Raw genomic sequence first — 54,883 nt, forward strand, 5'->3', positions numbered from 1 at the left:
TTCCAGAAGGCGGGACGCCATGATTTCGGCAAGAAGGGCGACAGGGGCCCCGGCAAGGGCGAACGCGGCATGCGTGAGCCGCGCGGCTGATCATCGCGCTGCCTGAATGGAAAAAGGCCATCCCGCGGGATGGCCTTTCGTCTTGGGGACAGCCGTGCTGCTTAGTGGAACTGCTCTTCCTCGGTCGAGCCGGTCAGCGCCTTGACGCTGGACGAGCCGCCCTGGATCACGGTGGTGACGTCGTCGAAGTAGCCGGCACCGACTTCCTGCTGGTGCGAGACGAAGGTGTAGCCTTGATCGCGGGCGGCGAACTCGGGCTCCTGCACCATTTCGACGTAGTGCTTCATGCCTTGGCCGCGGGCGTAGGCGTGGGCGAACTTGAAGGTGTTGAACCAGTTGACGTGGATGCCGGCCAGGGTGATGAACTGGTACTTGTAGCCCAGCGCCGACAGTTCGTCCTGGAACTTGGCGATGGTGGCGTCGTCGAGGTTCTTCTTCCAGTTGAAGGACGGCGAGCAGTTGTAGGACAGCAGCTTGCCCGGGCAGGCGGCATGCACGGCCTGCGCGAACTCGCGGGCGAAGCCCAGGTCCGGAGTGCCGGTTTCGCACCAGACCAGGTCGGCATAGGGCGCGTAGGCGACGCCGCGGCTGATGGCCTGCTCGAGGCCGTTCTTGACGCGGTAGAAGCCTTCCTGCGTGCGTTCGCCGGTGAGGAAGGGCTTGTCGTTGGCGTCGTGATCCGAAGTGATCAGGTTGGCGGCTTCGGCGTCGGTACGGGCCAGGATGATGGTCGGCACGCCCATGACGTCGGCGGCGAAGCGGGCGGAGATCAGCTTCTCGATCGCTTCCTGGGTCGGCACCAGCACCTTGCCGCCCATGTGGCCGCACTTCTTCACCGCAGCCAGCTGGTCTTCGAAGTGCACGCCGGCGGCACCGGCGGCAATCATGTTCTTCATCAGCTCGAAGGCGTTCAGCACGCCGCCGAAACCGGCTTCGGCGTCAGCCACGATCGGCAGGAAGTAGTCGATGAACTCCTTGTCGCCGGGGTTGATGCCGCGCGACCACTGGATCTCGTCGGCGCGCTTGAAGGTGTTGTTGATGCGGCGAACCATGGTCGGCACCGAGTCGTAGGCGTACAGCGACTGGTCGGGGTACATGGTTTCGGAGGTGTTGCCGTCGGCGGCGACCTGCCAGCCGGACAGATACACGGCTTCGAGGCCGGCCTTGGCCTGCTGCATGGCCTGGCCCGCGGTGATGGCGCCGAAGGCATTCACGTAGCCCTTCTTGGCGCCGCCGTTGACACGTTCCCACAGCAGCTTGGCACCACGCTGGGCCAGCGTGTATTCGGGCTGCAGGCTGCCGCGCAGGCGGACGACGTCGGTGGCGGAGTAGCCGCGCTTGATGCCTTTCCAACGGGGGTTCTCGGCCCAGTCCTTTTCCAGAGCGGCGATTTGCTGTTCGCGGGTCAGAGTCATGATGCTTCCTTTTCAGTGCAGAAGGGTGTCAACCATCGCGCTCGGTTCAGGCGCCGGTCGCGGTGTATCCGTCGCAAGGGCGTTCGAGGGAAAAACGCCTTGTCGATGGGAAAGAAGTATAGGAGGGTTTCTGCTTAGCAGCAATATGTCTTATATAAGACATAAGAAATAATATTCCGCAATGAAAACATGGACTTGCTTTTTTCTTTCCGGGATGTGAAATAAAAGTGAATCCTGTGAAATGAATTTTTAGATCCCGGTGCTGCACTGCGGCGCCTGTGGTCTTACGGAACCCGCGTCTCGCTGGGGTTCCGTGCAAGCTCTGCGTCAGAGCAGGGCGGTTTCGGACACGACGACGCCGTCCTCGTCGGCATAGACGTGGTGGCCCGGCACGAAGCTCACGCCGCCGAAGCTCACGGGCACATCGACTTCGCCGACATTGCGCTTGACCGTCTTGCGCGGATGGGTGCCGAGGGCGAAGACGCCGAGATCCATGCCGCCGATGGCCTTCGAGTCGCGGATGCAGCCGTAGACGATGATTCCGGCCCAGCCGTTCCTGACGGCCAGTTCGGCGAGCTGGTCGCCCACCAGCGCGCAGCGCATCGAGGCGCCGCCGTCGATGACCAGTACCCGGCCGTTGCCGGCGGATTCGACCGCCTTGCGGACGAAGGAGTTGTCCTCGAAGAGCTTCAGTGTGCTGATCGGGCCGCCGAAGGCGCTGCGGCCGCCGTAGCTGTGGAACATGGGGCTGGCGACGGCGAGCTTGTCGTCGTGGGCGTCGCACAGATCGGCTGTCTGGAGGTTCATGTCTGCTCCTTGTCGATGGGGTGCTTGTCGCTGGCAGCGCGCATGATAGTCCAGTGTCCTGTGTCGTGGCATGCGGGAGGCGGGGGATATGTGCCCGTGTCGCGCCGATGTTGCGATAGGGGCCGCACAAAAAATGCCCCCACGCTCATCCGCTTCGCGGGCTCGCTGCCCCCCAGGGGGGCGCTTTTTGCGTTGGGGCGGCCCGGCGGACAAAAAAACGGCGCCTCCCGCAAAGGGAGGCGCCGTCCGGCGGTGAGCGGGTGTCAGGCGGTCGCGGCGGTTTCCGCTTCCTCGAAGACCAGCTTGACCTTCTCGTCCTCGTCGAGCTCGATGCTGACCTTGCCGCCATTGACCAGGCGGCCGAACAGCAGTTCGTCGGCCAGCGCGGAGCGGATCGTGTCCTGGATCAGGCGCGCCATCGGACGGGCGCCCATCAGCGGATCGAAACCCCTTTCGGCCAGCCAGGCCTTCAGTTCGTCGCTGAAGTGCGCTTCGACCTTCTTCTCGTGCAACTGGGCTTCGAGCTGCATCAGGAACTTGTCGACCACGCGCAGGATGACTTCGTTGTCCAGCGCCTTGAACGAGATCATCGCATCCAGCCGGTTGCGGAACTCCGGCGTGAACAGGCGCTTGATGTCGGCCATCTCGTCGCCCGCCTCGCGCTTGGCCGAGAAGCCGATCACCGCCTTCTGCATCGACTCGGCGCCCGCATTGGTCGTCATGATGATGATGACGTTGCGGAAATCCGCCTGCCGGCCGTTGTTGTCGGTCAGCGTGCCGTGGTCCATGACCTGCAGCAGGATGTTGTAGATGTCCGGATGGGCTTTCTCGATCTCGTCGAGCAGCAGCACGCAATGCGGCTTCTTGGTGATCTGCTCGGTCAGCAGGCCGCCCTGGTCGAAGCCGACATAGCCCGGCGGCGCGCCGATCAGGCGGCTGACCGCATGGCGTTCCATGTACTCGGACATGTCGAAGCGCACCAGTTCGATGCCCAGCGTGTAGGCGAGCTGGCGTGCGACTTCGGTCTTGCCGACGCCGGTGGGGCCGGAGAACAGGAAGGAGCCGATCGGCTTCTGAGGGTTGCCGAGGCCCGAGCGCGACATCTTGATCGCCTTCGCCAGCGCCTCGATCGCGGCGTTCTGGCCGAACACCACGTTCTTCAGGTCGCGGTCGAGCGTCTTCAGTGCGGCCTTGTCGTCGTTGGACACGGTGCGTGGCGGGATGCGGGCGATCTTGGCGACGATCTCCTCGATCTCGTTCTTGCCGATGGTCTTCTTCTGCTTCGACTTCGGCAGGATGCGCTGCGCAGCGCCGGCCTCGTCGATGACGTCGATCGCCTTGTCCGGCAGATGGCGGTCATTGATGTACTTGGCCGACAGCTCGGCGGCGCTCGACAGTGCCGAATTGCTGTACTTGATGCCGTGATGTTCCTCGAAGCGGCTCTTGAGCCCCTTCAGGATCTCGACCGTTTCGGCCACCGAGGGCTCGACGACGTCGATCTTCTGGAAGCGCCGCGACAGGGCGTGATCCTTCTCGAAGATCTGGCGGAATTCGTTGTAGGTGGTCGCGCCGATACACTTCAACTGGCCCGAGGACAGCGCCGGCTTCAGCAGGTTGGAAGCGTCCAGCGTGCCGCCCGAGGCCGCGCCCGCACCGATCAGGGTATGGATCTCGTCGATGAACAGGATGGCGTTCGGGTTTTCGGTGAGCTGTTTCAGCACGGCCTTCAGGCGCTGCTCGAAATCGCCGCGGTACTTGGTGCCGGCGAGCAGGGCGCCCATGTCGAGGGCGAACACCTGGGCATTCTCGAGGATTTCCGGCACGCGGCCTTCGATGATGCGGCGTGCCAGGCCTTCGGCGATCGCCGTCTTGCCGACGCCGGCCTCGCCGACCAGCAGCGGGTTGTTCTTGCGCCGCCGGCACAGGGTCTGGATGACGCGCTCGACTTCCTTCTCGCGTCCGATCAGCGGGTCGATCTTGCCCACCAGTGCCTGCTGGTTCAGGTTCTGGGTGTAGCTTTCGAGCGCGCCGCCGGCGGACTTCTCGTCCTGTTCCTGGTCGGCATTCTGGTCCGATTCGCTGCGGTTCTGCGCGCCGCTGCCCTGCGGCGGGCTCTTGGCGATGCCGTGCGAGATGAAGTTAACGACGTCCAGGCGCGAGATGTTCTGGCGCTGCAGGTAATAGACGGCGTGCGAGTCCTTTTCGCCGAAGATCGCCACCAGCACGTTCGCGCCGGTGACTTCCTTCTTGCCCGACGACTGCACGTGCAGGATGGCGCGCTGGATGACACGCTGGAAGCCGAGTGTCGGCTGGGTGTCGATCTCGTCGCTGCCTTCGATGCGCGGCGTGTGCTCATTGACGAAATTGCCCAACTCTTGGCGCAGCTCGTCGATGTTTGCCGAACACGCGCGCAGCACTTCGGCCGCCGACGGGTTGTCCAGCAGGGCGAGCAGCAGATGCTCGACGGTGATGAATTCGTGACGCTTCTGACGTGCCTCCACGAAGGCCATGTGCAGGCTCACTTCAAGCTCTTGCGCGATCATTCAATTTTCCTCCATCACGCATGCCAGCGGATGTTGATGCTGACGAGCAAACGAGGCGACCTGCTCGACCTTGGTCGATGCGATGTCCCGGGGAAAGACGCCGCACACCCCCATGCCCTCTCTGTGAACTTGGAGCATGACTCGCGTGGCACGTTCGCGATCCATGCCGAAATATTTCTGCAGAACGACGATCACAAAATCCATTGGCGTGTAGTCGTCGTTGAGCAGAAGCACCTTGTACATCGGTGGGGGACGGGTGCGCGTCCGCTTCGCCTCGAGGACGAATTCATCTTGTTTCCGGGTACCCATGAAAACCATTCTAATGAAGTCATTGCGGAGTGCAACACAGGAGAAACACGATGAGCGAACTTTCTGACACCTATCGTGGCTGGCGCGAATCCGGCCGTGCCTTTGCCGGTGCGGCCACGCAGGGATGAAGTGTCGATCGTGCGCTGCGAAAAAGCCCTGGAGCCCTTGCCGCTCAAGATAGCTGGGTCGTTTTCCGTGAATTTCAAGGGGTTTGGCTGTTGCGCTGCCGCAAAAAAATGCCGTGACCAGACCGTTGACGCTCTTCGGGCAACTGCGTAAAAACGAGGCCGTGCGCAGTCTTGGCTTGATACGACGCCTTCCCCGGAGTCGCTTTGGGGTGCTTTCCGTCGAGGCTTCTTCAAGTTGCTGGCGGCGCCGCAATACCCGGCCGGGGACGGCCGCATCAAGCAACCTTGAAGGAACGAAGCAATATGGCAACTGGTACCGTGAAGTGGTTCAACGATTCCAAGGGTTTCGGTTTCATCACGCCCGATGATGGCAGCGAGGATCTGTTCGCGCACTTCTCCGCCATCAACATGAGCGGTTTCAAGAGCCTGAAGGAAGGCGAAAAGGTTTCCTTCGAGGTTACGCAGGGACCCAAGGGCAAGCAGGCGTCCAACATCCAGCGCGCCTGAAGCCGGAGACGCTGGAGTCGTATCCGGCAGACATCATTTCTGCTTCATCGTTCGTTCGATCTGAAGCAGCGCCGGATGCAAAAAGCAGAAGGGCCATCGAGTGATCGATGGCCCTTCTGCCTTGATTCGCTTGCTCCGCCAGCCTGTGCCCTTGGTGCTTCCGGGGCGCCTGCCGTGCCGGCTTCGGCGAGCTTACTTCAGCTTGATTTCCTTGTACGGCACGTGCTTGCGAGCAACGGGATCGTACTTGTTGAATTCGAGCTTTTCCGGGGTGGTGCGCTTGTTCTTCGACGTGGTGTAGAAGTGCCCCGTACCGGCGGTGGATTCGAGCTTGATCTTTTCGCGGATGCCCTTGGCCATGGCGTTCTCCGTTTAGTGTTGTTGCTTACAGCTTCTCGCCGCGGGCGCGAAGCTCGGCAACGACGACGTCGATGCCCTTCTTGTCGATGGTGCGCAGGCCGGCATTGGAAACGCGCAGGCGGATCCAGCGGTTTTCGCTCTCGCTCCAGAACCGGCGGTTTTGCAGGTTGGGCAGGAAGCGGCGCTTGGTTTTGTTGTTGGCGTGGGAAACGTTATTTCCCACCATCGGTGCTTTACCGGTCACTTGGCAGACGCGAGCCATACGATGCTCCAGGGAATTCTGATTGCGGAAAACGCACGAGGATACTGCATCCTGGATCAGGAAGGCAAGTGCCGGGTGCGGGGAATTGCTTTCGTGGGGCCGGCATTGGAACCGATTTTCCATCTCAAAGCAAGCCGCGTTCGGCAAACGAGACCGGCTTGCCGTGCGCGGGGACGACGAAGTGGTCGAGAACGCGGACGTCGATCAGGGCAAGCGCATCCTTGAGCGTGCGGGTCAGCACTTCGTCGGCCGTACTGGGCTCGGAGGCGCCGGACGGATGGTTGTGGGCGAGGATCACCGAGGCGGCGTTGCGCGACAGCACGAGCTTGACGACTTCGCGCGGGTAGACGCTGGTCTGCGTCAAAGTGCCGCGGAACAGGTCCACCGCCTCGATCAGGCGGTGGCGGGCGTCGAGCAGCATGATGCAGAAGGTTTCGTGCGGCAGATGGCCGAGCCGAAGGCCCAGCCAGTCGCGCACGGCCTGGGGCGAATCGAACAGCGCGCGCTCGGATAGCGTTTCGCCCAGCGCGCGCCGCGCCAGTTCCATGACGGCCTGCAGTTGGGCATACTTCGCCAGCCCCATGCCGGGCAGCGCGGCGAAGTCGCTCGCGCTGGCCGAACACAGCCGGGTCAGGGAGCCGAAATGGCCGATCAACTGCCGTGCGAGATCGACCGCGGTATGGCCCCGGATGCCGACGCGCAGGAACAGGGCGAGCAGTTCGGCGTCGGACAGGGCGCCCGCGCCGCGTGCGAGGAGCTTTTCGCGGGGGCGTTCGTCGGCTGGCCAGTCGGTGATTGCCATGGACGCGGGTTCCTTCAGGCTGGCGGGGAAGGCTGATTGCCGAAGATGCGGGCTCTCCGGCAGGCTGCTTCCGCCCGGGGTTGTCGTCGAGTGCAGCGCGGTGCTGCGGAATTATAAGCTGATGTCATGAATACACTACAGGGCAGGAAGATCGTCGTCGGTGTGACGGGCGGCGTGGCGGCCTACAAGGCGGCCGAACTGGTGCGGCTGCTGGGCAAGGCGGGAGCGGACGTACACGTCGTGCTGACCGAGGCGGGTGCGCGCTTCGTGACCGCGGTCACTTTCCAGGCGCTGTCGGGCAACCCGGTCTGGAGCGACCTGTGGGATGCGCGCATGCCGAACAACATGGCGCACATCGATCTGGGCCGCGACGTCGATGCGATCCTGGTGGCGCCGGCGACGGCCGACTTCATCGCCCGGCTCGCCCAGGGACGGGCGGACGATCTGCTGACCACGCTGTGCCTGGCGCGGGACGTGCCGCTGATCGTCGCGCCGGCGATGAACCGGCAGATGTGGGAAGCGCCGGCCACCCAGCGCAACGTGGCGCTGGTGCGCGGTGATGGCGTCACGCTGTTCGGCCCGGTGGCGGGCGAGCAGGCCTGCGGCGAGGTCGGCATGGGGCGGATGCTCGAAGCCGAGGAACTGCTCGAACATCTGGAAGCGTATTTCGTGAGCAAGCGTCTGGCCGGCCGCAAGGTCGTGCTGACCGCCGGGCCCACTTTCGAGGCGATCGATCCGGTGCGCGGCATCACCAACATCAGCTCGGGCAAGATGGGCTACGCGCTGGCGCGCGCCTGCGCCCAGGCGGGCGCCGAGGTCGTGCTGGTGAGCGGGCCGGTCGCGTTGCCGGTGCCGGCCGGCGTCCGGCGGCTTGCCGTGGCCGGTGCGCGTGACATGCGCGAGGCTGTGCTTGCCGCACTGCCGGGGGCGGACGTGTTCATCGGCGTCGCCGCGGTGGCCGACTACCGGCCGCTGGAAGTCGCCGAGCACAAGATGAAAAAAAAGGATGGCATCCTGACGCTGGAACTGACCCAGAACCCGGACATCCTGGCCGAAATCGCGGCCTTGCCGGATGCGCCTTTCTGCGTCGGTTTCGCCGCCGAAAGCCGGGATCTCGATGCCTACGCCGAAGGCAAGCGGCAGAAGAAGCGCCTGCCGATGCTGGTGGGCAACCTGGTGCAGGACGGCATGGGCTCGGACGACAACGTGGTCGTGCTGTACGACGATGGCGGCCGCCATCCGCTGCCGCGGGCGCCGAAAGCCGAGCTCGCCCGCGGCATCGTCGAGCACCTGGCCGGCCTGCTGGAAGCAGCGGGGCGCTGAGGCCTGCCCTGAACACCGGACGTGCGCTGCGGCGCCGGCCAAGGAGAAAAAAATGCATCGCATCGACGTGAAACTGCTCGACGAACGGCTCAAGGCGCATCCGCCGGCCTACGCCACCAGCGGAGCCGCCGGCCTCGACCTGCGGGCTTGCCTGCCGGCGCCGATTACCCTGCATCCGGGGGAAACCACGCTGGTGCCCAGCGGGCTGGCGATCCATCTGGCCGATCCGGGCCTGGCGGCGATGGTGCTGCCGCGTTCCGGGCTGGGCCACAAGCACGGCATCGTGCTGGGTAACCTGGTCGGCCTGATCGATTCGGACTATCAGGGCCAGATCTTCGTTTCGGTGTGGAATCGCGGGCGTGCCAGCTTCACCATCCAGCCGATGGAGCGCATCGCGCAACTGGTGGTGGTGCCGGTGCTGCAGGTCGGCTTCAATGTCGTCGACGACTTCGACGCCAGCCAGCGCGGCGCCGGCGGTTTCGGCAGTACCGGCAAGCACTGATGCAGCATCCGGGCATTCCGACGGGCGTGCACGTCGTCTGCGAGCGCGAAGGCCGGGTGCTGTTGCTGCGCCGCGCCGGCACGGGTTTTTTCGACGGGCGCTACAGCCTGCCCGGCGGACACGTCGAGCCGGGCGAATCGGTCCTTGCTGCCGCAATGCGCGAACTGCGCGAGGAAACCGGTCTGTCGGTGTTCGAGCGCGATCTGGAATGGCTGGGAGTGGTGCATCGCCTGTCGGACACCAATCGCATCGACTTCTTCGTGCGTGCGGCCCGCTGGAACGGCGAACCGGAGAACCTCGAGCCCGCCAAGTGCGACGACATGGTGTGGTGCGCACGCAAGCAGTTGCCCCAGCCGATGGTTGCCTACGTCGAGGCGGCGCTGCGGCAGACACAGGCGCCGTGGATGCTGGAGCTCGGCTGGTCCTGCACGACAGGCCGCATTCAGCGCTGCGATGGATTCTGATATTTTCCCTCGTGCCGGGTTTGATTCTCTTGCCGCAGAGCGCCATGGGGGAACGATGAAAATGTGGAAGAAGACCGTGTCGACGGCAGGCTTTGCCTGCTGTTTATCTTTTGCTGCAGCTGCCGCAGATTTGCCCGAAGTCGATCTGGAGCGGGCCGCGCAGATCAGCGCCGGGCGCTGTTCGCTGTGCCATGGGGCGGACGGGGAGAGCACGTCGGCCCTGTATCCGCGGCTGGCGGGCCAGCATCACCACTACATCGCCAGGCAACTGGCGGACTTCCAGTCCGGCCGGCGCAAGAGCGACACCATGGCCAGCATGGCGGAGGGCCTCACGCCCGAAGAAATGCTGGCGCTGGGCGTGTTCTTCGAAAGCAAGCCGACCAAGCCACGCCAGGCACGCGACGCCGAACTCGCCGGCGTGGGGCGCTTCGTGTTTCATCGTGGCAACGAGGAATCGGGCGTGCCCGCCTGCGCTTCCTGTCATGGCGAGCGGGGGCTCGGCACCGACCAGTTGCCCAGGCTCGCCGGACAGGTGCCCAAGTACATCGAGAGCCAGTTGAAATCCTTCGGCCAGCGCGAGCGCACCAACGACAACGCAGTCATGCATTCGATCGCGTCGAAGCTGACCGAACTGGAGATCAAGGCCGTATCGCTCTACGTCAGCACGCTGGACTGATTCCCGAGTTGCTCGGCCTTGCCGTGCCGCAGCACGGGCTACGGCCTTGTTCTCGCTTCGAGTGCAGGCCGGTATGAGCGGGCAGGGATGAAAAAAACGGGAGCGGGCCGATGGCCGCGCTCCCGTTCTCGAAGCGGAAATGATGTCTCAGGCCAGCATGTCGGCCCAGATGTTCTTCGCCCAGGCCAGTGCCGCCTTGCCTTCGATCTCGTTGGCGGCTGCCGATACGCCGCCTGCGCCCTGTACCGGCATCGGCTGCTTCTTCTCGGCGTCGTACTGGTGCACCGAGGCGACGTGGATGACGTTGCGGTCGTCGACGAAGCTGTAGCAGGTGTTCATCACCACCGGCGTCGGGTTGGGGGCGATGCCTTCGAACAGGTTCAGGATCGCCGCCGCCGCGACCTTGGCGTGCTGGTTGGCCATGTGGCCGGACTTCGGCATCGTCGGCGCCGGGAACAGCGCGTCACCCAACACATGCACGCCCGGCACGCCCTTGGCTTCCATCGTCAGCCAGTCGATGTCGACCCAGCGCTCGTTGATCAGCGGCAGGCCGGCCTTCAGCGCGATGTCGCCGGCCCGCATCGGCGGGATCACGTTCAGCACGTCGGCCTTGACGCTGTCGAATTCGAGTTCGGCGGTGAGGCTGGCCGCATCGACGCTCTGCAGCGAGCTGTTGGGCACGTATTCGATCAAGCCCTTGTAGCTTTCGAAAGCCTTGGTGAACAGCCCTTTCTTCGACTGGATTTCTTCGTTGGAATCGAGCACCAGCACCTTGGATTTCGGCTTGGCGGCGCGCAGGTAATTGGCGACGACGCAGGCGCGCTCGTAGGGGCCGGGCGGGCAGCGGTAGGGCACCTTGGGAATGTGCAGCGCGAACACGCCGCCATCGGCCATGTCCTGCAACTGCTTGCGCAGCAGCACGGTCTGGGGGCCGGCCTTCCAGGCGTGCGGGATGCGCTCCTGATTGCCGTCCAGTCCGCCGACGGCACCGGGGATGAAATCGATGCCGGGCGACAGCACCAGGCGGTCGTAGCCCAGCGAACCGTTCCGCGCCGTGGCGACCGTGCGCTTGTCGGTGTCGATGGCGGTGACTTCGTCGGTGACGATACGAACGCCCCATTTCGACTTCAGGTTGTCGTAGCCGACGGTGATGTCTTCCATCTGCTTGACGCCGCCGATCACGAGGTTCGAGATCGGGCACGAGATGAAAGTGGGGTTGCGCTCGATCAGCGTCACGTCGACCGTACCATTGCTCCACATGCGCAGGTACTTAGCCGCGGTCGCGCCGCCGTAGCCGCCGCCGACGATGACGACGTGGCCCCGGCTCTTGCCGCCCGCCGTGGCACAGGCGGACAGTCCGGCGAGCGTGGTGCTGCCTGCTGCGGCGATGCCGGCGGTCTTGAGAAAATCGCGTCTGGTGAACATCGTCCTGTCTCTCCCTTATTTCTGCGCCGCGAACCAGGCAGTGATGAGCGTGAGCTGTTCGTCGGTGTAGCCCTTGACGATCTGGTGCATGATCGTCGCCGGCTTGTCGCCCGACTTGAAGTCCATCAGCTTCTGCATCAGTTTGTCCTGGGCTTCGCCGGCGAGAGAGTCCATGCCGCCGACGCTGTGTCCGTTGGTGCCGTGACAGTTCGCACAGGTGGCGGCGAGGTTGCGGGCCAGATTGGGGTCCTGGGCCTGCGCCGCAGCGCTGAGCCCGACGAGGCCGAGCATGGCCAGGGCGTGCTTGAGATTCACAAGGATGTCCCTCCGATTCTTGTGCCGATACTGGATGCGCCAGGCCCTGAAAGGGCCGTCCGGCGCGCATTCTGTGTGCAGGCGAGGGCCGGCGACGCAGAGTATAGCCACATCGATGCTGCGGCATGCGCAAGCTTTCCGCATTGCTTTGCAGGAATCACGATCAATGCTGCGCCGCATAAATATTAGTTCTTGACTATATTTTTATGTGCTTTTAGATTGAGTCTAAATAGGAAAATGCATTCATAAGCATCACTGATAGTGTATCCGGAGGGGGGATTGCACGCATGGCAGACATCGATGCCCGGCCTGGCCGGGTGAGGCCGGCACCGGAGAATTTCCTCACCGCCGAGCAGATCGCGGCGGTGAAGGACGGGCGGCGGGATTTCCTGCGCAAGGCCTTTCTGGCCGCTGCGGCGGCGATGGCGGCGCCCACAGCGGTGCGCGCTGCGAGCGAGGGTGATCCGGCCATCCTGAACCTGCCGCCGTGGAGCACTTCGCTCGGCCTGCCGGTGGCGGCGAATCCCTACGGCATGCCATCGAGGTACGAGCGCGGCCTGCGGCGGCGCGAGAGCCCGGGCCTGACGCGGGTCGGCGGCTCGTCGGTGGCGTTCACGCCCTTGCAGGGGCTGTTCGGCATCATCACGCCTTCCGGCCTGCATTTCGAGCGCCATCACCAGGGCTGGCACGACGTCGATCCGTCGAAGCACCGCCTGATGATCAACGGCCTGGTCAGGACCAATGCAGTGTTCACGATGGACGATCTGATGCGCCTGCCGTCGGTGTCGCGCATCCACTTCATCGAGTGCGGCGCCAATACCGGCATGGAGTGGGGCAACGTCGCGGTGCCGACCGTCCAGTACTCGCACGGCATGCTCTCCTGTTCGGAGTTCACCGGCGTGCCGCTGAAGGAAATCCTCGACATGTGCGGCGCCGACTACGAGAAAGGCCGCTATGTGCTGGCCGAAGGCGCCGATGGCTCGTCGATGACCCGTACCATCCCGATGGAACTGATCGAGTCCGGCGAAGTCTTCGTCGCCTATGGCATGAACGGCGAGATGCTGCGTCCCGAGAACGGCTATCCGCTGCGCCTCGTCGTGCCGGGCGTGCAGGGCGTGAGCTGGGTGAAGTGGCTGCGCCGCATCGAGGTCGGCGACAAGCCCTGGGCGACCAAGGACGAAGCGGTGCATTACATCGACCTGATGCCGGACGGCCTGCACCGCCAGTACACCTCGGTGCAGGAATGCAAGTCGGTCATCACCACGCCGTCGGGCGGCCAGCTGCTGCTCGACAAGGGCTTCTACAACATCTCCGGCATGGCCTGGTCGGGGCGCGGCAGGATCACCCGTGTCGATGTCTCCACCGACGGCGGCATCAACTGGCGCGAGGCGCGGCTGGAAACGCCGGTGCTGTCGAAGGCGGTCACGCGCTTCAACATCGGCTGGGTATGGGACGGCAAGCCCGCCATCCTGCAGTCGCGCGCGGAGGATGAAACCGGCCATGTCCAGCCGAGCTACGGCCAGTTGCGCAAGGTGCGCGGCACCCGCTCCATCTACCACAACAATGCCATCCAGTCCTGGAAGGTGGTCGAGTCCGGCGAGGTCAGCAATGTCCAGGTTCTGTAAGACGCTGATCGTTCTCGGGATCCTTGCCGCCGCGGCGCCGGCGGCGGCTTTCGATCGCTATCCGGGCATCGGCCGCGCGGCGACCGAGGCCGAAGTGAGCGCCTGGGACATCGACGTGCGGCCGGATTTCACCGGCCTGCCGAAAGGTTCCGGCGACGTCGATCGCGGCATGGAGTTGTGGGAAGCCCATTGCGCGAGCTGCCACGGCAGCTTCGGCGAGTCCAACGAGGTGTTCACGCCGATCGCCGGCGGCACGACGCTGCAGGACATCGAGACCGGCCGCGTCGCGGCGCTGATCGATGGCTCCTTCCCGCAGCGCACCACCTTGATGAAGGTGCCGACGGTGTCGACGCTGTTCGACTACATTCAGCGCGCGATGCCCTGGACTGCGCCGAAGTCGCTCGCGCCCGACGACGTCTATGCGATCCTCGCCTACCTGCTGAACCTGGGCGAAATCGTGCCGGCCGACTACGTGCTGAGCGACGAGAACATCCACGAAGTGCAGGCGCGCATGCCCAACCGCAACGGCATGACGACCGAGCACGGCATGTGGCCGGGCGCACCGGCATCCAGCGGCGGCATCGGCAACGGCGGCAAGCCCGACGTCGTCAACGTGGTCTGCATGAAGGATTGCAAGGAGAAGGTGGAGATCGCCTCGGCGCTGCCCGACTATGCGCAGGATGCCCACGGCAACCTGGCGGAGCAGAACCGCCCGGTGGGCCAGACGCGCGGCAAGCCCACCGGTGCGCCGGAGCCTGCGGAAGGCAGCGATGCCCGCGCCGCGGCCTCCGCCCTGGCGCTTGCCAAGGAAAAGGGCTGCATGGCCTGCCATGGCGTCGAGAAAGGGATCGTTGGTCCCGGTTACAATGAAATTGCCCAAAAATACCGGGGGCAGGCCGATGCCGCGGCCAAGCTGGCCGCCAAGGTGAAGGCCGGTGGCCAGGGCGTCTGGGGGGCGGTGCCGATGCCGCCGCAGGGGCATGTCGCCGACGGCGACATCGAACGGTTGGTCGAATGGATTTTGCAGGGCGCGAAAGCGCAGTAACAGCTCTACAAGGAGAGACGGGATGAATCATCAACGCAGGGACGCCCTGAAAGCGGGCAGCGGTCTGGGTGTGCTAGGACTGCTGGCCACGGTGGGCTTGATCAGGCCGGAAATGGCCCATGCGGCCTGGAACGAGCAGGCTTTCGGCGCCAAGAGCCTGGATGCGGCGTTCGAAGTGCTCGGTGCCGGCAAACCGGCCGTGAGTGGTGATGTGGTCCTCAACACACCGGACATCGCCGAGAACGGTGCCGTGGTGCCGGTCGGCGTGGTCAGCAACATTCCGGGAACCGAATACGTCGCGATCATGATCGAGAAGAATCCGTACATGCTCGCCGCCAGCTTCACGATTCCCGAAGGCACCCAGGCCGAGGTGCAGACGCGCGTCAAGATGGGGCAGACCTCGGACGTGTATGCCCTGGTCAAGGCCGACGGCAAGTTCTACATGGCCAAGAAAGAAGTCAAGGTCACGCTCGGCGGCTGCGGCGGCTGATCGACGAAGAGATTCAGGAGAAATATCGAAATGGCAAGCCCGATGCGTATTCGCGCCGCCGCCAAGGATGGCGTCACCGAAGTCCGTGTGCTGATGTCGCACGTCATGGAAACCGGCCAGCGCAAGGATTCCGCCGGCGAAGTGATTCCGGCCCACTTCATCACCGAACTGACCGCCAAGCACAACGACAAGCTCGTGCTGAGTGCCGAATTCGGTCCGTCCGTTTCCACCAATCCCTATCTCGCCTTCAAGTTCAAGGGTGGCGAGAAAGGCGACAAGATCACCGTCAGCTGGGTGGACAACAAGGGCGACTCCCGCACCGACGAAGCCCAGATCGCCTGATGCTCACTGTGGCCGCAGCCAGGCGGGTGCGGCGGGGACGAGCGCAGGCGGGTAATAGGAGAGCATGGCGGCACGGAAGCCATGGAGGAGAAAAAATGAGAAAACGAATCAAGGCCGTCGCCGTGTGCGTCGGCATTGCCCTGACGGCGCCCGCGTCGGCGCAGGAAGAACTCAATTTCGACGCTTACCGCGAGATGCTGGCGGATGGAAATCCGGCCGAACTCTACGAGATGGAAGGCGAGGAACTGTGGCGCACCGCGCGCGGGCCGAACAACGCCACGCTCGAACAGTGCGACCTGGGCCTGGGAGCGGGCGTGGTCGCGGGCGCGGCAGCGCAGTTGCCGCGCTACTTCGAGGACGCGGGCAGGGTGCAGGACATCGAAACGCGCCTGATGTACTGTATGGAAACGCTGCAGGGCATTCCGTCCAAGGAGATCATCGACGGGAAATTCCTGCAGGGCGAGCGCGCCAAGCTGGCGGCGCTGGTGGCCTATGTCGTCACCCACTCCAAGGGCGAGAAGATCGCCATCGATCTGTCGCACCCGAAAGTGAAGGAGATGTACGAGCTCGGCGAGCGGACTTTCTACTACCGGCTCGGGGTCATGGACTTCTCCTGTGCGTCCTGCCACAGCCAGGACGGCAAGCGCATCCGCGCCACCCAATTGCCCAACATCACCACCCGTGAAGGCGCGGCCGAAGGCTGGGGTTCGTGGCCGGCCTACCGGGTGTCCAGCTCGCAGTTCTGGACCATGCAGCACCGCCTGTGGGACTGCTTCCGCCAGCAGCGTGCGGCCGAGCCGATCTTCGGTTCGGACGTGATCATCGCGCTGTCCACCTTCATGGCGGGCAAGGGCAACGGCATCGAGGCCAAGTGGCCCGGCGTCAAGCGCTGAGGGAGCGAACGACATGAAAAAACTGTTCATTGCCGTGCCGCTGGCGCTGTGCGCCTCCGTCGCCGTGGCCGACGAACTGCAGGCCAAGGTCGAAGAGATGATGCTGAGCTCCTTCAAGGCGAACGGCATCGCCAGCCTCGACCGCCAGAAGCAGGACGAGATCCAGCAAGCGTGCTCCAGCCCGACGCCCCCGGACGCGGCAACCATGCAGCGCCTGCAGGCCGCAGAGATGGCCAAGATCCAGTGGCCGGCCGACGGCAACTACACCGGTGGCGACTGGAAGGAAGGGCAGAAGATCGCCGCCAGCGGCCGCGGCCTGACCTGGACCGACAAGACGCCGAACAACAACGGCGGCGGCTGCTACAACTGCCACGCGATGGATCCGAACGAGGTCTCCGAAGGCACCATCGGCCCCAGCCTCGAAGGCTATGCCAAGCTGCGCGGCAACGGCGAGGAGATCGTCAAATACACCTGGGGCAAGCTGTGGAACTCCAAGGCCTACCACGCCTGCAGCGACATGCCGCGCAACGGCTACGGCGGCATCCTGACCGAAGCCCAGATCCGCCACGTGATGGCCTTCCTGTTCGACCCCGCTTCGCCGGTCAACCAGTAAGCCCCGTCCGCTGATGCCATCGCGCAGGGCCCGAGGCTCCGGCCCCGGGCCGTTTTTTTTGCCGCCGGGCCGCCCCAAGGCAAAACAGCCCCCTCGGGGGGTGGAGCAGGGGTTTCGCGGAGCACTGCTCCGTGCCTGCGGAACGGGTCGGCTGTGCAGAGCTGGCCCTCTTGCGACCCGCGCAGCGGCGGAGCGTGGGGGTATTTTTTCGTCAAAGGAATGATCCATGTCGATGAATCGTCGTGAATTCATGCAGATGCTGGCGGTGGCAGCGGCCGGCGGTATGAGCCTGCATTCGGGTTTCGCACGCGCGCAGCAAGCGGCCGCCGCCCTGTACGACATGCCTGCGTTCGGCAATGTCAGCCTGCTGCACATGACCGACTGCCACGCGCAACTGCTGCCGATCCATTTCCGCGAGCCCAGCGTCAACCTCGGCATCGGCAACATGTCGGGCAAGGTGCCGCACCTCGTCGGCGAGCACCTGCTGAAGCACTTCGGCATCCGGCCCGGCAGCATCGAGGCGCATGCCTTCACCTACCTGGATTTCGTCGAGGCGGCGAAGACCTACGGCAAGGTCGGCGGCTTCGCCCATCTGGCGACGCTGGTCAAGCAGTTGAAGGCCAGCCGCCCCGGTGCGCTGCTGCTCGACGGCGGCGACACCTGGCAGGGTTCGGCCACCGCGCTGTGGACGAAGGCGCAGGACATGGTCGATGCCTGCAAGCTGCTGGGCGTGGACGTGATGACGCTGCACTGGGAATCGACCTACGGCGCCGAGCGCGTCAAGGAGATCGAGGAGAAGGATTTCGCCGGCCGCATCGACATCGTCGCTCAGAATGTGAAGACCACCGATTTCGAGGATCCGGTCTTCAAGCCCTACGTCATCCGCAACATCAACGGTGTGCCGGTGGCGATCGTCGGCCAGGCCTTCCCCTACACGCCGATCGCCAATCCGCGCTGGATGACGCCCGACTGGAGCTTCGGCATCCAGGAGCAGGGCATGCAGGAGGCGGTCGATGCCGCACGGGCGGAAGGCGCCCAGGTGGTCGTCGTGCTGTCGCACAACGGCATGGACGTCGACCTCAAGCTGGCCAGCCGCGTCACCGGCATCGACGCGATCTTCGGCGGCCACACCCACGACGGCATGCCGGCGCCGACCGTGGTGGACAACGCGGGCGGCAAGACCCTGGTCACCAATGCCGGCTCCAACGGCAAGTTCCTCGGCGTGATGGACTTCGACGTCAGGGACGGCAAGGTGGCAGATTTCCGCTACCGGCTGCTGCCGGTATTCGCCAACCTGCTGCCGGCCGACCCGGAGATGGCCGCCTTCATCGACAAGGTCCGCGCGCCCTTCCTCGAAAAACTCGGCGAGCCGCTCGCCGTCACCGAAGGCCTGCTGTACCGCCGCGGCAACTTCAACGGCTCGTGGGACCAGCTCATCGTCGATGCGCTGATCGCCGAAAAGGATGCCGAACTGGCGTTCTCGCCCGGTTTCCGTTGGGGCACTTCGCTGCTGCCGGGCGACACCATCACGATGGAGCATCTGCTCGACCAGACCGCGATCACCTATCCGTGGACCACGCTTACCGAGATGAGCGGCGAGATGATCAAGACCATCCTGGAGGACGTCGCCGACAATCTGTTCAACCCCGACCCCTACTACCAGCAGGGCGGCGACATGGTGCGGGTGGGCGGCCTGCAATACACCTGCGACCCTGGCGCGGCAATGGGCCGGCGCATCGACAACATGACGCTGAAGGGCAGGCGCATCGAGCCGGGCAAGACCTACAAGGTCGCCGGCTGGGCGCCGGTGTCGGAAGAGGCGAGGGATTCGGGCCCCGCGGTGTGGGACGTGGTGGCCAGCCATCTGCGCGCGCAGAAGGTGCTCACCCAGCAGGCGCTGAACCTGCCGGAGCTGAAAGGTGTTGGCGGCAATCCGGGCCTGGTGCGCTGAGCCCGGCCGGCGCTACGGGCGTTCGCCGACGCCGTAGCGCCGGTCGAGGCGGCCCATCACGATCACATACACCATGATGATCAGCAGATAGACCACCAGCGAGCCCTGGGCGAGGATGTAGAAGCCCAGTGGAAAGCCGAGGAAGTGGATGGTGTTGAGCTCGTCGGCGAAATAGCCGGCGACGAAAGTCACGCCGAACCACACTGCCAGCAGCCCGCAGGTCAGCAGCAGGTTGCGGCGCCAGTAGGCGCGTTGCGCTGGGCTCAGTTCCGTCCTCATGTCCGCTCACGGCCTCGCCGCCGGTCCGGCCGGCGGCGAGGGGTCGTGCCTCGTCCCGTTTCAGTGCGCGCCGTTGCCGCCATTGCCGTTCCCGTTGCCGGCGTGGGCCTGCGCCAGCTGGCTCTGGATCTCGGCCGGCGCCGCCTCGTAGCCGCCGGCGCTGAGCATGAACTCGCTTTCGCCGGCGCAGATGGATTTCAGCCGGCTTTCGAAACCGTCCAGGCTCGCCATCGGCACGCGGGCCGAGATCAGCGTCCATCCCGCCGTCGGGCTGTCGGTGCTGGTCAGGCGGCCGCGGCGCCCGGCCAGCTCGGCGCTGACGTCGCCGAAGCGGGCATCGGCCACCTTCACCTGCACGTCGAGCAGCGGCTCCAGCACCTGCGGCCTGGCTGCCAGCACCGCTTCGATCAGCGCATGGCGGGCCGCGGTGACGAAGGAGACTTCGTTCGAATCCACCGCGTGATGCTTGCCGTCGGTGACCACCACGCGCAGATCCTGGAGCGGGAAGCCGGCATAAGCGCCTTCGGCCAGCGCCTGGCGCACGCCTTTCTCCACTGCCGGCATGAAGTGGGTCGGAATCGTGCCGCCCTTGACCTCGTCCGCCAGTTCGATGCCGGCGCCGCGCTCCAGCGGCTCGACGCGCAGCGCGACTTCGCCGAACTGGCCGGCGCCGCCGCTCTGCTTCTTGTGGCGGTAGCGCGCCTCGGCGACCACGCTGATGGTCTCGCGATAGGGAATGCTGGGCGGCGCGGTATCGAGCTGCAGGTTCCAGCGCGCCGCCAGTTCGTCGAGCACGATCTTCAGGTGCTGTTCGCCCAGGCCGCGCACCACGGTGCGGCGGTTGCGGTGGTCGAAGCTCACTTCGAGGCAGGGGTCTTCCTCGGTGAGCCGGGCCAGGGCCTCGGACAGCTTCTGCTCGTCGGCCGGCTTGCGCGTCATCAGCGCGAGGCCGAACACCGGCTGCGGATAGGCGGTGGGGGCGAGATGGAAGAAGTCCTCGTCGTGCGAATCGTGCAGCACCGCGTCGTGCACCAACTCGTCGACGCGCGCCACTGCGCACAGGTCGCCGGGCACCGCGAGTGCGGTCTCGACCGCGGTCCTGCCCTGCATGCGCAGCAGGTGGGCGACCTTGAAGGGCTTGCGGCCGTCGCCGACGAAAAGCTGCGAACTGGGCGTGACGCTGCCCTGATGGACGCGGAACAGCCCGAGCTTGCCGCGATAGGGGTCGTTGGCGATCTGGAACACGTGCGCGACCACATGGCGGTCGGCCTCGGGCCGCACCGCGACCGGCTCGGCATTGGCGCCTTCGCCTTTCAGGAAGGCCGGCGGATTGCCCTCGGTGGGATCGGGCGCGAGCTTGCCGAGGATGTCGAGCAGTTCGCGTACGCCGGCGCGGCTGCGGGCGGAGACGAAGCACACCGGCACCAGATGGCCTTCGCGCAAGGCCTGTTCGAAAGGCGCGTGCAATTGTTCGGGGTCGAGCGATTCGCCCTGCTCCAGGTACTTCGCCATCAGCTCTTCGTCGAGCTCGACGATCTGGTCGACGATCGCGTCATGGGCCGCGCCGACGCTGGAGAAGGCGGTGGCGGCGTCGTTCTGCGGAGCGAAGAAGCAGTCGATGACGCGGCCGCCGTCGCTCGAGGGCAGGTTGATCGGCAGGCATTCGCGACCGAACTCGGCGACGATCGCCTCCATCAGCGCGCCGAAGTCGACGCCGCCGGCGTCGATCTTGTTCACCACGATCATGCGGCACTTGCCCTGCGCCGCCGCCATCATGCGGCGGCTGACGCTTTCGACGCCGGCTGCGGCGTCGATGACCACCGCCGCGGTGTCGACCGCCGGCAGCGCGACCAGCGCGCGGCCGGCGAGATCGGGCAGGCCCGGGGTGTCGAGCAGGTTGATCCAGTGTCCGGCCCATTCCAGATGCACCAGCGCCGCATGCAGCGAGTGGCCCATGGCCTTTTCCTGCGGGTCGAAGTCCGACACGGTGTCGCCGCGCTCGACGCTGCCGGCCGTGCCGATCTCGCCGGCGGCGGCGAGCAGGGTCTCGATCAGCGTGGTCTTGCCGCAGCCGGCGTGGCCGAACAGGGCGAGGTTGCGGATGTCGTGAACCGAGCTGGGGGTCATCTTGGGCCTCTCGTCTTGTGCGATGCGCTCAAGTGTCCGCCAGCCCGGCGTGGAAGACAATGCGAAAGGTCAACGCAGGTGTTGGAGGGTATGCAAATCCATCATGCCTTGCTGTCTGAGGGCACGCTATGAACCGCTTGAGAGAAGGAAGTAGGTGTCAAGGCTCCTGCAACCTGGTAGCCGTAGATGCTTGGCGTGCAGACAGAACGGTAACGCCCACAACCGCAGGCCTGGGGATTTGGGGAACTCGAACACCGGCAGAGGCGTATCGAAACTGTCCGTTTGCGGGTAGATCAGTACGACGTCACCCTTGCCGTCCAGGTAGTTCTGGCCATAGGCGTGCAACTGATAGAAGTCACTTTGATCGAGTCCGTACCGCTCGTTGCTGTTGGCAGTTTTGGCATTGAGCAACTTCCATTTGGTGTCCAGCACCAGATGGGTGGTTTGCGCAGTCTGTACCAGCAAGTCCGGTTTCAGGCGAAACCAGTTTTGCCCACGATGCCTGATCAGCGAATGACTGCGCGCCTGTGAGTGCAAGGTGAAGCCTGCACCCAGTTGCCGGGATAGATGCTTGGCGACGAAAGCCTCGAATATCGCTTCCATCGGAAACAGCAGGGACGGCGCACGATGATCGCCTGCGGCCGTGAGCGGTGATTCGTCCCGTAGGATCAAGCGCGCCCAGGCCAGCGCAGCTTCGTAATGTGCCATGCCACGATCCAGCCGCACGTGCATGAAGTCCATGCTGTGCTGTTTGGATGCAGGAATGTCGGCGAAAACGAAACACAGTTCCTGCGCCAGTCGCTGATTGGTCTGCAAACTTGTCCACGCCAGCGCACAGCGTAACGCTGCGTGCAGCAGGCGATTTTCCGGACGATCGGGAGAGAATTCGTCGTACTCGGTAAAGAAGCGGTCACGCCGCAACAGATTGTGGCGCAGGTGTGCGGACATTTGCAGTTTGCCGCGCAGGATGGAGAGGTTGTCCTGCTCTCTGTGATAATCGCTGCGTAAGCCTCGCTTGACGACGTGCTCCACTGCTCTGAGGAATTCGCTGACGAACACTTCCAGCAAGGGCATGCGTCGGGCCAGCATCTGGGCATGCTGTGTCTGGATGTGGTGAAAACCTCCGAGGCAGCACAGCATCTCGATTAGTAGCTGCCGCGCACTATCCGCGCCATTGGTTTTACCGAGTTTGGGCAGAATTTCGATCTGAAAGCCATCGGGGCTACGGATCACTCCAACGAAGTTCGTTACCTGGACGGCACGGCGGCCGCAGCGTTGAGTCAGACGAAGCCAAGTGGACTCGCCGTTCTCGGCGCTACGTAATGCACAGTTCTCCAGCCATGAAAAAACATCGGGCGGCACGACGGCCAGCCCTGCAATGTCGGGCATCTTCGGCGCATCAGGCGACGAGGCCACCAGTACGTCGAACTCGAATATCGTGCTACCCGCCACTTGGCTGCCTGTCAAACGCAGGGTTGTAGATGCGGATGTAGGCATCCGGATTGGAAAAAGCTGAAGGCTGGAGGCAGTAATGGCGTTTGGTCGAGTAGCTATCAAGGCCGTGGTTGTTGCCGAACAGGCTGCTCAGCGCTTGTTCATGGTCGTCACGCTCGGTGATGAACTGGTGGGCCCCATCAGACTTCTGGTTATCGCCCAGCACCAGACGAATCTTGCGCCAGTCCTCGAAAAAGTACTCTTCCAGTAAAGGTACGATGCGTTTGCGGAAAATGTCTGCCAGTTTTTTGAAGCGTTCGGCTCCATCGCTCACGTCGGCCAGGACCGTGAAATAAGCGTGACCGATGCAGTGGTCGCGATCGTACAGTGCTTCGATGCGTTGATTGATCCGCTCCAGCATCGCACGGACATCGATGTTTCCCACTTTAGTGGGCACTACCAGCTCTGCCAGCGGCGCGCTGTATGGGTCTTCGAGGATCTTTGCGGTGCGCGTGTCGGGCAGCAGCGGTACGAAGTCGAAGCGTCGGCGCAGGGCGGTATCGAGCAAGGCCAGCGATCTGTCCGCGGTGTTCATGGTGCCGATGATGTCCACATTGGCAGGCACCGAGAATGGATCACCTGAGTACGGTAGCCTCACTGTCAGCACGTTTCTGGCTCCTTCGCGCTTGTCGGGTTCGATCAGGGTGATCAGTTCACCAAAAATCTTGCTGATGTTGCCACGGTTGATCTCGTCGATCACCATTGCAAAGCGCTGCTTGGGCGATCGGCGCGCTCTGTCGCACAGTTCCTTGAATGCACCGGGACGGATCTCGTATTCGACCGAGCCGGCTTTGTCTCCGCTGTTCAGTACCGGGCGTAGCCCTTCGACGAACTCTTCGTAGCCATAGGACTGGTGGAAGGTGACAAAGGTGTGGCGCGGCTGCGGGTCGCCGCTCTGCGGCGTGTAATCCCGCTCGAGCAGTTGCATCAGCGTGTAGGTTTTGCCGGTGCCGGGCGGGCCGTAGTAAATCCGGTTGAAACAAGCGGCTGGAGTGTGAGAGCTCGTTCCCGTCGATTCAGGCCCGCTCGCGTCTTCCTCGTCTGTCGATACGGCAGCTGAGGTGGTTTGGCTTGCATTCGGTGCTGCCCAGATCTGCGGCCCATACTCAAGAATGCCCATGTCAGTAGGACTTCTGGCCAGTGCTGCTTTTTGCAGGGTCACCATGCTCTGGCTGACTGGTTCGCCTAGATAATTGGCCAGCATTTTCTTCGAAAACACAGGCACAATCACCGGGTTCTGGCGGTTCTGGCGGTTCTGGTAGTGAAAAGCGATCTTCCACTTGTAGGCTCGGCCCAAGTGCTTGAAGTTGTCGATTGCCTCCAGATTTCCATTGGTAGCCCAGTTCGCAACCTGGACTATATAACCCCGTACTTTCTCGAAAGCTTCCTCGGCTGTGCTACCCAAGGAGGAGTACCAGCCGTGGCTGTCTGAATAACTGAGTTTGGCGTTGGATACCCGGGGTTCGGTGGATCTGCGTGAGAACACGCCGAACTTGAATGCCGAGCCGCCCCAGATGCTGCCCAGTTCACCCAGGCGTGCTTCTATCCAATAGGTGAAACTGTCCGTGGAGCCTGCCTTGCTGTACTCGTCCAGTGTCATGCTGGGCAGACGGGAAGCAGGCCAGATCTCCAGGAACTTATCCCATAAAGCATACTGTTGTTGGAAGTCGTTCATGCGCGTGGGCCCTTGGTCGTGTGAACAGGCTGGCCTTGAATGTGCTCCCGGCAGCTTGGTTGCTGCGCAGTATCCGGCACCACTTGTCTACTGCGATCACCATTGCATCACGTTCAAACTGAAAAATCCGGGCATTGGGCGCAATGCCGATCATGCGCTGCGCAGTCCCAGCAGCCGCGTCAGCAGGATGGCGCCGAGCGGCAGCAGCAGGCCGACCAGGGTCACGGTGACGAGCAGGGCGCCCAGCTGGCTGTAGTCGGCGGGCGTGGCGACGATGCCGGTGGCGGCGTCCTTCACCTCGCGGGTGATGGTGAAGATCTGGTTCAGGTACTTGGTGCCGAGCTGTGAGGCCGACAGCGCCAGGTTGGTGAAGGACGCCATCACGGCGAAGAAGGTCGCCTTCAGGTGGGGCGGCGCGGAATTGGCGATCCAGGCCAGCATCGGCACCATCGACACCTGGCCGAGCGGGGATTCGAGCGCGGTGTTGGCGAGGGCGATGAAGCGCGCGTCGACCACGCCGCCGGTATGGGCGGCGGTCCATTCGTGCAGGCCGTGGAACATGCCGATGGCGGGCAGCATCAGCAGAGCCGAGGCGAGCGTCAGGAAGATGACGATGTCGACGATGGTCTTTTCCGCCATGAAGCGGCGGAACAGGAACAGCCCGGCCAGCGTCAGGGTGCTGACGAGCAGGTCGAGCCGGGACAGGAAGCTCTGGTCGAAACCGAGCTCGTCGATCATCCACCAGGTCATGCCGGCGCCGGGCAGCGGCAGGGCGCGGAAGGCGAAGATGACGATCACGGTGCCGAGCAGCGTGCGCGCGGCTTCGGGCGACAGTTCGCGCAGCAGGCGGTGGATCATGAAGCCGATGATGGCGAAGGAGGCGGCGAAGATGAGCTCCTGGGCGTATTCGAAGCCGGACAGGCCGACGCCGATGGTCAGCGCGACGAAGGCGGCGCTGCCGCCCAGGATCCACCAGTTGGGCCGGGTCGTTTCCTCCGGGGCGTGCACCAGGCGGTCGATGTCGGTACGGCTGTGGCCGAGTCCGGCCAGCCGGCGCGCTTCGCGGCGCTTCAGAAAGCCGGCCAGCACCACGCCGCTGACCGACAGCAGCGGGATCACGAGTGCCAGTTCGTAGATGCGCAGGTAGATGGCGACCTTACCGACTTCGGGCAGGTGCTCCGAGCCCTGGAACATCGCCACGTTGACCAGCGACACCAGTACCGTGCCGCCGATGATGGCGACCCGGCCGAGCATCTGCATCGTGGTGTGCATCAGCCGCACGGTGCCGGCGTCGATCGGCTGGCCGCGTCCGTCGACGCGCGGCACGGCTTCGACCGTCATCGCGTCGGCGACGGCGTCCTGCAGCACGTAGCCGACCGGCGACAGCAGCGTCGACAGCACGAACCAGGCTTCGGCCGGCATCACCGCGCGCATCGCGTCCGGCTTGCCGATCAGGCCGATCATGATCAGCAGGCTGATGGCGATCAGCGTGGCGCCCAGGTAAACCAGCCCGGACTTGTAGCGCCACAGCAGGTCGACCAGGTGGCCGATCGGCATCTTCAGCGCCCACGGGATGTAGGCCCAGAAGGCGAGCGCGGCGAGGAAAGCGGCCGACAGGCCGAGATAGTCCTTGACGAAGAAGGTGCCGACGATGGTGGAGAAGGTCGCCAGGCCCGCCGCGCAATACACCATCAGCGGCGGCAGGTAGGAAAGCCGCATTTCACGGCCGAGTTCGAGGATGTTGCGGTCGATCCAGAGGTGGAGGGCGGTCAGCAAGCGGGCTTCCTCTGCGTCGATGTCTTTGATGTCCCGGTGCCGGATGCCGGTGGCGCGGGCCGGGGTCAGCGGCCGAACAGCCGTTCCAGCCAGGGCATGATCCAGGGCAGGGACAGCGCGGTCAGCAGTCCGTTCAGTCCCATCGCCAGCGCGGCGAAGGCGCCGGCCTGCTCGCTGACCTGAAAGGCCCGCGCGGTGCCGATGCCGTGCGAGGCGAGGCCGATGGCGAAGCCGCGGATGGCGTGGTCGCCGATGCGTAGCCAGCGGTAGAGGTAGGGGCCGAGGATGGCGCCGAGCACGCCGGTCAGGATCACCATCGCGGCGGCGAGCGCGGGCAGGCCGCCGAGCGGTTCGGCCACCGCCATCGCGATCGGCGTGGTCACGCTCTTGGGCGCGAGCGACATCAGCGTCGGGCGGCCGGCGCCGAGCAGCGCGCCGATGGCGTAGGCCGACAGCGCGGCGGTCAGCGAGCCGACCACCAGCGCGATCATCAGCGGTCCGGCCATCGCCTTCAGCCGCGGCCATTGCGCGTAGAGCGGGATCGCCAGCGCCACCGTCGCCGGGCCGAGCAGGAAATGCACGAACTGGGCACCGTCGAAGTAGGTGCGGTAGTCCATGCCGCTCAGCAGCAGCACCGTGATCACGATCGTGATCGCGATCATCACCGGGTTGGCGAGCGGATGGAAGCCGGCGCGCTTGTACAGCCAGTGCGCGGCCTGATAGGCGACCAGCGTCAGCGTCAGGCCCAGCAGCGGCGAGGCCGACAGATAGACCCAGAGTTCGGTCAGGCGCGGCGTCACGGCTTGCTACCTTCGCCTGGCTCGGCAGGTTCATGCCGCTTGACCAGGGCATCGAGCACCAGTGCGGTGACGACGATGGCCAGCACCGTGCTGCCGAGCAGCGCAGCAGCCAGCGGCAGCCATTCCGCCGCGATCAGGTCGCGGTAGAGCATGATGCCGGCGCCGGCGGGGATGAACAGCAGCGACAGGTGCTGCAGCAGGCTGCCTGCGGTCTGGCGCAAGGTCTCGCTCGGGCCGCCGCGCAGCACCAGGCCGAGAAACAGCAGCATCATGCCGATCACCGGACCGGGTATCGGCAGATCCAGGCCGCGCGCGATGATTTCGCCGATCAACTGGAGAACGAGCAGCAGGGTGAGGGCAGCGATCATGGAATGGGTGGCAGGGAAAGGGGAAAGGTTCAAGCCGGCAGCAGCACGTGGCCTGCGCTGCGCAGCGCGATGCCGACGATGGCGCCCAGTGCCGCGGGTTTCCAGACCCTGGCGACACGCGGTCCGGCCGACATCAGGATGGCGACGCCCGCCACGTCCAGGGGATGGATCAGGAAGCCGGCGCTGGCGTTGAGCAGCGCCACATCGGCGGCGCCGGATTTCAGCATTTCGTCCATCACGCCCATCATCGCCGTGCCGCCGGCGATGTACTTCATCAAGGTCAGCAGGATCAGCGCCGGATCGATGCCGAGCGCGTTCAGCAACGGCATCAGCGCGGTGGTCAGCGCATCGATGGCGCCGCTGGTGCGAAGAGCCATCACCGCGACCAGCGCCAGCACCAGCATCGGAATCGAACCGACCGAGATCTTGAAGGCTTCGGCGCCGGCGCGGTTGATGACGTCGAGCACGCCCTTGGCGTCGTCGGCGACGCGGTGATGCAGGGTTTCGTCGAGCCTCGCCTCGGCGGCCGACAGGCGGCGGCCGAAGCCGTGGTAGGTCACCGCGGCGGCGACGATGCCGCCGGCCAGCGACAGCAGCAGCGCCGGCCCGAAGGACAGGCCCATCGCCGCCATCGGAAAGGTGACGTTGGCCTGCGCCATTGCCATCACCATCGCCAGCGTGGCTGCCAGATGGCGGTCCGAGGCGCCGCGGCTCTCCATCATCGTCAGCGTCGCGATCGGCGCGGCGAAGCTGACGAAGTTGATCTGCAGCGCAGCGAACACCCCCAGCCCGGTCAGGCCGGCCGGACGCAGCAGCGGCGCGAGCCGGGCGACGATCCAGTCGAGCACGCCGCGTGCTTCCAGGATGCGCATCAGCGACAGCATCACCACCATGATGGGCAGCAGCACGAACAGCGCCAGCTCCACCGCGGAGCGGCCTGCTTCGAGGATGATCTGAGTGAGGAAGTTCATGTCCGGCGATGCTGGGCGGCGGGAAATGCTGCGGTGCAATATGAAGGCGCCGATGATAAAGCCTGTTCGGCCGCCAGTCGATGGCCGCGTGAATGGTCCGGCCCGGCTTCCGCGGCTAGGCTCCGCTGCGGCGGAACACGCGCACGCCGACGCTGACGCCTGCCACCAGCAGCGCGATGCCGGCGATCTCGGCCGGCGTGGGCCAGCGCTGGTACCAGATGAAGGCGTAGAGCAGGGCGGCGAGCGTTTCGAACACGATCATCTGGCCCAGCAGGGCGGCAGGCAGCAGGTGGCTGGCCTTGTTCCACAGCAATGTGCCGAGCCAGGAGGCGGCGAGGCCGAGCAGCAGGCACATGCCGATAAAGAGTACCGGCTGCGGGCCCAGCGGCCAGTCGAAGCTGCTGCCGGGCATCAACTCGTTCCATGCCGCATAGCCGATGCCGGCCAGCAGCGCGATCGGCAAGGTCGCGAGCCCCTGGGCAGTGGCCCAGGCACGCGACAGGCCCGGACCGCGTGCGCGCAGCCAGCGGCTGTTGCGGATCGGATACCAGGTCCAGCAGGCAAGGGCCAGGACGGCAAAGGCGAGCCCCGGCAGGGGATCCGTGTGCAGGCCGGCTCCGCCGCCGCGGTCGCCATGCACGATCAGCAGCCCGGCCAGGATCAGCGCCAGCGGCAGCAGCAGGCGCGACCAGCGTATGGCGTCCCCGCTGCCGCGGTCGGCCAGGTTGGCGCAGACGGCGATGACCACCGGCAGCGTGCCGATGATCAGCGTGGGCAGCGGCGCCCCGGCAAGCTGGATGGCGGTGGCCAGGGTGGCGTAGTAGAGCAGGTTGCCGACCAGCGCCAGCTTGGCGGCCTCGATCCAGTCGGCGCGGCTCAGGCGGCCGAGGGCGTGGCGATCGAACCAGGCCAGGCCGAGCGCGAGGATACCGAAGGCAAGGTAGCGGCCCACGGCGAGCATGAAACCCGGGTATTCGCCCAGCACCAGCGGGGTCAGGAACACCAGCCCCCATAGCAGGCCGGCGCCGAGCGCGGCGAGCAGGCCGGCAAGCATGTTTTCAGAGCGTCTTGCCGAAGTAGTAGACCGTCAGCACGCTGCCGACGCCGATGATGAAGCGCCGCAGCCAGATTGCCGGAACCTTGCGGGCAACGGCCGCGCCCCAGTAGCCGCCGAAGGTGCCGGTCACGATCATGATGATGGTGTGCGGCCACGACACCGCGCCGGCGACGACGAAGGTGACCACCGCCACGCTGTAGATGATGGCCGACAGCCAGTTCTTCAGCGCGTTGATCTCGAGCACGTCCTTGAAACCCTGGATGGCGAGCGCGGCGATCATCAGAATGCCCATGCCGGCGCCGAAGAAGCCGCCGTAGATCGACACCACCAGTTGGAAGGCGAAGCCGCCCGGGCCGATGTGGTGTTCGTCCGCTCCCGCGGGCGCGGGTTTCCAGCGCTTGACCAGCGCCGAGATCTGGTTGCTGAAGGCGAACAGCACGGTGGCGGCGAGAAGCAGCCACGGAATCAGCCGGGAGAAGGATTCGTTCGACGTCGCCAGCAGCAGCAGGCCGCCGGCGATGCCGCCGATGAAGGCGACGACCGACAGCATCGGCAGGCTCTTCGAGAAGCGTTTGAGTTCGCGGCGAAAGGCCCAGGCGCCGGCAAGGCTGCCCGGCCACAGCGCGACCGCGTTGCTGGCATTGGCGATGACCGGCGGCACGCCGACCGCGAGCAGCGCCGGGAACGAGAAGAAGGTGCCGCCGCCGGCGACCGAGTTCACCGCGCCGGCAGCAAATGCGGCAAGGCCGATGAGGGCGATTTCGAAGAGGTCGAGGCCGGCCATGGCGGGATGAGCGGAAATACGGGAGGTTCAGGTGCGGGCGCCGTCATGCGGCAGCGTGGGCGCGGCTGCCGGGGGCATGCCCCCGGCGTCGCGTTCTGATTGGAGCGTGTCTCCTCCTGCCCCGAATGGGGGCGAAGTGTAGTGCAGGCGACCAAAAAAATGAACATGGGCGAAAAAGTTTTTTTCATCGATTTTGCGGACTCGGAATCAAAAGTCGAGCTTTGCTTGAAACTGCCGTGGCAATGGGCTATAGTCCGCGCCCTCAGCCGGCATAGCTCAGTTGGTAGAGCAGCGCATTCGTAATGCGAAGGTCGGGGGTTCGACTCCTCTTGCCGGCACCAGAATCAAGCAAAAAGGCCATTCCTTCGGGGCTGGCCTTTTTGCTTTTCCGGTTCCGGCCGTGGAGTCTGTTGCCGCGGCGTGCGGCCTGCGTGCAGAAGGGGAAGGGCATGGTGATGGTCGTCGTCGGGCTTGGCCACGGGTCGAGTACAAGCTCTGCCATTCATGGCGGGGCCAGCGAGACGAGCGTTCCTGGAGCCGGAAGCTCGACAAGTTCGTGGCGAGGAAGCCCCGGCCTTCAGGCTGGGGCGGCTCACAGGGATGGTGCCGGGCATGCAGGCTGATCCCTCCGAGGTACGCAGCGCCTTGCCCGGTCCGATCCGCGCGCTGGGGCACCGCAATTTCCGCTATTACTTCCTGGGGCAGGTGGTATCGATCCTCGGCACCTGGATACAGCAGGTGGCGATGTCGTGGCTGGTCTATCGGCTGACCGGGTCGGTGGCGCTGCTCGGCATCACCACGTTTGCCGCGCTGGTGCCGATGCTGTTGGTGGCCCCCCTGGCGGGAGCCTGGATCGATCGCCACGACAAGCGCCGGCTGCTGATCCTGGTGCAGGGCTTGCTGGCGCTGCAGGCCTTGTCGCTGGCAGTACTGACCCGGTTCGAGCTGGCCGGACCGGACCTGCTGGTCGCGATGTCGGTGCTGCTGGGGGTGTTGAATGCCTTCGATACGCCGCTGCGGCAGTCGCAGATCAACAGCTTCGTCGGCAACCGGGCCGATCTGCCGAATGCGCTGGCGCTGAACGCGATGGCGTTCAATGCGGGGCGTTTTCTCGGGCCGCCATTGGCTGGTCTGCTGCTCGGGCTGACGTCGGAGGCCTTCTGCTTCATGCTCAACGCGCTGTCGTTCACCGCGCTGGCCTTCGGCGTGTGGCGGATTCGCGTGGCGCCCTCGCCGCGCGCGAGCGGCAGCACGGCATCGGTGTTCCGCGAAGGCTTGGCGTATGTGTGGAACACTTATGCGATCCGGACGCTGATCCTCACGCTGGCGATGACGAACCTGACGGCATCGAGCTATGCGGTATTGCTGCCGGTGTTCGCGAAGGATGTCTTCGCCGGCGATGCGCGCATGCTCGGCATGCTGTGGGGCGCGGCTGGCGCGGGTGCCTTCCTGGGCACGGTGTTCCTGGCCACACGCAAGCACCTGCCCGGCCTGGTGGCGGTGATCCTCAGCGGTGCGGCGATCGGTGCGCTGGGCTTGCTGACGTTCTCGTACAACCGTTTCCTGCCCCTCTCGCTGCTGGCCATGGGCATGCTGGGTCTGGGCATCTCGATCGGCAATGTCGCCACCAACATGCTGTTGCAGACCCTGGCGCCCGATCATCTGCGAGGGCGGGTCGTGTCCTTCTTCAGTTCGACGCGTTTCGGTTTCGACGCCATCGGCGGTCTGCTTGCCGGCCTGCTGGCGGCACAGGTCGGCGTACAGCGGGCGATGCTGATCGAGGGGCTGGTGCTGGCGACCTTCGTCGTCTGGGCGCTCGGTAGCCGGAGCCGCCTGCGCGATGAGGTTGTGAGCCGGGTCTGAGCGGGGATGGCCTCGAGGTCGTCCGGCGGAGAAGGTTGGGGCGGAGGGTCTGCTTTTATTGACGTTAACGTCAACGTGAACTATGTTTGCGGGCTGACATTCAGTTATCAGACCACAGACGGGGAGGTTGGCGATGCAGATCGAAAATGGCGTATTCGTTGTGACCGGTGGCGGCTCGGGCCTGGGCGCCGCAACGGCGCGCATGCTGGTGGAAGCGGGGGGCAGGGTGGTGCTGGCCGATGTCAATCGCGAGGCGGGTGAGGCGCTGGCTGCCGAACTGGGCGCGGTCGCGGCCTTCGTCGCCACCGACGTCACCGACGAGGCGAGCGGCAAGGCGGCGATCGATCGTGCGGTGTCGGGTTTTGGCGGCCTGAACGGGCTCATCAACTGCGCCGGCGTGGCGCCGGCCGAAAAAGTCGTCGGCCGCGAGGCGCCGCACCGGCTGGATTCCTTCGCCCGCACGGTGTCGATCAACCTGATCGGCACCTTCAACATGATCCGGCTGGCGGCCGACGTCATGAGCAAGGCCGAAGCGGACGCCGGTGGCGAGCGGGGCGTGATCGTCAACACGGCGTCGGTTGCCGCGTTCGACGGCCAGATCGGGCAGGCAGGCTATGCTTCGTCCAAGGCCGGCGTGGTCGGGCTGACGCTGCCGGTGGCGCGCGAGCTGTCGCGCTTCGGCATCCGGGTCATGGCGATCGCGCCGGGCATCATGGAAACGCCGATGCTGATGGGGATGCCCCAGGAAGTGCAGGATTCGCTGGGCAAGATGGTTCCTTTCCCGTCGCGTCTCGGCAAGCCGGCCGAGTTCGCTGGGCTGGTGCGCCACATCATCGAGAACGCCTACCTGAACGGCGAGGTGATCCGCCTCGACGGCGCCATCCGCATGGCGGCGAAGTGAGCGCCGGGTGAGTTCTCCCGCCTGCGCTGCGGCACGCCGCCGCAGCGCAGGCGGCCGTGCAATGGTCGGGCAGGGGGAAATGTGCTAAAAACGGGCCATCCCAACGGGCCGCCCCGTAACGGGCCGTCCCATGGCGGGGCGCCCCGCTTCAACCGCCCCTGAAGGATTCATCCTTCAGGGGCGGCTTCATATTGTTGTTGCCGATGACTGCTGCCGACCCTTCCGCTGCTTCTCCCTCTGTCGATTCGCCGTCTGTCGCCGCAACCCAGGGCCGGGAGGCCGACTGCTATCACTGCGGCCTGCCCATTCCGCCCGAAACGCAGCACCATGTTCGCATCGATGGCCGCGACCGGCGGATGTGCTGCGTCGGCTGCGAGGCCGTTGCCCGCTCCATCGTCGACAACGGCCTGGTGGACTACTACCGCCACCGCGATGCGATGCCGGAGACGCGGCGCGAGGCGATGCCGGTCGAGCTGCAGGAACTCGGCCTGTTCGACCATCCGGATTTCCAGAAGAGTTTCGTCCGCCCGGTGGGCGAGCACGAGCGCGAAGCCTCGCTGATCCTGGAAGGCATCACCTGTGCCGCCTGCGTGTGGCTGAACGAGAAGCACGTCGCCCGCCAGGAAGGCGTATCCGCGGTCGAGATCAACTATGCGACGCGGCGCGTGCGGGTGCGCTGGGACGAGCGCAAGATCAAGCTTTCCGACATTCTCGGCGCCATCCAGGCGATCGGTTACCGCGCCTACCCCTATGATGCCGAGCGTTCCGAGCAGATCGCCGACCGCGAGCGCCGCTCGATGCTGTGGCGGGTGTTCGTCGCCGGCTTCGGCATGATGCAGGTCATGATGTACGCCTTCCCCGTCTATGTGGCGGGCGAGGGCGACATGAGCTGGAACATGGAGCTGCTGATGCGCTGGGCCAGCCTGCTGCTGACCCTGCCGGTAGTGCTGTATTCGGCGGCGCCCTTCTTCCAGCGCGCGGTGCGCGACATCCGCCTGCGCCGGCTGGGCATGGACGTGCCGGTCGCGGTGGGGGTGGGCAGTGCCTTCCTCGCCAGCTTGTGGGCGACGCTGACCGACGGGCCGGAAGTGTATTTCGACTCGGTGACGATGTTCGTGTTCTTCCTGCTCGGCGGGCGCTACCTGGAGATGGTGGCGCGCCAGAAGGCGGTGCGTGGCGTCGAGGAATTGGGCAAGGTGCTGCCGTCCTTCGCCGAGCGGCTGGCGGACTGGCCCGAACAGGTCGCCGCCGAGCGCGTGCCGGCCTCGCAACTGGCGGTGGGCGACGTGCTGCGGGTCCGCCCGGGTGAAGTGATTCCGGCCGACGGCGTCGTCGTCGAGGGCGTGGGCGAAGTCAACGAGGCGCTGCTGACCGGCGAGAGCCTGCCCGTCGCCAAGCGGGCCGGCGATCTGCTGACCGGCGGCAGCATCAACGTCTCGTCGCCGCTGCTGTTCCGTGTCGAGCACGTCGGCGACGAGACGCGGCTGGCGGCCATCCGCCGGCTGATGGAGCGCGCGGCGACGGAGAAGCCGCGCGTCGCGACGCAGTCCGACAAGGTGGCGGAGTGGTTCATCGTGACGCTGCTGGCGCTGGCCAGCCTGACCGGCATCGCCTGGTATTTCATCGACAGCGAACGGGCCTTGTGGGTGTTCGTGTCGGTACTGGTGGTTGCCTGCCCGTGCGCCCTGTCACTGGCCACGCCGACCGCGCTCACCGTGGGCACCGACGCCATGGCGCGCATGGGCGTGCTGGTCACGCGCGGCCACGCCATCGAGACGCTGGCCAATGCCACGCATTTCGTGTTCGACAAGACCGGCACGCTGACCCACGGACGCATGCGGCTGGACGAGATTCTGCCGCTCGGCGGGCGGAATGCAGCCGAACTGACCGCGTTGGCCGCGGCGATCGAACAGGGATCGGAGCATCCGGTGGCTGCCGGCCTGCGCGAGGCGGCGCAGGACATGGCGTTGCCGGCAGTGCATGCGCTGCGCGCCGAGACGGGGCAAGGCATGCAGGGCGTCATGAATGGCGAGGCGTTCTGGATCGGCCGCCCCCAGTATGTCGCCGAGGCTGCCGGCCTGACGCCGCCGACCGTGCTCGAAACCTTTGCCGAGCGCGGCGGAACGGTGGTGGCGCTGGCTTCCGCCGCAGGCTGGCAGGGATTGTTCAGGTTGGCCGATACGCTGCGTGCGGGGGCCGGACCTCTGGTGCGGCAGCTTGCCGAGGACGACATCGAGCTCGGCGTGCTCTCCGGCGACGCACCGCGCGCAGTTGCCGCGGTCGCAGATGAACTGGGCATCGCCGAAGCGCATGGCGGCATGAGCCCGCAAGGCAAGCAAGCCTGGATCGCCGGCCTGCAAAAGACGCCGACGGCGGTGGTGGCGATGGTCGGCGACGGCGTCAACGATGCACCAGTGCTGGCTCAGGCCCACGTTTCGGTGGCGATGGGCGGCGGCACGGAACTGGCCCGCAACCAGGCCGACATCGTGCTGCTCAACGAGAACCTCGGCAGCCTCGGGCAGGCGGTGCTGCTTGCGCGTAAGACGCTGCGGATCATCCGCCAGAATCTGTGGTGGTCCTTTGCCTACAACTTCACTTCGGTGCCGCTGGCGATGCTGGGCCTGATCACGCCCTGGATGGCCGGTGTCGGCATGGCCGGCAGCTCGCTGCTGGTGGTGCTGAACGCGATGCGCCTGCAGCGCGTGCCGCGCACCGACAAATAAGGGAATGGACGAGTCCCGACATGGAAGCAAGCCTGTATCTCCTCATCCCGCTCTCCGTGGTACTGGTGTTCGTCATCGGCGGGCTGTTCTGGTGGTCGCTGCGCAATGGCCAGTACGATGACCTGGAGGGCCCGGCCTATCGCCTGTTGCTCGATGATCGCGATGAACTGCCCAAGGACGCCGAGGCTCCGGAGCGCAAGGACGAGGAGGTGGCGAAGGCGCGGGAACCCTGAAGGAAGTGCCTGCGGGTTGACCTAGGTCAACTTGATTTTTTCCCGTTGCGGCACACTTGGTTCCAACGGTTTCAGGCGACCACGCGGCAGCGGTCCGAAACAGGCTTTTTTGTCTCTCTGTTGGGGTTGGGGGTGCGTTGATTCGCACCCTTTTTTTTCGCCTGCGAATCTTGTCTCCACTTGCAGAACGGTGTCTGCAGCCAGCGTGAATACGCCGCTCGGCTTCCTCCTGCTGACACACTGCAATACAATGTTGATCTGTATCAAATTGAGGTCTCGATCCCTGCGTATCCTTCGTCCCGGCCTTTGGGGACGTGCGCATCCGGTCGGGTGGCGTGGCTCAAGAAGGGGTTTTCAACTAAGAGGTGACTCACATGCAATCGCAAGCGACTTATAACTATAAAGTCGTGCGCCAGTTCGCCATCATGACGGTGGTGTGGGGCATCGTGGGCATGCTCGTCGGCGTCATCGCCGCGGCACAGCTCGTGTGGCCTGAACTGAACGTTCACGAATTCCTGCATTTCGGCAGGCTCCGTCCGCTTCATACCAATGGCGTGATCTTTGCATTCGGCGGTTGTGCGCTGTTCGCCACGTCCTACTATGTGGTGCAGCGAACCTGTCATACCCGGCTGTTTGCGCCGGGTCTGGCCGCCTTCACCTTCTGGGGCTGGCAACTCGTCATCCTGCTGGCCGTGATCACCCTGCCGCTCGGCTATACCAGCTCGAAGGAGTATGCCGAACTCGAGTGGCCGATCGACATCCTGATCGCGATCGTCTGGGTGTCCTACGCAATCGTGTTCTTCGGCACCATCGCCAAGCGCAAGGTCTCGCACATCTACGTCGCGAACTGGTTCTTCGGCGGCTTCATCCTCACCGTTGCGCTGCTGCACATCGTCAATAGCGCCGCAATCCCCATCTCGATGACCAGCATGAAGTCCTACTCCGCCTATGCCGGCGTGCAGGACGCGATGGTCCAGTGGTGGTATGGCCACAACGCCGTGGGCTTCTTCCTGACCGCGGGCTTCCTGGGCATGATGTACTACTTCGTGCCGAAGCAGGCTGACCGCCCGGTGTATTCCTACCGCCTGTCCGTGGTGCACTTCTGGGCGCTGATCTTCACCTACATGTGGGCCGGCCCGCACCACCTGCACTACACCGCACTGCCCGACTGGACCCAGTCCGTCGGCATGGTGTTCTCGCTGATCCTGCTGGCACCGTCCTGGGGCGGCATGATCAACGGCGTCATGACGCTGTCGGGCGCCTGGCACAAGCTGCGCACCGACCCGATCCTGAAGTTCCTGATCACCGCGCTGTCGTTCTACGGCATGTCGACCTTCGAAGGTCCGATGATGTCGATCAAGACCGTGAATGCGCTGTCGCACTACACCGACTGGACCGTCGGCCACGTGCACTCCGGCGCGCTGGGCTGGGTGGCGATGATCTCGATCGGCTCGATCTACTTCCTACTGCCGCGCATGTACGGCAAGACCGAGATGTACAGCGTCAAGCTGATCAACGCGCACTTCTGGATCGCCACCATCGGCATCGTGCTCTACATCGCCTCGATGTGGATCTCGGGCGTGATGCAGGGCCTGATGTGGCGTGCGACCAACGCCGACGGCACGCTGACCTACTCCTTCGTCGAGAGCGTCAAGGCCAGCTATCCGTTCTGGACCATCCGCTTCATCGGCGGCGTGCTGTTCCTTACCGGCATGTTGATCATGTTCTACAACATGGTGAAGACCATCGCCGGCCAGAAGGCCTATGAAGCGCCGGTGCTCGCACCCGCGGCCGCTCACGCCTGATCGGAGAACGACAAACATGGCTCAATCGAAACACGAAAAAATCGAGCGCAACGTATTCCTGATGATCGTTCTGTCGCTGATGACCGTCAGCGTGGGCGGTCTGGTGGAAATCGTGCCGCTGTTCTTCCAGCACTCGACGACGACGGCAATCGACCAGAAGGGCAATGCGCTCGACGTCAAGCCCTATGACCCGGTCCGTCTGGTCGGCCGCGACATCTATGTCCGCGAAGGCTGCTACAACTGTCACTCGCAGATGATCCGTCCGTTCCGCGCCGAAACCGAGCGCTATGGCCACTACTCGGTGGCGGGTGAGTTCATCTACGACCACCCGTTCCAGTGGGGCTCCAAGCGTACCGGTCCCGATCTGGCGCGTGTCGGCGGCCGCTATTCCGACGAATGGCAGCGTGCGCACCTGCTCAATCCGCGCGACGTGGTGCCCGAGTCCAACATGCCTGCGTTCCCCTGGCTCGATCGTCCGGTCAAGGCCGACGACATCCAGCTGAAGATGCGTGCGCTCAACAAGGTGGGCCTGCACAAATACAGCGAGGAAGATATCGCCGCCGCACCCGCCGCCCTCGAAGGCAAGACCGAACTGGACGCCATCATTGCGTACCTGCAGGGTCTGGGCACTGCGATTTCGGACTTTAAGTAAGGACTGGGCGCGTCGTGGATATCAATGACCTCAGAAGCCTGTTCACTGTTCTGGGCTTGCTGTGCTTCCTGGGCATCGTCGTCTGGGCATACAGCAAGCACGCCAAGAAGGGATTCGACGAGGCGGCGCGCCTGCCCCTGAGCGATGATGACCTGCCGGCCTCCGATCGCCGGCAAGACCAAGAGGGAAAAGCAAATGGCTGACTTTATCAGCGGTTTCTGGAACATGTATGTGATGGTCCTGGTGGCCCTCTCCATCCTGTTCTGCGTGTTCGTGCTGGTGTCGAACATGACCAAGCGCGAAAAGGGACCGGTCGAACTGCACGGCCACGTGTGGGACGAGACGATCGCCGAATACAACAATCCGCTGCCGCGCTGGTGGATGTATCTGTTCTGGCTCACGATCATCTTTGCCGTCACGTATCTGGCGATCTATCCGGGCTTCGGCAACGTGAACCAGCACCGTGGCCAGTGGGCGCAGTACGACGCCGAAATGGTCAAGGCCGAAGAGCGCTACGGCCCGATCTTCGCCAAATACCGCGAGATGGACGTGCTGGCCGTGGCTGCCGATCCGGAGGCGAACGCGATGGGCAAGCGCCTGTTCCTGACTTACTGTGCGCAATGCCATGGTTCGGCTGCACAGGGCAACAAGGGCTTCCCCAACCTGACCGACGACGAATGGCAGTGGGGCGGTGATCCCGAGACGATCAAGGCCACCATCACCGGTGGGCGCATGGGGATCATGACGCCCTTCGGCCCGATCCTGGGGGCAGAAGGCGTCAAGGACGTCGCCAACTACGTGCGTTCGCTGTCGGGCCTGGCGCACGACTCGCTGCGCGCCCAGCGTGGCAAGGATGCCTTCGACACCAACTGCGTGGCCTGCCACGGCGCCGATGGCACCGGCAACCCGATGCTCGGCGCGCCCAACCTGGCCAACAAGGCCTGGCTGTACGGCTCGTCGGAAGCAACCATCATCGAGACCGTCACCCATGGCCGTAGCAACCAGATGCCGGCCTTCGGCGAGTTCCTCGGTGAGGACAAGGTTCACCTGCTGACGGCCTACGTGCTGAGCCTGAGCAAGCAGTAACAGTCGGTGCAGTAAAAGCAGTTCCATCCCCGGGAGGAGGGGGTCCTCCCGGGGCTACCCATAGAACAAGAACAAGAATTCATCGGTCAGAGGCACCATGAGCAGCCCATCCCCACAGCCGAAGAAATCGGCCAAGCAGAGTTCTTCCGAATCGAGCGAGTCGCTCTACGAATCACGCCGCAAGCTATACGTGCGTGCCGTCACTGGCCTGTTCGCCAACTGGCGCTGGGCCCTGGTGTGGATCACGCAGATCGTCTTCTACGGACTGCCATGGCTGACCTGGAACGATCGCCAGGCAGTCCTGTTCCATCTCACCGAACGCAAGTTCTACATCTTCGGCTGGGTTTTCTGGCCGCAGGACGTGCTCTTCCTCGCCCTGCTGCTGATCATCTCCGCCTACGCGCTGTTCTTCTTCACTGCCATCGCAGGCCGCTTGTGGTGCGGCTATGCCTGTCCGCAGACGGTGTACACCGAGATCTTCATGTGGTTCGAGCAGAAGATCGAAGGCGACCACGGCAAGCAGCAGAAGCTCGACAAGATGCCGATGAACGGCGAGAAGCTGCTCAAGCGGACGACCAAGTATTTCGTCTGGGGGCTGTTCTCGCTATGGACCGGCTTCACTTTCGTAGCCTATTTCTCACCGCTGCAGGAATTGCTGGCAGCCGCGCCGGGCTTCACCTTCGGGCCATGGGAAGCGTTCTGGATCCTGTTCTATGCGGGCTTCACCTATCTGTTCGCGGGTGTCATGCGCGAGCAGGTGTGCAAGTACATGTGCCCCTACGCCCGCTTCCAGGCGGTGATGTTCGACCCTGACACCCTGGTCGTCACCTATGACGAGGGGCGCGGCGAACCGCGCGGTTCGCGCCGGAAGGGGGTCGATCCCAGCACGGTGGGCAAGGGAGACTGTATCGATTGCAGCATCTGTGTCCAGGTCTGTCCGACCGGAATCGACATCCGGCAGGGCCTGCAATACGAATGCATCGGCTGTGGGGCCTGTATCGACGCCTGTGACCAGGTGATGGACAAGATGCAGTACCCGCGCGGCCTCATCCGCTATTCGACCGATAACGCGGTGAAGAAGGGGTGGGGGCGCAAGGAGATACTCGGACATGTCTTCCGCCCCCGTACCTTGATCTACGGCTTCATTCTTGCGGCGATGTGCGTCGGATTCGTGTTGCTGCTGGCGAACCGCGAGCCGCTGCGGGTCGACGTGATTCGCGACCGCTCCTCGCTCGGACGCGAGATCGAAGGTGGCATGATCGAGAACGTGTACAACCTGCATGTGATCAACATGTCCGAAGCGTCGCGCACCTTCCGCATCGATGTCGTGGGCATTCCCGGGGCCAGGATCGGCAGCGCGCAGAGTGTCGAGGTCGGTCCGGCTGCAACGCATTCGCTGACGACCCAGGTTCTCGTGCCTTACGACCAGGGCCAGCCGGGCGCGAACACGATTGCCTTCCAGATCACTGCGGAAGATGATTCCGGCCTGACCATCACCGAAGAAACGACTTTCCTCATTCCAAAATGAATACGACCTTGACAGAGAAGACGCCGCCACCGTGGTACAAGCAGGGCTGGCCCTGGTTCCTGATCAGCTTTCCGGCGATTGCAGTCGTCGCCGGGATCGCGACCCTGGTGATCGCCATCAATACCTTCGACGGCATGGTGGTCGACGATTACTACAAGGAAGGGCGAGCCATCGTCCAGACGATGGAGCGTGCCGAGCATGCGAAGGAGCTCGGCCTGAGGGCGCACCTCGTCGTGCGCAGCGACTCGATTCGTATCGAGCTCGATGCGCTCGATACGGGGAAGCTGCCTGCCCGGCTTCATCTCACGGTTTCGCACCCCACGCGCGGCGGCATGGACCAGGCAATGCTGATCGAAGGTGCCGGTGGTGTTTACCAGGCTGCACTGGCGCCCCTGAGCACCGGGCGCTGGCAGTTCCTGCTGGAGGACGAGGCCCGCAGCTGGCGCATGAGCGGGGACACCTATATTCCGACGGAGACGGAAATCTGGATTGACCCGGCAGGTGCTTGAGCCGTTTACCGGCTATATTGAAAGAACACCCCAACTGTTGCCCGGCAGCGATGCCGGTCTGCTCAGCCCGTCCATGGCCGCCATCCTCATCGACATGAGGATGGCTCGATCTCGGCTTCGCAACATGGCCGAAATCGAAGGGCCGGAACGGGCTGCTGAGAGCAATGTCATAATTCTCCCGTGCGAAGGAGAGATGCGATGCTGAAATGGATACAGGTGCTGTGGCCGTCATTCCTGGTTGCGGCAATGGCCGAGGCAGTCTTCTTTACCGTGATCGATCCGCAACAGCTCTACCTGTTCGGGCAGCCGGTCGACTATGGCGAGTTGGCGACCTATTCGATCGGCTTCCTCGGCTTCTGGCTGGTGTGCGCAGCCTCCAGCCTGTGCACGATCTTTTTGCAACGCAGTGCCAGCGAGCTGAATCGGCGGAATTGATATCCCGCTGCCGGACCCGGAAATGCAGAACGGCCCGTGAGGGCCGTTCTGCATTTCGCGCCGTCGACGTCCGCCGTTCAGCGATAGACGAGGACCGGAATCTTGCTGTGCGTCAGCACTTTCTGGGTTTCGCTGCCGAGCAGCAGGCCGGCGATGCCGCGGCGGCCATGCGAAGCCATGAAAATGAGATCGCAGCCGTGGCGATCCGCGGCATCGATCACTGCCTCGTAAGGAATCTCGTTGACGACCGTATCGGTCGCCGCCACGACGCCTGCGCTGTCGGCAACGGCTTTCGCCTTGTCGAGGATGGATTGTGCTTCCGCTGCCGCGGATTTTGCGAACTGTTCCGGCGTGGTGGGGTCGATCAAAGCGCCTTCGCCGTAGATCGGCATCGGAAAATCGGGCTGGGCGTAGAAGAAGGTGATGCGCGCCCCGGCTTCACTGGCGAAGGTCACTGCACGGGAAACCGTGCCTTCCGACAGCGTGGAACCATCAGTGGGAACGAGGATGTGTTTGAACATGGTGTATGCCTCCTGTCGGTTGTGTGCAATTCGATTATAGCTGGCTGCGCAGCGGCATCGGGTTTGACGAGCGTCAAACGGTCTGCCGTTCCAGGGGCGCATCGTGCATGGCAGGGAGATAAGTGATGAAACTGAGCTTCATGGGTGCAGCCGGCGAAGTGACGGGGTCATGTCTGCGAGTCGATCACGAGCATGGAAGTTTCCTCGTGGACTGCGGCCTGTTCCAGGGCGGGCGGACGGCGGAGGTGCGAAACCGCCGTGCGCTCGATTTCGACCTCAGGCAGATCGATTTCGTTCTGTTGACGCATGCCCATCTCGATCACAGCGGCCTCGTGCCGCGACTCGTCGCACTTGGTTACAAGGGACCGATCCTGGCCACGTCCGCGACGGTGGACCTGCTCGGCATCATGCTGATGGATTCCGCGCACATCCAGGAAAAGGAAGCCGAGTGGGCCCTGCGCAATGCGCACAATCGCCGTGCCCGCCATCGTGCGGAGATGACGCCGCTCTACACTGTCGAGCAGGCCCGCATCAGCCTGGCGCGCCTGCGGCCCGTCGCCTACGAGACGGACTTCGAGCCCGGGCCGGGAGTGCGTTGCCGCTTTCGCGAAGCGGGGCACATCCTGGGTTCGGCGATCATCGAGATCGATGTCGGTATGGGCGCGGCAGCGAAGCGTCTGGTGGCATCGGGCGATCTCGGCCAGCCGATGCGCCCGGTGGTACGCGATCCGGTGCCTGTCGAGCGCGCGGATGTGCTGTGTGTGGAATCGACCTACGGCAACCGTGCCCACCGGCCGCTCGAAGCCACTTACGATGAACTGGTCGATGCCATACAGCAGACGGTACACGGGCGTGGCGGCAATGTCGTGATTCCGGCGTTCGCAGTCGGTCGGACGCAGGAGATCCTGTTCGTACTGGCCGATCTGGTGCGCGCAGGCCGCCTCGGGCCGCTGAAGGTCGTCGTCGATTCGCCGATGGCCTCGGCGGTCACGGCGCTGACCCTGGACCACCGTGAGCTCTGGGACGAGGAGACGCAGGCGCTCTACGCCTGGTGGCAGTCCAGCCAGGGACGCTTCGACGTCCGCTTTGTGCAGGACGTCGAAGAGTCGATGGCGCTGAACGAAGTCCGCGGCGGCCTGGTGATCATCTCGGCCAGCGGCATGTGTGATGCAGGGCGGATCCGGCATCATCTGCGGTACAACCTCGGCCGCAGCGAATGCGCGGTCGTCATCGCCGGCTTCCAGGCCGCGGGCACGCTCGGTCGCCGGCTGGTCGATGGGGCGCAGCAGGTCACGCTGTTCGGCGAACGGGTGCCGGTGCGTGCGCGCATCCATACCATCGGGGGCCTGTCGGCGCATGCCGACCAGCCCGCACTGCTCGACTGGCTCGGGCATTTCAGGCAGGCGCCGCGGCATACCTTCGTCGTGCATGGAGAGCCGCTCGGCGCATTGGCGCTGGTCGATGCCATCCACGACCGGCTGGGATGGCGGCATGTGCTGATGCCCGAGCCCGGCCAGGCTTACGCCATTCAATGAATCGCATGGGAGATCGGCCATGAACCAGAAAACCGGGGAATCGACGAAGAAGCGGAATCGGGGAGAAGGCGACGCGGCCGGGCAGGCCCAGTCCGCCGCACCCCGGCCGCCGGAGTTCTACAAGACCCTGCACCGCATCAACGAGGGCCTCGCCGAGGCGGCCGATCCGCTGGGGCTGGCTGCGCCCATCGTCCATGCACAACTCGCCTGGCTGGCCCACCCCCAGGAGCTTGCCGAGCGAGCCATGCGGCTGTCGTCCGACCTGTGGCGCCTGCAGTGGCATACCTGGAATCGTGCAGCCGGCCTGCCCAGCACCGATCCGATCGAACCGCATCAGGACGACACGCGGTTTGCCGATCCGGTGTGGACCGAGTCGCCGACCTGGGACCTGATCAAGGAGTGGTATCTGGCCTTCACCCATCACACCCAGGACATGCTCTACGAGACACCGGCGCTGTCGAACAAGGAGCGGCGGCGGGCGGCGTTCTGGTGGCGCAACTGGCTCAATGCCGTGGCGCCGACCAATTTCCTGCCGACCAACCCGGTGGCCCTGCGCAAGGCGGTCGAAAGCGGCGGCGTCAGCCTCGTGCGCGGTCTCGAGAATTTCGTCGCCGACCTGAAGGCGGGCGAGATCAGGATGACCGATCCCGACGACTTCAAGGTCGGCGAGAACCTCGCCACCACGCCGGGCGCGGTGATCTTCCGCAACCGCCTGCTCGAAGTCATCCACTACACCCCCAGCCAGCCGCGCGTCCACGCCGAACCGGTGGTCATCGTCACGCCCTGGATCAACAAGTTCTACGTGCTCGACCTGACGCCGAAGCGGAGCATGATCCGCTTCCTGCTCGATCAGGGACTGGACCTCTTCATCACGAGCTGGAAGAACCCGGACGCTTCGATGCACGAACTCACGTTCGACGACTACCTGCTCGAAGGCGTCGATACCATCGTGCGTGTCGCGCGCGAGTTCACCGCTGCCCGGCAGGTCCACGCGGTGGGCTACTGCATCGGCGGTACGGCGCTGGCGATGTACATGGCCTGGGCCAACCGCCGCCATGGCGAGGATGCGGTGCCGGTCGCCGACTGGACGCTGTTCACCACGCTGGTGGACTTCCATAAGCCGGGCGACATCGAAGTCTTCATCGACAAGAGCAGCATCGACTACCTGTGCAGCAAGATGGCGCAGAAGGGCTATCTGGATGGGGCCGAGATGGCGGCTTCCTTCCGCCTGCTGCGCTCGAACAGCCTGATCTGGCAGTACGTGGTCAATGGCTGGCTGTACGGCGAGACGCCGCCGCCCTTCGACGTGCTGTACTGGAACATGGACTCCACGCGCATGCCGTATGAGATGCATGCCTGGTACCTGCGCGAACTCTACCTGCACAACCGGCTGATCCAGCCCAACGCCCTCGAAGTCGCCGGTGAAAAGCTCGACCTGTCGCTGATCCGCCAGCCCCTGTACGCAGTCGCAGCCGAGGACGACCACATCGCACCCTGGCGCCAGACTTTCGCCATCAACAACCATGTGGTCGGCAGCCGGCGCTACGTGCTGTCGAGCTCGGGGCACATCCTCGGCATCCTGAATCCGATCGTGCATCCGCCGAAGCGGCGCTACTGGGTGGCCGATGCGCGCCGTTCCGACACCGCCGACAGCTGGCACCAGCGCGCCGAGCAGCACCAGGGCAGCTGGTGGGAGGACTGGATGCGCTGGCTCAAGCCTCGTGTCGGCCCGGAGATCGAGGCGCGGCCGGTCGCGAACGACACTTTCCCGGCGCTGTGCCCGGCACCGGGAAGCTACGTGCTGGAGCCCTGAGCCGCGTGCTCAGACCTGGTGGCGTGCCAGGCGGGCAGGGTCGTGCAGCGTGATGTGCTTGCCGTGCACGCTGATCAGGCCGGATTCGCTGAGGTCGTGGAAGATGCGCGACAGGGTTTCGGGCGTCAGGTTCAGGCGCGAGGCGATCACCTGCTTGCTGGTAGGCAGGTCGATCTCGCAGGGCGAGTCGCTGTCGGCGACCTGCAGCAGATAGCCGATCACGCGCTGGATGCTCGAGCGCAGCGAGTAGGTCTCGACGTCCTGGATCAGGCCGTGCAGGCGGATCGACATGCCGGCGAGCAGCTTGTGGGCGAAGGAGGGGTCTTGGTCGATCAGTTCGCTGACCACGGCCTGGCCGACGTGGATCAGCGCCGTTTCCGTCAGCGCCTCGGCGAACACCGGGTAGGGCTTGTTCATGAACATCACCGCTTCGCCGAAACTCTGCATCGGGCCGATGATCTCGACGACCTTTTCCGTGCCCTGCGGCGAGGAGAAGGCGAGCTTGACCTGACCCGAGACGACGAAGTAAAAGCCATGCGGCTGGTCGCCGCGCTGGAACAGGACTTCGCCGCGGGCGATGTGGCGGTCGCGGGTGTAGCGGGCGATGCGCTCGATGTCGGCTGCGGACAGTTCGCTGAAAAGCGGAATGCGCTTGAGCAGCGCGGGGATGTCTATGGGTGGGGTGCTGGCCATGTGCGGGCGCTCCTGATGGGAAGCCGTCTCGTTTGTCGGCCTCCATTCTAATTGAGGGCAGGGGCTGCGGCGGCCGTGCCGCCCCTGGAAAAAAGGAAGAACATGTATTTCGCCATCAAGCATCTTCACGTCACCTGCGTGGCGCTCAGCATCCTGGGCTTCCTGCTGCGAGGCTACTGGATGATCAGCGGCAGCCCCTTGCTGAAGAGCCTGCCGGCGCGGGTGCTGCCCCACGTCGTCGACAGCGTTCTGCTGATCACGGCGATCGTGCTGGCGGTGATGATCCAGCAGTATCCCTTCGAGGCTGGCTGGGTGACAGCCAAGGTGATCGGGCTGATCGCCTATATCGTGCTCGGCACCGTCGCCCTCAAGCGCGGCAGGACGCGCTCGCAGCGGCTGTCCGCGTTTGCCGCCGCGCTCGCGGTGTATGCGTGGATCGTGTCGGTGGCGCTGAGCAAGAACGCTGCGGGCTATCTGGCTGCGGTCGTCTGACGGGGCGGTCGAGGCAGCGAGACGGGAAGGGGGCAAAGGCAGGCCGGAGGCAGGCGCTCTCAGCGCCCGCAGCCGGCCGTCTGATGCTGGACCAGCTTGCGCAGCCTGGTCGTGTCGAGCAGGCGGATGTGCTTCTGCTGCACGGCGATCAGGCCTTCTTCCTGGAAGCGGGAAAAGGCGCGCGACACCGTCTCGAGCTTGAGGCCGAGGTAGGAGCCGATTTCCTCGCGCGTCATGCGCAGGTGGAATTCGGCCGCCGAAAAGCCGCGGGCGGTGAAGCGCTGCGACATGTTGAGCAGGAAAGCCGCCAGCCGCTCCTCGGCGCGCATCGAGCCGAGCAGCATCATCACGCCGTGGTCGCGCACGATCTCGCGGCTCATGACCTTGTGGAACTGGTGCTGCAGGCCTTCGACCTCGTGCGACAGCTGCTCGAGCTTGGCGTAGGGAATCACGCACACTTCGCTGTCTTCCAGCGCCACCGCGTTGCAGCTGTGGCTTTCGGTGCTGATGCCGTCCAGGCCGAGGATCTCGCCCGTCATCTGGAAGCCGGTCACCTGGTCGCGGCCGTCCTCGAGCAGCACGTCGGTCTTGAACGAGCCGGCGCGAATGGCGTAGATCGCCTCGAAAGGATCACCCGCACGATACAGGCTCTGCTGGCGCTTGACCTTGCGGCGGCCGCCGACCAGTTCGTCGAGCTGGTGCAGCTCGCTGTCGGACATGCCGAAGGGCAGACACAGCTCCACGAGATTGCATTGCGAACAGGCGGTCTTCAGCCCGTTCATGGTCACTGGCACGCTTGCCCTCATCTGCACGATAATTCCGTTTCCTTCAGACACTGTCTCGGGCGCCCTCATCAGTCCATCGGTTCCGGTCTGTTCCTGCCCGTTGATCCACGTCAACCAAAATATTGTGGTGTTCTGCCATTGTTCGGCAGACACTCAAGTTTCAGATCATGACCGACCAGAACGAACTCATCTTCGACCCGCAGCTCATCCGCCGATTCGACATCAACGGTCCGCGGTACACGTCCTATCCCACTGCGGATCGCTTCGTCGAGGCATTCAACGCTGATGCCCTCAAGGATTGGCTTGCCAAACGCGCCATCGGCGGCGTCAGCAAACCTCTCTCATTATACTTCCACATCCCGTTCTGTAACACGATCTGCTACTACTGCGCCTGCAACAAGATCATCACCAAGGATCACGGGCGCTCGGCCAAGTACCTGAAATACCTGGCCAAGGAGATCGAGATGCAGGCCGCCTGTCTGGAGGGCGGCCACCAGGTGACGCAGCTTCACCTGGGCGGCGGAACGCCCACCTTCCTGTCGCACGACGAAATGCGGCAACTGATGGCATCGGTGCGCGAGCATTTCACGCTGGTGCCGAACGGTGAATATTCCATCGAGGTCGACCCGCGCAAGGTGGACTACGACACCGTCGCGCTGCTGGCCGAACTCGGCTTCAACCGCATGAGCGTCGGCGTGCAGGATTTCGCCGAGGACGTCCAGCGGGCGGTCAACCGCATCCAGAGCTTCGAGGAAACCAAGCTCGTCATCGATGCCGCACGTGGCAACGGCTTCAAGTCGGTGAGCATGGACCTGATCTACGGCCTGCCCAGGCAGAACGTGATCAGCTTCAACCGTACGCTCGAACAGGTGCTGGAGATCTCGCCCGACCGCGTCTCCCTCTACAGCTATGCGCACCTGCCGGGCCTGTTCAAGCCGCAGCGCCGCATCTCGCAGGACGACATGCCCACCGCCGACACCAAGCTGCAACTGCTGCAGCTCGGCATCCGCCGCCTGACCGAAGCGGGCTACGTCTATATCGGCATGGACCACTTCGCCAAGCCGGACGACGAACTGACCGTCGCCCAGCGCCAGGGCCGGCTGCACCGCAACTTCCAGGGCTATTCGACCCAGGCCGAATGCGACCTGCTGGCCTTCGGCGTGTCGGCGATCGGCAAGATCGGCCCGGTGTATGCACAGAACGTCAAGACGCTCGACGACTACTACGACGCCCTCGACCGCGACGAGCTGCCGGTGCTGCGTGGCATCGAGCTGAACGCGGACGACCTGCTGCGGCGCTCGATCATCCAGGCGCTGATGTGCCACTTCGAGCTGTCGATGCAGTCGATCGAGATCGCCCACCTGATCGATTTCCGCGAGTATTTCGCCAGCGAACTCGCCGACCTGCAGGAAATGCAGAAGGCCGGCCTGGTCAGGATCGACGGCGACTGGATCAGCGTCGAGCCGGCCGGCCGCCTGCTGGTGCGCGGCATCGCCATGGTGTTCGACCGCTATCTGCGCGCAGACCGCGAGCGCGCGCGCTACTCGCGCGTGATCTGAGGGGCGGGCGGGTATCACGTGCCGCCAGGGAGCTGCCTGGACGGGGGTGTCCGCCTGCGGCCGCATGCCGCAGCAGTATGCGTGCCAGCGGCGTAGAATAGGCAGTCTTTCCCCTCTGGCCCCCTTCCGGTCCCGTTTCGACCATGCCTGAAACCGGCTATTTCGCCGTCTTCCTGATCGGCCTGCTCGGCGGCACGCACTGCGTGTCGATGTGCGGCGGCATCGTCGGCGCGCTGACCGCCCAGGTGCAGGTGCCCGGCAGCAGGCCGCAATGGCCGCTGCACCTGGCCTACAGCGTCGGCCGCATCAGCACCTACACCGCGCTCGGCGGCCTGGTGGGCGCGCTGGGTTCGGTCGGCATGCTGTACGACGGCATGCTGCCGGTGCAGATGGGCCTGTACGTGCTCGCCAACCTGATGCTGGTTGCGCTCGGCCTCTATCTGACCGGCTTCACCCGCCTGCTGGCGCCGGTCGAGCGTGCCGGCCACGTGCTGTGGCGCCGCATCCAGCCCACCACCCGCCATTTCCTGCCGGCGCGTTCGGTCAAGCAGGCGCTGCCGCTGGGCCTGCTGTGGGGTTTCATTCCCTGTGGCCTGACCTATTCCATCCTGGCGACCGCGCTCGTCACCGGCTCCGGCGCCCGTGGCGCAGGGCTGATGCTCGCCTTCGGCCTCGGCACGCTGCCCAATCTGCTGCTGGCCGGCATGCTGTTCAAGCGCTTCCGCGACTTCACCCGCAACGCCAAGGTGCGTTTCGCCTCCGGCCTGCTGGTGCTGGGCTTCGGCGTGTTCGGACTGATCCACGCGCCCACGCTGGGCGGTGCGCTGTGGGAAGGTGTGGTCTGCCTGACCTGATGCCCCGGCTTTTGTGCTGCCGGAGCGGCTTCGAAGGCGATGATGCAGTGCAAGACAAGCGGATTTCCCCCTATAATCCGCGCACAATTTTCCACGGGAGGGAATCATGGGTTTCGATCTGGTCAGCGCCGGCAAGGACGTGCCGAACGACATCAACGTCATCATCGAGATCTCCGCGCAGGGCGATCCGATCAAGTTCGAAGTGGACAAGGACAGCGGTGCCGTCTTCGTCGACCGCTTCATGGGCACGTCGATGCGTTATCCGCTGAACTACGGCTACGTGCCGCACACCATCGCCGGCGACGGCGATCCGGTGGACGTGTTGGTCGTGACCCCCTTCCCGCTGGCTCCCGGTGTCGTCATCCGCTGCCGCCCGGTCGGCGTGCTGAAGATGGAAGACGAAAGCGGCGTCGACGCCAAGGTCGTGGCCGTGCCGGTGTCCAAGCTGACCCCGCTGTACGACAAGGTGCAGACCACCGACGACCTGCCCGAGCTGCTGATGAAGCAGACCGTGCATTTCTTCGAGCACTACAAGGATCTGGAACCCGGCAAGTGGGTCAAGGTCGTGGGCTGGGGCTCCGTCGAAGAAGCCAAGAAGGAAATCGTCGACGGCCTGGCTGCCGCCAAGAAGTAAGCCGCCCTGTAGTTTTCGGGGTACCGAAAACGCCCCTGTGCTTGCCATCGCATGGCAGCAAGCGCAGGGGCGTTTTTCCGTTCAGCAGGCCGGCTCGGTGGCCTGGCCCGCGAGCAGCCGGCCGACCCGTGATCGATGTCCGGCCTGCCGGGCAAGAGCCCGGGATTCCAGCGCGCCGTGCCTTAGCCGGCCTGCTTCTTGATCCGATAGTTGAGCTGCGGCCGTGTCATGCCGAGAAGACGGGCGGCGGCGGCCAGATTGCCATTGGCCTGGTTCACTGCGCGATTCAGCAGGCTTTGCTCGAATGCTTCCAGTGAAACGCCGGATGCCAGTACGGCTGCGACCAGATCCTGGGGCGGCCGGTGCGCCGCCTCGAGTTCGCCCCGGGCGCTGAGTGCATGCTCCTGGTTGTCATCGGGCAGGGCGCCGATGAACAGGTGCTCGATTTCGATCAGGCCATTCTGCGGGGCCAGAATGGCTCCGCGTTCGAGGACGTTTTCCAGTTCGCGGACGTTGCCGGGCCAGGGGTGCAGCTTCAGCGCGTGCATGGCCTTGTCGCTGATCCCGGCGATGCGCTTGCCGTGCAGCGTCTCGAAGCGGCGGACCAGGGCATCGACGAGGGCCGGAATGTCGCCGGGGCGCTCGCGCAGCGGTGGAATCGTCACCGGATAGACGTTGAGGCGATAGTACAGGTCGCGCCGGAACGTGCCGGCACTGACGGCCTTCTGCAGATCGACATTGGTGGCGGCCACCAGTCGGACATTGATCTTGCGCGTGCGCTCGTCGCCGAGCCGCTCGATTTCGCCTTCCTGCAGCACACGCAGCAGCTTCGCCTGCGCAGGCAGGGGCAATTCACCCACTTCGTCGAGAAAGAGCGTGCCGCCGTGAGCCCGTTCGAACTTGCCCGCGCGCGAGGCGTGGGCACCCGTGAAGGCGCCGCGCTCTACGCCGAACAGCTCCGATTCGATCAGTTCATCGGGCAGGGCTGCGCAATTGACCGCGACGAAGGGGGCGTCCTTGCGTGCGCTCATCTCGTGCAGCGTTCGCGCGAAGCGTTCCTTGCCGACGCCTGTTTCGCCGAGCAGCAGGACCGAGACGCTGGTCGATGCGGCGCGGCTGATCAGGTCGTAGGCATGGAGAAAGGATGAGCTGCTGCCGATGAGATCGGGCGTCTTGCGCGGACAGGCGATCGTGTGGCGCATCGCCTCGATTTCCTCACGAAGTTCGAGCAGGCGTCCGACGATCGAGTCGGCTTCGAAATAAGGCCTGAGCTCGTCGGCATCGGGCCATTCCTCGACGGGCTTGCCGACGATCCTGCAGTTTTCGCAGCCCGTCGCTGCACATTCGGTTTCCTTGAACAGGATGAAGCGCCCCATGAAGGCGCTGGTATAGCCCGAGGCGTAGCCGATCATCATCCAGCACACGGGCTGATCCACTTCCCCGAAGGCCTGGACGTGGGCCTCGGCTTCCCAGGCGTCGTGCCACAGAAATTCAGCGTAGAAAGTGTTGCCCTGCATGTCGAATTCCAGGCGCACCGGTTCTACGCGCGCGCACCCCTCGAGCATGTGCAATTGCGGCCCGACGACGAATGCATCGGCGGGTTCGCATGCCTGGCGGGTCTTGCGCGCAAGCTCCGCGTCGCGCATGCCGGAGGCGAAACCCATCCGTGTAAGGATGCGGCGCGCCTGCTGCTGGCCGACGGAGCCGATCAGTTCCTTGCGCAGTTCGGACATGGCGCCCACGTGCAGCAGCAGCATGCGGTGCTCGCTCAGCCAGATATGCCCGTCTTCGGGCGCGAACCGGAGCAGGCTGCGCAGGTCTGCGCTCTCCGGGTATTGGATGGTGGTCACGGATCTCCTCCAGATTGGCGTCGCCTCCGCTCTGCCGGCGGCTGGCTCTCCCGGACCCTCGGTACCGTCCGGACACCGGACGAAGCTTAAACGAGTGCTCGTGCTTGGGGGGCAGGAAAAGCATGATTATAAATAAAATCTCGAGAAAATAAGTGGGCGGCATGATTCTTGTATCTGCCGCCGTGAGCCACCGGTCGTGTGGACGAATTGCCGATCGACGGCAAGCACATCGAAAGAGGAGACAGCCCGGATGAGGCAGAGATTTGTGGTGGCGATCGAAGGTTGCGGCGAAAGACTCAGCTGCGCGGACAGCGACAACGTGTTGTGTGCCATGGAAGCCCTTGGCCGCAAGGGCATCCCGGTGGGCTGCCGGGGCGGCGGCTGCGGCGTGTGCAAGGTCAGGGTGATGCAGGGGAGCTACCACACGCGCCGCATGAGCCGTAGCTGCGTATCCGAAGCGGAAGAGGCCGCAGGTGTGGTACTGGCCTGCAAGCTTTTTCCCGACAGCGACCTGAGGATCGAGGTGGTCGGCAAGATGGCCAGGGCAGTGTGTGCCGGGGTGGCGAAATGACTGGATGAGCGCCTGAGCGGGCAGGTGGTGCGGCGGGCCGGAAGACGGAAGTCTCCGGCCCGTTTTGTTTTCCGGCCGGGGTGCTGCATTGCAATAAATCGAATGAATCAAATGATCGATCAAATCGATGAATTGACCATTTGGTGAAGTGCCAGGGGATGGGCGAATCGCGATGAAATATCGAGATAAATGCTGATCGCCATGGAAATCCACGGTTTTGTGAGATTGGCACGGAAGTTGTTAATGCATGCCCTGTCGCGATCCCACATTGATCAAACCGGAGGAGGGGAAGGATATGAAGGATGCCGAGCCTGCGATCGACATCGGCCGGAAGTTCGTGCGCCTCATCGAGCGCAGGCCGGATGGATTCGTCGAGTTCGAGTTCGCCATCGGCGACCCCGAGCTCTACGCCGAGCTGCTGCTTCCGGCTGAAGCCTACGAATCGTTTTGCCGGGCCAACGGCGTCACTTTCCTCGAACCCCGGGAAGGGGAATGCGCGGAAGAGGCCGAAGACTGGAACTGGAACCTGCACCAAGCCACGCAGCAGCGCTTCCGCTGACTGCAGCCATACAAGCAAAAGGAGGAGCGTCCATGCAGATCGATCTGCGCACCGTGTCCATCAAGCCCTTGCGGCACACCTTCGACAACATCGCCCGGCGCATCGGCGCGGACAAGCCGGCATCCCGCTACCAGGAAGGTACGCTGGACATGCAGCAGGAGGCGAACTACCACTATCGCCCGACCTGGGATCCCGATCACCTGATCTACGACCGTGACCGGACCGCGATCAGGATGGCCGACTGGTACAGCTTCAAGGATCCGCGCCAGTACTACTACGGTGCCTACACCATGGCCCGGGCCAAGCAGCAGGACACCGCCGAGGCCAATTTCGATTTCGTCGAGAACCGCGGCCTGGCCGCGACGCTGCCGGATGAAATCCGCGACACCGTGCTGGCGCTGCTGATTCCGCTGCGGCACGTGGCCTGGGGCGCCAACATGAACAACGCCGCCGTCTGTGCCTATGGCTACGGCACGGCCTTCACCCAGCCCTGCATCTACCACGCGATGGACCAGCTCGGCATCGCCCAGTACCTGACCCGCGTCGGCCTGCTGCTGGGCGACGTGGCTTCGCTCGATGCCGCCAAGCAGGCATGGATGGAAGACGACACCTGGCAGGGGCTGCGCCGCTACGTCGAGGACACCCTGGTGCTGCGCGACCCGTTCGAGCTGTTCGTGGCGCAGAACGTCGCCCTCGACGGCCTGCTGTATCCGCTGGTGTACGAAACGATCATCGACGACGTGCTCTCGGCCAAGGGCGGCACGCCGGTGGCGATGCTGACCCAGTTCATGACCGACTGGCATGCCGAGACCCGCAAATGGATCGACGCCACGGTCAAGACCGCCGCCGCCGAATCGGCCGGGAACAAGACCGTCCTCGCCGACTGGATCGTGCAATGGCGCGACCGTGCAGCGGCAGCGCTGCTGCCGGTGTCGCGCATCGCCCTCGGCGAGCGTGCCGACGAACTGACCACCGAAATCGTCCAGCAATTCAACGCACGCATGGCCAAGGCCGGCGTGCCCCTCTGAGGAATTTCCCGATGTCCACCGTATTCATCGCGCTGCAGACCAACGAAGAGACCCGCCAGGTCATCG

Annotated in this window: 57 protein-coding genes and 1 tRNA gene (2 of these 58 cut by a window edge); 35 read left to right on the forward strand and 23 right to left on the reverse strand. The window is 64.5% G+C overall.

All coding sequences use genetic code 11. From position 1 onward, the window contains the following. Nucleotides 1–90 carry the 3' end of a Spy/CpxP family protein refolding chaperone gene (locus NX068_RS14125; protein WP_263461904.1) on the forward strand. Its footprint begins 453 nt before the window's first position, so the window shows 90 of its 543 coding nt (coding positions 454–543); its start codon lies off the left edge, out of view; its stop codon occupies nucleotides 88–90. A gap of 71 nt (nucleotides 91–161) precedes the next feature. Here NX068_RS14125 and aceA read toward each other — a convergent pair whose 3' ends face one another. The 4 genes from aceA to clpS form a co-directional block, all read right to left on the reverse strand. After that, nucleotides 162–1,475 carry an isocitrate lyase gene (aceA, locus tag NX068_RS14130; protein WP_263461905.1) on the reverse strand — a complete coding sequence of 438 codons (1,314 nt, stop codon included), beginning with the start codon at nucleotides 1,473–1,475 and terminating at the stop codon, nucleotides 162–164. A 327-nt stretch (nucleotides 1,476–1,802) separates the two neighbouring features. Continuing rightward, nucleotides 1,803–2,282, reverse strand: coding sequence for a ribonuclease E activity regulator RraA (gene rraA / locus NX068_RS14135; protein ID WP_263461906.1), 480 nt, complete (start codon nucleotides 2,280–2,282; stop codon nucleotides 1,803–1,805). A gap of 263 nt (nucleotides 2,283–2,545) precedes the next feature. Continuing rightward, nucleotides 2,546–4,825 (reverse strand): ATP-dependent Clp protease ATP-binding subunit ClpA, encoded by a 2,280-nt coding sequence (gene clpA, locus NX068_RS14140; RefSeq protein ID WP_263461907.1) that lies wholly within the window; start codon nucleotides 4,823–4,825, stop codon nucleotides 2,546–2,548. After that, complete coding sequence (gene clpS / locus NX068_RS14145) at nucleotides 4,826–5,134, reverse strand: ATP-dependent Clp protease adapter ClpS (protein ID WP_068636212.1); 309 nt, start codon at nucleotides 5,132–5,134, stop codon at nucleotides 4,826–4,828. It abuts the gene before it with no gap. Nucleotides 5,135–5,565: 431 nt separating this feature from the next. On the opposite strand from clpS, the gene NX068_RS14150 reads away from it, so the two are divergent. Beyond that, nucleotides 5,566–5,769: a cold-shock protein gene (locus tag NX068_RS14150; RefSeq protein ID WP_002924494.1), complete on the forward strand. Its 204-nt coding sequence runs from the start codon at nucleotides 5,566–5,568 to the stop codon at nucleotides 5,767–5,769. 192 nt (nucleotides 5,770–5,961) lie between these two features. On the opposite strand, the gene rpmG is transcribed toward NX068_RS14150, so the two are convergent. The 3 genes from rpmG to radC all read right to left on the reverse strand — a co-directional run bounded on the left by rpmG (nucleotide 5,962) and on the right by radC (nucleotide 7,193). Next, complete coding sequence (gene rpmG, locus NX068_RS14155; RefSeq protein WP_068636144.1) at nucleotides 5,962–6,129, reverse strand: 50S ribosomal protein L33; 168 nt, start codon at nucleotides 6,127–6,129, stop codon at nucleotides 5,962–5,964. Nucleotides 6,130–6,154: 25 nt separating this feature from the next. Then, a complete protein-coding gene (rpmB, locus tag NX068_RS14160; protein WP_153166427.1) occupies nucleotides 6,155–6,391 on the reverse strand; it encodes a 50S ribosomal protein L28 in 237 nt (78 codons plus the stop codon). A 124-nt stretch (nucleotides 6,392–6,515) separates the two neighbouring features. After that, entirely contained in the window at nucleotides 6,516–7,193 is a 678-nt protein-coding gene (radC, locus tag NX068_RS14165) for a RadC family protein (RefSeq protein WP_263461908.1), read from the reverse strand. Nucleotides 7,194–7,319: 126 nt separating this feature from the next. Between radC and coaBC the strand changes: the two genes are divergently transcribed. From coaBC to NX068_RS14185, 4 genes are all read left to right on the forward strand, one after another. Next, nucleotides 7,320–8,516: a bifunctional phosphopantothenoylcysteine decarboxylase/phosphopantothenate--cysteine ligase CoaBC gene (gene coaBC / locus NX068_RS14170; protein ID WP_263461909.1), complete on the forward strand. Its 1,197-nt coding sequence runs from the start codon at nucleotides 7,320–7,322 to the stop codon at nucleotides 8,514–8,516. 52 nt (nucleotides 8,517–8,568) lie between these two features. Further along, nucleotides 8,569–9,018: a dUTP diphosphatase gene (dut, locus tag NX068_RS14175; RefSeq protein ID WP_263461910.1), complete on the forward strand. Its 450-nt coding sequence runs from the start codon at nucleotides 8,569–8,571 to the stop codon at nucleotides 9,016–9,018. Then, nucleotides 9,018–9,482 (forward strand): NUDIX hydrolase, encoded by a 465-nt coding sequence (locus tag NX068_RS14180; RefSeq protein ID WP_263461911.1) that lies wholly within the window; start codon nucleotides 9,018–9,020, stop codon nucleotides 9,480–9,482. Before dut ends, NX068_RS14180 begins: the two co-directional genes overlap by 1 nt. Before the next feature lie 61 nt (nucleotides 9,483–9,543). Continuing rightward, a complete protein-coding gene (locus NX068_RS14185) occupies nucleotides 9,544–10,158 on the forward strand; it encodes a c-type cytochrome (RefSeq protein WP_263461912.1) in 615 nt (204 codons plus the stop codon). Between the two features lie 147 nt (nucleotides 10,159–10,305). On the opposite strand, the gene NX068_RS14190 is transcribed toward NX068_RS14185, so the two are convergent. Beyond that, entirely contained in the window at nucleotides 10,306–11,583 is a 1,278-nt protein-coding gene (locus NX068_RS14190) for an FCSD flavin-binding domain-containing protein (protein WP_263461913.1), read from the reverse strand. 15 nt (nucleotides 11,584–11,598) lie between these two features. Next, the gene (locus NX068_RS14195) at nucleotides 11,599–11,898 is read right to left on the reverse strand and encodes a c-type cytochrome (RefSeq protein ID WP_068636151.1); all 300 of its coding nucleotides are present in this window, start codon (nucleotides 11,896–11,898) and stop codon (nucleotides 11,599–11,601) included. Nucleotides 11,899–12,185: 287 nt separating this feature from the next. Between NX068_RS14195 and soxC the strand changes: the two genes are divergently transcribed. The 7 genes from soxC (at nucleotide 12,186) to soxB (ending at nucleotide 18,857) form a co-directional block, all read left to right on the forward strand. Beyond that, the gene (gene soxC / locus NX068_RS14200) at nucleotides 12,186–13,523 is read left to right on the forward strand and encodes a sulfite dehydrogenase (protein WP_263461914.1); all 1,338 of its coding nucleotides are present in this window, start codon (nucleotides 12,186–12,188) and stop codon (nucleotides 13,521–13,523) included. Continuing rightward, nucleotides 13,507–14,568: a c-type cytochrome gene (locus tag NX068_RS21155; RefSeq protein ID WP_268740243.1), complete on the forward strand. Its 1,062-nt coding sequence runs from the start codon at nucleotides 13,507–13,509 to the stop codon at nucleotides 14,566–14,568. Before soxC ends, NX068_RS21155 begins: the two co-directional genes overlap by 17 nt. Before the next feature lie 22 nt (nucleotides 14,569–14,590). Then, nucleotides 14,591–15,058 carry a thiosulfate oxidation carrier protein SoxY gene (gene soxY / locus NX068_RS14215; RefSeq protein WP_263461915.1) on the forward strand — a complete coding sequence of 156 codons (468 nt, stop codon included), beginning with the start codon at nucleotides 14,591–14,593 and terminating at the stop codon, nucleotides 15,056–15,058. Nucleotides 15,059–15,088: 30 nt separating this feature from the next. Next, nucleotides 15,089–15,400, forward strand: a complete 312-nt coding sequence (gene soxZ / locus NX068_RS14220; protein WP_263461916.1) for a thiosulfate oxidation carrier complex protein SoxZ — start codon at nucleotides 15,089–15,091, stop codon at nucleotides 15,398–15,400. 95 nt (nucleotides 15,401–15,495) lie between these two features. After that, nucleotides 15,496–16,293, forward strand: coding sequence for a sulfur oxidation c-type cytochrome SoxA (gene soxA, locus NX068_RS14225; protein ID WP_263461917.1), 798 nt, complete (start codon nucleotides 15,496–15,498; stop codon nucleotides 16,291–16,293). Between the two features lie 13 nt (nucleotides 16,294–16,306). Further along, on the forward strand, nucleotides 16,307–16,906 hold the full coding sequence (soxX, locus tag NX068_RS14230) for a sulfur oxidation c-type cytochrome SoxX (RefSeq protein ID WP_263461918.1): 600 nt from the start codon (nucleotides 16,307–16,309) through the stop codon (nucleotides 16,904–16,906). Nucleotides 16,907–17,132: 226 nt separating this feature from the next. Beyond that, a complete protein-coding gene (gene soxB, locus NX068_RS14235; protein ID WP_263461919.1) occupies nucleotides 17,133–18,857 on the forward strand; it encodes a thiosulfohydrolase SoxB in 1,725 nt (574 codons plus the stop codon). Between the two features lie 12 nt (nucleotides 18,858–18,869). Here the strand turns inward: soxB and NX068_RS14240 are convergent, their stop codons facing one another. From NX068_RS14240 to NX068_RS14285, 10 genes are all read right to left on the reverse strand, one after another. Continuing rightward, nucleotides 18,870–19,136, reverse strand: a complete 267-nt coding sequence (locus NX068_RS14240; protein ID WP_263461920.1) for a DUF4212 domain-containing protein — start codon at nucleotides 19,134–19,136, stop codon at nucleotides 18,870–18,872. 60 nt (nucleotides 19,137–19,196) lie between these two features. Then, entirely contained in the window at nucleotides 19,197–21,263 is a 2,067-nt protein-coding gene (gene fusA, locus NX068_RS14245; RefSeq protein WP_263461921.1) for an elongation factor G, read from the reverse strand. Nucleotides 21,264–21,389: 126 nt separating this feature from the next. Further along, complete coding sequence (locus NX068_RS14250; RefSeq protein ID WP_263461922.1) at nucleotides 21,390–22,715, reverse strand: McrC family protein; 1,326 nt, start codon at nucleotides 22,713–22,715, stop codon at nucleotides 21,390–21,392. After that, nucleotides 22,705–24,432, reverse strand: coding sequence for an McrB family protein (locus NX068_RS14255; protein ID WP_263461923.1), 1,728 nt, complete (start codon nucleotides 24,430–24,432; stop codon nucleotides 22,705–22,707). The genes NX068_RS14250 and NX068_RS14255 overlap by 11 nt, the downstream gene beginning before the upstream one ends. 150 nt (nucleotides 24,433–24,582) lie before the next feature. Next, nucleotides 24,583–26,151, reverse strand: coding sequence for an MFS transporter (locus NX068_RS14260; protein ID WP_442806748.1), 1,569 nt, complete (start codon nucleotides 26,149–26,151; stop codon nucleotides 24,583–24,585). A 122-nt stretch (nucleotides 26,152–26,273) separates the two neighbouring features. Beyond that, complete coding sequence (locus tag NX068_RS14265; RefSeq protein ID WP_263461925.1) at nucleotides 26,274–27,008, reverse strand: LrgB family protein; 735 nt, start codon at nucleotides 27,006–27,008, stop codon at nucleotides 26,274–26,276. Continuing rightward, nucleotides 27,005–27,376 carry a CidA/LrgA family protein gene (locus tag NX068_RS14270; protein WP_263461926.1) on the reverse strand — a complete coding sequence of 124 codons (372 nt, stop codon included), beginning with the start codon at nucleotides 27,374–27,376 and terminating at the stop codon, nucleotides 27,005–27,007. Before NX068_RS14270 ends, NX068_RS14265 begins: the two co-directional genes overlap by 4 nt. A 29-nt stretch (nucleotides 27,377–27,405) precedes the next feature. Then, nucleotides 27,406–28,347, reverse strand: a complete 942-nt coding sequence (locus NX068_RS14275) for a nucleoside recognition family protein (protein WP_263461927.1) — start codon at nucleotides 28,345–28,347, stop codon at nucleotides 27,406–27,408. Nucleotides 28,348–28,462: 115 nt separating this feature from the next. Continuing rightward, nucleotides 28,463–29,401 carry a DMT family transporter gene (locus tag NX068_RS14280; protein WP_263461928.1) on the reverse strand — a complete coding sequence of 313 codons (939 nt, stop codon included), beginning with the start codon at nucleotides 29,399–29,401 and terminating at the stop codon, nucleotides 28,463–28,465. A 4-nt stretch (nucleotides 29,402–29,405) separates the two neighbouring features. Continuing rightward, nucleotides 29,406–30,188 carry a sulfite exporter TauE/SafE family protein gene (locus tag NX068_RS14285; RefSeq protein ID WP_263461929.1) on the reverse strand — a complete coding sequence of 261 codons (783 nt, stop codon included), beginning with the start codon at nucleotides 30,186–30,188 and terminating at the stop codon, nucleotides 29,406–29,408. 265 nt (nucleotides 30,189–30,453) lie between these two features. On the opposite strand from NX068_RS14285, the gene NX068_RS14290 reads away from it, so the two are divergent. The 12 genes from NX068_RS14290 (at nucleotide 30,454) to NX068_RS14345 (ending at nucleotide 41,923) form a co-directional block, all read left to right on the forward strand. Continuing rightward, nucleotides 30,454–30,529: transfer RNA gene (locus tag NX068_RS14290), tRNA-Thr, on the forward strand. A gap of 271 nt (nucleotides 30,530–30,800) precedes the next feature. Further along, a complete protein-coding gene (locus NX068_RS14295) occupies nucleotides 30,801–32,051 on the forward strand; it encodes an MFS transporter (RefSeq protein ID WP_263461930.1) in 1,251 nt (416 codons plus the stop codon). A 133-nt stretch (nucleotides 32,052–32,184) separates the two neighbouring features. Next, nucleotides 32,185–32,952: a 3-hydroxyacyl-CoA dehydrogenase gene (locus NX068_RS14300; protein WP_263461931.1), complete on the forward strand. Its 768-nt coding sequence runs from the start codon at nucleotides 32,185–32,187 to the stop codon at nucleotides 32,950–32,952. Nucleotides 32,953–33,155: 203 nt separating this feature from the next. After that, a complete protein-coding gene (locus NX068_RS14305; protein WP_263461932.1) occupies nucleotides 33,156–35,675 on the forward strand; it encodes a heavy metal translocating P-type ATPase in 2,520 nt (839 codons plus the stop codon). Nucleotides 35,676–35,695: 20 nt separating this feature from the next. Further along, entirely contained in the window at nucleotides 35,696–35,908 is a 213-nt protein-coding gene (gene ccoS / locus NX068_RS14310; RefSeq protein ID WP_263461933.1) for a cbb3-type cytochrome oxidase assembly protein CcoS, read from the forward strand. Between the two features lie 374 nt (nucleotides 35,909–36,282). Further along, nucleotides 36,283–37,713, forward strand: a complete 1,431-nt coding sequence (gene ccoN / locus NX068_RS14315) for a cytochrome-c oxidase, cbb3-type subunit I (protein ID WP_263461934.1) — start codon at nucleotides 36,283–36,285, stop codon at nucleotides 37,711–37,713. A gap of 16 nt (nucleotides 37,714–37,729) precedes the next feature. Further along, nucleotides 37,730–38,365, forward strand: a complete 636-nt coding sequence (gene ccoO, locus NX068_RS14320; protein ID WP_263461935.1) for a cytochrome-c oxidase, cbb3-type subunit II — start codon at nucleotides 37,730–37,732, stop codon at nucleotides 38,363–38,365. Nucleotides 38,366–38,379: 14 nt separating this feature from the next. Next, complete coding sequence (locus NX068_RS14325) at nucleotides 38,380–38,568, forward strand: CcoQ/FixQ family Cbb3-type cytochrome c oxidase assembly chaperone (protein ID WP_068636176.1); 189 nt, start codon at nucleotides 38,380–38,382, stop codon at nucleotides 38,566–38,568. Continuing rightward, the gene (gene ccoP, locus NX068_RS14330) at nucleotides 38,561–39,451 is read left to right on the forward strand and encodes a cytochrome-c oxidase, cbb3-type subunit III (protein WP_263461936.1); all 891 of its coding nucleotides are present in this window, start codon (nucleotides 38,561–38,563) and stop codon (nucleotides 39,449–39,451) included. The genes NX068_RS14325 and ccoP overlap by 8 nt, the downstream gene beginning before the upstream one ends. Nucleotides 39,452–39,548: 97 nt before the next feature. Then, complete coding sequence (ccoG, locus tag NX068_RS14335) at nucleotides 39,549–40,979, forward strand: cytochrome c oxidase accessory protein CcoG (RefSeq protein WP_263461937.1); 1,431 nt, start codon at nucleotides 39,549–39,551, stop codon at nucleotides 40,977–40,979. An 8-nt stretch (nucleotides 40,980–40,987) separates the two neighbouring features. Further along, nucleotides 40,988–41,488 carry a FixH family protein gene (locus NX068_RS14340; protein WP_442806746.1) on the forward strand — a complete coding sequence of 167 codons (501 nt, stop codon included), beginning with the start codon at nucleotides 40,988–40,990 and terminating at the stop codon, nucleotides 41,486–41,488. A gap of 198 nt (nucleotides 41,489–41,686) precedes the next feature. After that, a complete protein-coding gene (locus NX068_RS14345) occupies nucleotides 41,687–41,923 on the forward strand; it encodes a hypothetical protein (RefSeq protein WP_068636180.1) in 237 nt (78 codons plus the stop codon). 77 nt (nucleotides 41,924–42,000) lie between these two features. Here NX068_RS14345 and NX068_RS14350 read toward each other — a convergent pair whose 3' ends face one another. Further along, nucleotides 42,001–42,444, reverse strand: a complete 444-nt coding sequence (locus tag NX068_RS14350) for a universal stress protein (protein ID WP_263461939.1) — start codon at nucleotides 42,442–42,444, stop codon at nucleotides 42,001–42,003. A 125-nt stretch (nucleotides 42,445–42,569) separates the two neighbouring features. Between NX068_RS14350 and NX068_RS14355 the strand changes: the two genes are divergently transcribed. After that, nucleotides 42,570–43,979, forward strand: coding sequence for an MBL fold metallo-hydrolase RNA specificity domain-containing protein (locus NX068_RS14355; RefSeq protein ID WP_263461940.1), 1,410 nt, complete (start codon nucleotides 42,570–42,572; stop codon nucleotides 43,977–43,979). Between the two features lie 19 nt (nucleotides 43,980–43,998). Further along, nucleotides 43,999–45,792 carry a PHA/PHB synthase family protein gene (locus NX068_RS14360; protein WP_263461941.1) on the forward strand — a complete coding sequence of 598 codons (1,794 nt, stop codon included), beginning with the start codon at nucleotides 43,999–44,001 and terminating at the stop codon, nucleotides 45,790–45,792. 9 nt (nucleotides 45,793–45,801) lie between these two features. Here NX068_RS14360 and NX068_RS14365 read toward each other — a convergent pair whose 3' ends face one another. After that, nucleotides 45,802–46,485, reverse strand: coding sequence for a Crp/Fnr family transcriptional regulator (locus NX068_RS14365; protein WP_068636184.1), 684 nt, complete (start codon nucleotides 46,483–46,485; stop codon nucleotides 45,802–45,804). 102 nt (nucleotides 46,486–46,587) lie between these two features. Here NX068_RS14365 and NX068_RS14370 point away from each other — a divergent pair, with 102 nt between their 5' ends. Beyond that, the gene (locus NX068_RS14370; RefSeq protein WP_263461942.1) at nucleotides 46,588–46,977 is read left to right on the forward strand and encodes a SirB2 family protein; all 390 of its coding nucleotides are present in this window, start codon (nucleotides 46,588–46,590) and stop codon (nucleotides 46,975–46,977) included. Between the two features lie 59 nt (nucleotides 46,978–47,036). Here NX068_RS14370 and fnr read toward each other — a convergent pair whose 3' ends face one another. Continuing rightward, nucleotides 47,037–47,783 (reverse strand): fumarate/nitrate reduction transcriptional regulator Fnr, encoded by a 747-nt coding sequence (gene fnr / locus NX068_RS14375; protein ID WP_068636186.1) that lies wholly within the window; start codon nucleotides 47,781–47,783, stop codon nucleotides 47,037–47,039. A gap of 146 nt (nucleotides 47,784–47,929) precedes the next feature. Between fnr and hemN the strand changes: the two genes are divergently transcribed. From hemN to ppa, 3 genes are all read left to right on the forward strand, one after another. Next, complete coding sequence (hemN, locus tag NX068_RS14380; RefSeq protein ID WP_263461943.1) at nucleotides 47,930–49,321, forward strand: oxygen-independent coproporphyrinogen III oxidase; 1,392 nt, start codon at nucleotides 47,930–47,932, stop codon at nucleotides 49,319–49,321. Nucleotides 49,322–49,464: 143 nt separating this feature from the next. Further along, complete coding sequence (locus NX068_RS14385) at nucleotides 49,465–50,175, forward strand: sulfite exporter TauE/SafE family protein (protein WP_263461944.1); 711 nt, start codon at nucleotides 49,465–49,467, stop codon at nucleotides 50,173–50,175. A 106-nt stretch (nucleotides 50,176–50,281) separates the two neighbouring features. Next, on the forward strand, nucleotides 50,282–50,809 hold the full coding sequence (ppa, locus tag NX068_RS14390) for an inorganic diphosphatase (RefSeq protein ID WP_068636189.1): 528 nt from the start codon (nucleotides 50,282–50,284) through the stop codon (nucleotides 50,807–50,809). Nucleotides 50,810–50,991: 182 nt separating this feature from the next. On the opposite strand, the gene NX068_RS14395 is transcribed toward ppa, so the two are convergent. After that, complete coding sequence (locus NX068_RS14395; protein WP_263461945.1) at nucleotides 50,992–52,659, reverse strand: sigma 54-interacting transcriptional regulator; 1,668 nt, start codon at nucleotides 52,657–52,659, stop codon at nucleotides 50,992–50,994. A gap of 250 nt (nucleotides 52,660–52,909) precedes the next feature. On the opposite strand from NX068_RS14395, the gene NX068_RS14400 reads away from it, so the two are divergent. The 4 genes from NX068_RS14400 to NX068_RS14415 all read left to right on the forward strand — a co-directional run. Then, nucleotides 52,910–53,230: a 2Fe-2S iron-sulfur cluster-binding protein gene (locus tag NX068_RS14400; RefSeq protein WP_263461946.1), complete on the forward strand. Its 321-nt coding sequence runs from the start codon at nucleotides 52,910–52,912 to the stop codon at nucleotides 53,228–53,230. 295 nt (nucleotides 53,231–53,525) lie between these two features. Next, a complete protein-coding gene (locus NX068_RS14405; protein WP_263461947.1) occupies nucleotides 53,526–53,789 on the forward strand; it encodes a phenol hydroxylase subunit in 264 nt (87 codons plus the stop codon). 32 nt (nucleotides 53,790–53,821) lie between these two features. After that, entirely contained in the window at nucleotides 53,822–54,817 is a 996-nt protein-coding gene (locus NX068_RS14410) for an aromatic/alkene monooxygenase hydroxylase subunit beta (protein ID WP_263461948.1), read from the forward strand. A gap of 11 nt (nucleotides 54,818–54,828) precedes the next feature. Then, nucleotides 54,829–54,883: the 5' portion of an MmoB/DmpM family protein gene (locus NX068_RS14415; RefSeq protein WP_068636194.1), read on the forward strand. The gene runs 215 nt beyond the window's last position; 55 of the gene's 270 nt are visible here — the first part of the coding sequence; it begins with the start codon at nucleotides 54,829–54,831; its stop codon lies beyond the right edge, outside the window.

Origin of the sequence: Thauera carbonicopians, from assembly GCF_025699485.1 — a bacterium.
In the GTDB taxonomy this organism is placed as follows: Bacteria; Pseudomonadota; Gammaproteobacteria; order Burkholderiales; family Rhodocyclaceae; genus Thauera.

Excerpts from the sequence above, each read along its gene's own strand:
- NX068_RS14280 (WP_263461928.1), bottom strand. The coding sequence starts at position 29,401 with ATGCTTGCCGGCCTGCTCGCCGCGCTCGGCGCCGGCCTGCTATGGGGG.
- fnr (WP_068636186.1), bottom strand. The coding sequence starts at position 47,783 with ATGAGGGCAAGCGTGCCAGTGACCATGAACGGGCTGAAGACCGCCTGT.
- soxX (WP_263461918.1), top strand. The coding sequence starts at position 16,307 with ATGAAAAAACTGTTCATTGCCGTGCCGCTGGCGCTGTGCGCCTCCGTC.
- rpmB (WP_153166427.1), bottom strand. The coding sequence starts at position 6,391 with ATGGCTCGCGTCTGCCAAGTGACCGGTAAAGCACCGATGGTGGGAAAT.
- clpS (WP_068636212.1), bottom strand. The coding sequence starts at position 5,134 with ATGGGTACCCGGAAACAAGATGAATTCGTCCTCGAGGCGAAGCGGACG.
- NX068_RS14295 (WP_263461930.1), top strand. The coding sequence starts at position 30,801 with ATGCAGGCTGATCCCTCCGAGGTACGCAGCGCCTTGCCCGGTCCGATC.
- rraA (WP_263461906.1), bottom strand. The coding sequence starts at position 2,282 with ATGAACCTCCAGACAGCCGATCTGTGCGACGCCCACGACGACAAGCTC.
- NX068_RS14180 (WP_263461911.1), top strand. The coding sequence starts at position 9,018 with ATGCAGCATCCGGGCATTCCGACGGGCGTGCACGTCGTCTGCGAGCGC.
- NX068_RS14150 (WP_002924494.1), top strand. The coding sequence starts at position 5,566 with ATGGCAACTGGTACCGTGAAGTGGTTCAACGATTCCAAGGGTTTCGGT.
- NX068_RS14405 (WP_263461947.1), top strand. The coding sequence starts at position 53,526 with ATGAAGGATGCCGAGCCTGCGATCGACATCGGCCGGAAGTTCGTGCGC.
- soxB (WP_263461919.1), top strand. The coding sequence starts at position 17,133 with ATGTCGATGAATCGTCGTGAATTCATGCAGATGCTGGCGGTGGCAGCG.
- NX068_RS14275 (WP_263461927.1), bottom strand. The coding sequence starts at position 28,347 with ATGAACTTCCTCACTCAGATCATCCTCGAAGCAGGCCGCTCCGCGGTG.
- hemN (WP_263461943.1), top strand. The coding sequence starts at position 47,930 with ATGACCGACCAGAACGAACTCATCTTCGACCCGCAGCTCATCCGCCGA.
- ppa (WP_068636189.1), top strand. The coding sequence starts at position 50,282 with ATGGGTTTCGATCTGGTCAGCGCCGGCAAGGACGTGCCGAACGACATC.
- NX068_RS14385 (WP_263461944.1), top strand. The coding sequence starts at position 49,465 with ATGCCTGAAACCGGCTATTTCGCCGTCTTCCTGATCGGCCTGCTCGGC.
- ccoS (WP_263461933.1), top strand. The coding sequence starts at position 35,696 with ATGGAAGCAAGCCTGTATCTCCTCATCCCGCTCTCCGTGGTACTGGTG.
- fusA (WP_263461921.1), bottom strand. The coding sequence starts at position 21,263 with ATGACCCCCAGCTCGGTTCACGACATCCGCAACCTCGCCCTGTTCGGC.
- radC (WP_263461908.1), bottom strand. The coding sequence starts at position 7,193 with ATGGCAATCACCGACTGGCCAGCCGACGAACGCCCCCGCGAAAAGCTC.
- soxZ (WP_263461916.1), top strand. The coding sequence starts at position 15,089 with ATGGCAAGCCCGATGCGTATTCGCGCCGCCGCCAAGGATGGCGTCACC.
- ccoP (WP_263461936.1), top strand. The coding sequence starts at position 38,561 with ATGGCTGACTTTATCAGCGGTTTCTGGAACATGTATGTGATGGTCCTG.
- NX068_RS14190 (WP_263461913.1), bottom strand. The coding sequence starts at position 11,583 with ATGTTCACCAGACGCGATTTTCTCAAGACCGCCGGCATCGCCGCAGCA.
- soxY (WP_263461915.1), top strand. The coding sequence starts at position 14,591 with ATGAATCATCAACGCAGGGACGCCCTGAAAGCGGGCAGCGGTCTGGGT.
- NX068_RS14400 (WP_263461946.1), top strand. The coding sequence starts at position 52,910 with ATGAGGCAGAGATTTGTGGTGGCGATCGAAGGTTGCGGCGAAAGACTC.
- ccoN (WP_263461934.1), top strand. The coding sequence starts at position 36,283 with ATGCAATCGCAAGCGACTTATAACTATAAAGTCGTGCGCCAGTTCGCC.
- NX068_RS14255 (WP_263461923.1), bottom strand. The coding sequence starts at position 24,432 with ATGAACGACTTCCAACAACAGTATGCTTTATGGGATAAGTTCCTGGAG.
- rpmG (WP_068636144.1), bottom strand. The coding sequence starts at position 6,129 with ATGGCCAAGGGCATCCGCGAAAAGATCAAGCTCGAATCCACCGCCGGT.
- NX068_RS14355 (WP_263461940.1), top strand. The coding sequence starts at position 42,570 with ATGAAACTGAGCTTCATGGGTGCAGCCGGCGAAGTGACGGGGTCATGT.
- NX068_RS14185 (WP_263461912.1), top strand. The coding sequence starts at position 9,544 with ATGTGGAAGAAGACCGTGTCGACGGCAGGCTTTGCCTGCTGTTTATCT.
- clpA (WP_263461907.1), bottom strand. The coding sequence starts at position 4,825 with ATGATCGCGCAAGAGCTTGAAGTGAGCCTGCACATGGCCTTCGTGGAG.
- NX068_RS14260 (WP_442806748.1), bottom strand. The coding sequence starts at position 26,151 with ATGCGGCTTTCCTACCTGCCGCCGCTGATGGTGTATTGCGCGGCGGGC.
- dut (WP_263461910.1), top strand. The coding sequence starts at position 8,569 with ATGCATCGCATCGACGTGAAACTGCTCGACGAACGGCTCAAGGCGCAT.
- NX068_RS14345 (WP_068636180.1), top strand. The coding sequence starts at position 41,687 with ATGCTGAAATGGATACAGGTGCTGTGGCCGTCATTCCTGGTTGCGGCA.
- ccoO (WP_263461935.1), top strand. The coding sequence starts at position 37,730 with ATGGCTCAATCGAAACACGAAAAAATCGAGCGCAACGTATTCCTGATG.
- NX068_RS14360 (WP_263461941.1), top strand. The coding sequence starts at position 43,999 with ATGAACCAGAAAACCGGGGAATCGACGAAGAAGCGGAATCGGGGAGAA.
- NX068_RS14350 (WP_263461939.1), bottom strand. The coding sequence starts at position 42,444 with ATGTTCAAACACATCCTCGTTCCCACTGATGGTTCCACGCTGTCGGAA.
- NX068_RS14270 (WP_263461926.1), bottom strand. The coding sequence starts at position 27,376 with ATGATCGCTGCCCTCACCCTGCTGCTCGTTCTCCAGTTGATCGGCGAA.
- NX068_RS21155 (WP_268740243.1), top strand. The coding sequence starts at position 13,507 with ATGTCCAGGTTCTGTAAGACGCTGATCGTTCTCGGGATCCTTGCCGCC.
- ccoG (WP_263461937.1), top strand. The coding sequence starts at position 39,549 with ATGAGCAGCCCATCCCCACAGCCGAAGAAATCGGCCAAGCAGAGTTCT.
- NX068_RS14370 (WP_263461942.1), top strand. The coding sequence starts at position 46,588 with ATGTATTTCGCCATCAAGCATCTTCACGTCACCTGCGTGGCGCTCAGC.
- coaBC (WP_263461909.1), top strand. The coding sequence starts at position 7,320 with ATGAATACACTACAGGGCAGGAAGATCGTCGTCGGTGTGACGGGCGGC.
- soxC (WP_263461914.1), top strand. The coding sequence starts at position 12,186 with ATGGCAGACATCGATGCCCGGCCTGGCCGGGTGAGGCCGGCACCGGAG.
- NX068_RS14285 (WP_263461929.1), bottom strand. The coding sequence starts at position 30,188 with ATGGCCGGCCTCGACCTCTTCGAAATCGCCCTCATCGGCCTTGCCGCA.
- NX068_RS14410 (WP_263461948.1), top strand. The coding sequence starts at position 53,822 with ATGCAGATCGATCTGCGCACCGTGTCCATCAAGCCCTTGCGGCACACC.
- NX068_RS14300 (WP_263461931.1), top strand. The coding sequence starts at position 32,185 with ATGCAGATCGAAAATGGCGTATTCGTTGTGACCGGTGGCGGCTCGGGC.
- NX068_RS14240 (WP_263461920.1), bottom strand. The coding sequence starts at position 19,136 with ATGAGGACGGAACTGAGCCCAGCGCAACGCGCCTACTGGCGCCGCAAC.
- aceA (WP_263461905.1), bottom strand. The coding sequence starts at position 1,475 with ATGACTCTGACCCGCGAACAGCAAATCGCCGCTCTGGAAAAGGACTGG.
- NX068_RS14365 (WP_068636184.1), bottom strand. The coding sequence starts at position 46,485 with ATGGCCAGCACCCCACCCATAGACATCCCCGCGCTGCTCAAGCGCATT.
- NX068_RS14305 (WP_263461932.1), top strand. The coding sequence starts at position 33,156 with ATGACTGCTGCCGACCCTTCCGCTGCTTCTCCCTCTGTCGATTCGCCG.
- soxA (WP_263461917.1), top strand. The coding sequence starts at position 15,496 with ATGAGAAAACGAATCAAGGCCGTCGCCGTGTGCGTCGGCATTGCCCTG.